Below are 55,513 nucleotides of genomic sequence, written 5' to 3'. Positions count from 1 at the left end.
GTCGGCGCGAATCAAGCTCGTCGCCGGCTCAGTGATCGATGACGCCCCGATGGGCAGGCTCACCGCTGCGGTCAAACACCGCTACGAGAACCATCGGTGGGAGTACACCGTCACCCATCGCGGCGATCGGTTGTTCATCACGCGTACGCCGGTGGTCCCCGATACCCGGTCGCAGCGACATCGCACATTGCAGGCGGCGCTGGACGCGAACTCGATCCTGCCCGATGCCGCGGTCACCGTCCTGGGCCACGACGAGGCCGGCCACGAGAGTGGGTATCGGATCGGGTTCACTCCGAACCTCAAGACGGGCAACGAGTCCTACCAGAACACAGTCGCCGACGCGCTGGTGAAGCTTGCAGGTGACCACGAGTCCGGGCACCTGTGGGATGTGACGTGGCGGGTCGACCGCGGCTATGTCGACCTCGGCCTCAAAGCGCCGCTGCCCACCCGGGTGGACCATCCCCTCGACATCGCCGACGATGAGCGGCTGCACGTGCCCTACGCCACCGGCGAAGCCGGCCAGCTGGCGGTGTGGAACATCTCCACCTCGTCCTCGGCCCCGCACATGCTCGTCATCGGCCCGACCGGTGGCGGTAAGACCACCCTGATCCTGTCGGTCATCACCGAACTCGTCCGCCGCAACGTGCCCGTCATCGGGGTCGATCCAAAGAAGATCGAACTCGACGGCATCCATGACCATCCCGGCGTCGCCGCGGTCATCATCAACCCGGTCCGGGCGGCAATGCTGGTGCGGGCGTTGTGCACCGAGATGCACGCACGCATGGACTACGTGCGCATCAACAAGATGGAAGCCAAAGAGCTACCGATGCTCGTGGTGGTCCTCGACGAGTTCTTCATCCTGTCCGCAGCCTGGCAACGGATGCTCAAGTCCGGCGACGAGGACACCAAGGACCTCCTCAAGAGCCTCGACCCGCTGGGGGCGATCGCCGAACTGGGTGCACTCTCACGCTCCTCGGGTATCCGCATGCTCGTCGGGGTGCAGCGTCCCGACGCCCAGATCTTCGGCGCCAACTCCGGTTCGGTGCGCGACAACTTCAAGACCCGCGCATCGCTGGCCTCGCTGTCCCAAGACGGCGCGATGATGCTGTGGGGCGACGCGCAGATCGGCCGCAACGTCGACGCCTCGGTCCCCGGTCGCGCGACCGCCACCAAACTCGACGGCAACCCGATGGACGCGCAGGTGTGGTGGACGCCCAACCTCGACCGCCACCCCAACAAATGGAACCGCATGAGCGCGAAAGACCAGGCGCTCATCACCAGCCTCACCCCCGACGAGGGCCCCTCGGTCACCTGCTACTCCAGCGAACTCGCCGAACTGCTGCGCGACGAGCAACAGATGTCGATGCAGAAAGAGTTCGCACCCGAGCCGATGCTGATCGGCGGCCGCTCGCTGGACACCACGCCCGACGATCTGCCCGATGCGCTACCGGCCAACCAGCTCACCGAGGGCACCGCGATCCTCGTCGACATCGATGGCCAGCTCACCGAAGCCGCCGTGCTGACCGTGGCCACCACCGACAACGGTGCCACCGAAATCCGCGCCCAGATCGCCGGCACCCGCCAGATCGTGACCGAGCGCTACCGCCCACACGAACCTGCGTTCCTCGCCGCCGCCGACACCACCACCACCACCGTCCCCGCATAGCTGCCGAGCTATCCACCGCTTTCCGTCCAACCAATACCCCTAGAGAAAGGCACGTGAATGTCTGAGCGTCTGAACCTCACCATCAACCCCACCGAGCAGGAGTGGGAGGCCATGGAGACCCCGTTCCGCCGCCAGGGTGCCAAAGACCCGCTGATCTCCGAGCTACGCGAGGTGCTCTACGCGGGTCCGGCCTGGATCGGCAAAGCCCGCGACGGTGGCGGGATCGCCGCCGACCGCCTCCAGGAGATCATCGACGCCGCCGAGGCCAAGGCCGACACCCTCGACCATCTGCCCGAAGGGGAGCACCGCAACAAGGCCCACGCCGCGGCGACCGAGGCCGCCGACGCCGCCAAGAAGCTCCTCGCGGAATTGAACTTCGGCCCCGGCGAGCGCGGTGCGCACCAGGCCGGCGAACACCACCACCAGCACAACGGCGTCACCGTCTGACCGGCGCCGGCACAGACAACGACCACGGAAAGGAGGCACGTAGGCGATGACCACCCCCACGATCGATGTCGTCATCCGCGACGATCTGAGCGCCGATGTGCTTACTCCGCAAGGCCGCGTGGTGAAGAAGCTGACCGTCACCACCGACGGCGATCTCGGCGCAGCGGTCGGTGACTACGTCGCCGAGCAAGCGCGTCTGTTCGAGACGCCGGTGCTGGTGCGCACCAGCCGCGGCGACGGCGCCGCCGGCAGTCTGCTGCTCGTCGACGGCGACCGGCAAGCCACCGAGATGGTCCTCACCGACGACGGCACCGCCGTGCCGGCCACTGATCTGCGCGAGGACGGCTTCCTGACCGAGACCGGAGAACCGGTCGTCGACGACGTCGAAACGCTGCTCGAGGACGTGGTCGACGACGTCACCCACAGCGACGCCATCGACAACGAGGTTGCCCACGACGAGGTCACCCAGACTGCCGACTTCACCGTCAACGACCCCGCACCCACCGAGCCCATCCCCACCCAACCCATTGCCGCAGAGCCGGTCGCACCGCCGCCGGCTCCTCCGACGCCGCCACGCCCCCGGCCCACCACCGCCCCAACCGGGCCGGTACAGGTGCCCACCGGCGGCGCCGCAGAGGCTCCCGACGGACACGGGCTCGACGCGCCGCAGGCCCGTCCCGAACCCACACGGGCCCCCCGACCGGCGCGCCCCAAGCCCACCGGTAAGCGCGGGGTGGGCCCGCACGTACCCCGCCCGCCCCGACCCACCCCCGCCGCACACGACGTCGGCGAGCAGGCCGGCGGCCGGCTGGGTCAGGTGTGGGCCAACCACCGCCGACCGATCCTGGTGATCACCGGCGCGGTGATCGCTCTCGCCGTGGCCGCAGGGCTACTGGCCGGTGGCCTGTTCTCCGGCGGCGACTCCCAGGCCCCGACCGATCCGGTCGAGGCGATGGCAACCCCCGACCCCACCTCCGATGCCGTGGAATGCCCCACCCGCACCGAGGGCGCCACCACCACCGGCCGCGACCCCGGCAATCAAACCTCCGGGGCCAACGTCATCAAGGCCTTCGACTACGCCTACTACACCTGGCGCTCGGGCACCGCCGCACGAGCAATGGTGTCCTCCAACGGCAAAGTCGCCCCCGCCATCCAGATCCAGTCCGCGATCGACGTCCTCGACCAGGACCTGCGCTACTGCCTGTCCATCACCGACCGCGGCCGCGGTGTCTACGGCGTCGAACTCACCGAAATCCCGCCCATCGGCGAGCCCCGGGTGATCAACCAGAAGATCACCACCACCGAGATCGGCGGCAAGTACTGGATCGCCGCCATCGAAAAAGACACCCCAAAACCCTGAAACCACCCCGCAGACACACCACTTCCGCGAAAGGAACCCCACCGATGATGAACACCCTGACCGAGGACCGCGCCGCGGCGCGCGCCCACGCAGCACCCCCGCCGCGGGCCGCGCGACGGGCTCTGCGCGCCACGATCGCTTCGACCGCAGTCGCCGCATCGCTGGCCGGTGCGGTGCTGTCGGCCGCGCCGGCGCTGGCCGATCCCGAACAGGGCGGCGTGATCCCAGAATCCACACCCGACCAGGGTGGGGTCACCCCCGAAGCGCCGCCGGTCACACCGCCCCCGGTGGCCCCGCCGCAAGCCCCGCCCACCTACGACCCAGGGCCGGGTGTGATCCCCGCACCGCCCCAGGAAGCGCCGTACCAGCCCTACGTCGAACCGCAGGTCTACAACGAGCCCACCTACGACCAGGCCTACAACCCGGCCCCGCCGCGGGCCTACACCCTGCCGCGCCCGGTCGCACCGGTCAGACCGATCGCCCCGCCGCCCAAGACGCTGCGCGTGGGCAACTTCGTCGTCGAGGAAGACCAACTCAAGCGCGACGCACCGTGGCTGACCGACCGTCAGCGCAACTCGATCAACGAGTGGTCTGCCTACGGCGAAGCCAAGATCGCCCAGGGCCTCATCAGCGTGGGTGTGCCCGAGGACGAGGCCTCCCGCCAGGCCGCAGCCACCATCATCGGCGTTGCCCTCGGCGGTACCGCCGGTGCGGCAGCTGCGGGCATCCCGGCCGCGGTCGTCGGCGGTCTCGGCGGTGCGGCGATCGGCGCCGGCATCGGTTTCGGTGTCGGGTCCTTCCCGGTGCCAGGTCCGCAGACCGGCTACACCACCGCGGTCGGTGCCGGTATCGGCGCCGCGGCCGGTGCCGCGCTGTTGGGCATCCCCGCAGCGATCGCCGGTGGCGTGGTCGGAGGTGTCGCCGGTGGCGCGATCGCTCACGCCCTGGGCGCTGGTGACCCCGGCGCACGCCCGGACCGCCCCCGGCTGCCCGGGGAACCCGAACCGGTCCGCCCGCAGCCGCGCAAGCCGCAGCAGCAGGTCGTGATCGACAACCCCGGCGCCAACCAGTTCGAGGTGCACCTACCCGCCGACCAGGCGGCCAAGGCCGGTCTGCCGGCCGTGCACTACCAGGTCAACATGCGCGGAGATGTCAACGCGCAGGTCAACGTCGGCGGCCGCAACCTGGAAGCGAACTGGAGCGGTGAGCAGGCCCGCGCCCCGTATGCCGCGCTCGGTGCGGCGAAGGACCAGGCCGAAAAGACGGTCAACCAGTGGACCCGCCAGGCCAGCGACCAGCTCAAGCAGGTCGTGCCCGGCATCGACGTCGCCTGGCCCCAGGAGAAGAAGCAGCCGGCCAACCCCGGCCCCAGACACGCCCGCCGATAACGAGGGGTGCGGGCGCACCACGGATGCCGGGGAACCGAGCCGCCACCTTGCGGCCCGGGCCCCGGCATCCATGCGTTCCCCAAACGAAAGACCGCACACCCCAGAGGGTGTGCCCACCGAAAGGACCACGACGTGCCAACCAAGAGGCGACTACCTGCCGCCATCATCACAGCAGCGGCCGCCGCGGCGATGGTGCTGGTCGCTGGATGCGGCGACGACGCGCCAGACAGCCGCAGCGCCAAGGCGATCAGTCCGTCGACAGTGCCCTCGGCCGAGGCCGATCTGGACGCAATCGTGCTCGGCTGGGGCCAGAAACTCGACCCGAACGAGATCACCCATCCCGCACCCGACGACCTCGAGGTGACCTGCACCGGCCGCGACGACCAACTCAAAGTCAAGATCACCGACACCAACGGCTGGAAGATCCTGCTGGCCCACGGGTCTCAGCAGATGCGCGTGGAAAACGCCGACCGCGGTCTCGAAGCCGACCTCGACGCGGCGAAGATCCCCACCCCCACACCACAAATCGACTGGTCCCAACCCAACCAGGTCGACATCGCCGCCCACGCCATCGTCCCCGACACCTGGACCTCGCCCTACGGACCCGGCCAGCAATTCCACCTGTCGGCACACATCGACTGCGCCTGAGCCTGTGTTCACCCACACCCTGACCACCTACCGCGACCCCCGCCTGGGCGTGCAGCACCGGGCGACGGTCTACCTCGACGGGCAGTGGTGGATGGAATGGACAGGAAGCCTCGACTACGTCACCGGCCACCTCGCCGACTCCGTGCGCGCACCCGACGACAACGCCGAATGTTCAAGCCCACCAGTAGAACACCTACCGAGGAAAGGCACACCATGAGAACCACCACACGCCCCCTGACCCGCCCCGTACTGGCGGCCGCCGCACTGCTGCTGAGCGTGCTCGCCGCGGCCGCGGGACTCGGCGCCGGCACCGCATCAGCGCGCCCGGCCGAAGCGCCGCGCCTGGCGATCGCCGGCGACGACATTTGGACGGTGGGCAACCACGACAACTGCCGCGGCCCCATTCGCGTCAGTGCCAAGACTGATCCCCGCCAGCCTGGCACCGTGTTCGTCACCTACCGGCCCGGACGATTCACCGGAGACGGCCCCGGATGGCACCGCAACCCGGTGTGCACCATGCGCGTCCGCGCGAACTGGACCTTCCCCGCCACGCTGCGCCCCTCAGCGCCGATCGTCGCCGGACCGCGCGGAGGGAAAGCCGTCACCCAGGTTCTGCGCACCGGATCGGGGTTGCAGGGCATGGGCTTTGGCACCGCCTTCCCGCACAAGCCGGTGTCGTACTACCTGATCGTTCCCTGACCCCCTCAACGAGGAACGACGCATCATGAGTGCACCGGACGAGCGAAGCCGCAGCAACGGCATCTGGACCTGGGAGGCCGACTACCTCCCGATGTGGCATGCCCTGTGGGGATCCTCGACAAAGGTCTCCGACGAGGAGCTGGCTGCCACTCTCGGCCGGTCGCTACGCGCAGTGCGCGCCCGAGCGCGCGAGTTGACCACCGCCGGCAGTTGCTTTGCCGGCGGTGGTCTGCCCGGGATGCGCAAAACGAAACGTCTGAGCGTTGAACAGTTCCGCGCCGCGGTGCACACCTACTGCCACGGTGAGGGAATTCCGCTGTGGGATAACCGCGCCGATCAGAAGCTCCGCGCCGCCTGGGCGGCGGGCTGGCCCGACCTGGGCCATCTCGCCGAGCTGGTGGGCGCCACCGAACAACAACTCGTCAACCGCCTGATCACTCTCGGGCTCGCGGCGGGGGTCGTCGAGGCGGCTGACCACCTCGGCGCCACCCCCGGAGGGGTGGTCGACACCAACGCACGCTTCGGCCGCGACCGCCAGAGCACCGCCGTCTGGGTTCTGGTCATCACCGGCTCCGACGGCGGTGTCGAGGTCACCACCCACCCCGACGAACACGCCGCCTGGCGCTCCGCCGCCGCCACGACCGAACCCCGCAACGGTCGTCCTGTGCGGTGGCACATCAGTGAAAACCTCATCGGTGAAACCTATTCGCGCACACATCACTCCGGCGTAGGTCTCTGCATCCCGCCTCGCAAGGACTCAGCATGATCGCGGGGGAGCGGACCTTGCCGAGCGCTGTGTTCGGGTTACTGCGTGTGCGTCGACTCCAGCAGCCGATAGATCGTGCTGCGGCTGATCCCGGTCAGGGTGTGTACCCGGTTGATGGTCACGCCAGCTGCGAGTGCATTGAGGATGAGGCGGTCGCGTGCGTCCACGGTCCGCTTCCACTCACGCAAGGCCTGTTCGGCGTCCTCAAGATCGGCGGACATGCATCAGATCGTACATGTCCCTTACGAGACATCACACACCTTGAATGCACCGTTCGATACATGTACTGTTCGATACACAAGTGCGATGTTGTCCAGCACGGAACGGAGGCCGCAGGGGATGAAAGCACTGGTTCTGACCGATCGCGGTGACGCCGAGTACGTCGATCTCCCGGCGGGTGACCCAGAACAGGCGTTGCGCGAAGTCGTTGGCGGCCCGCTCAATCCGCTCACCCTCACGCACCTCGCGGACCACCTGGACCTGTGGACGCTGTTTGAGCCCCTGGCGACGGTGGCTGTCGGTGGGTTCGGCTACAACGATGTGGCCACCCAGATCGCCTCCGCCGGAGTCGGTAAGCAGCGGCCGGTGATCGGGACCGCAGTTCTCACCGCGCACACCGACTCAGGCATCCTCGCCGCGCTCTCCCCACACGACTGCGTCGCCCTGGATCGCATCATCGCCGAGATCTACACCGGCTACCGCACCGCCGGATAACCGACCACTCACCTCGAGGACGAGCAGATGAGCACTCACTCCGCACAACCCGCTGGCGACCCGGCCACCTGGACGGTGGCCCGGCTCGCCGAACACCCGGCTGTGCGCACCACTTTCACCGTCCTCGGCCACTTGAACCCACGGGTATTCGAGTCGATCGAGTTCTCCCTGGCCTGTGACGAGATCGCCGCTGTCAACCAGATCCCCGCGCCCTGCGGTCTTTTCGCCGCTGCGATCCGCCACCTGGCGGCCACCGCTGCGCGAGAGGTTGATTCTTGCGAGCTCGATGTCGACACGCACCCCAGCGAAGACGACTTCGAGTACGTGCCGACCGCACGGGCCGAGCTGCGCATGCTGATCGCCCAACACCAGCGGCGCGTCCTGGCATCCAATCGTGACGTCGACGCAGAGCAGCGCGCCGTGCACGCCGCGGTCGCCCGCCACCTCAACTACTGCGACCCCCGCAACTACGGCGGCGTCGACGGGCTGCCCGACATCGAGGTCCGCGACCTCATCGCCGCCTCGATCAACCAGCAGATCCGCGCCACCACCCACGCCGCGATCCGCGGCCACCTGTACGGCGCGCGGCTGTTGCTGACCGGCGCTGTCGCGCCCACACTCGTCCTCGACCTACAGGAGGCCGTGCAGTGACCGCCCCGACCGGTGACTCCTACCCGCTGACCTTCGTTGAGCTGTCGCGGTGGAACGTCGCCCAAGCACACCCGGTGAGCTGCCCGCGTCACCGCACTCCCGAACCGATGGTCGCCGGCACCCACGAATCCGCCGGGCACCCGATGTGGATTTGTGCCGAATGCGGCTACGCCACACCCGTGCTCGACGACGAAGCCCGTATGACCCTCGGCGCCACCCAGACCTTCACCACCGGCGCGAAAACCGCGCAGCTACGCCCCGACACCCGCCTAGTCGCACTCCCGGCAACGCCGGGCACCGACCACACCACCGGCACCGTCGCCGTGCACGAACGCAACGCTGATCCGCGCTCGGCGCAAGTGGCCAGTTTCGGTGCAGCTTTCGCCGCACTGGTCGTCGTTGGATACCTCGTCGGGCTTCTGCCGGTCGCACCAATCGTGCCCGCCCTGACCGCCCTGTGTGCCGCCGCTGTGGCCGGCGCCGTCACCCACGACCGGGTCCGCGCCCGCCACCGCCGCCGGTCTACACCCACGACTGGTGCGCCTTGGACCTCCCGCGCCGGTGACCTGCTGGCCGGGGACTGGATCATCAAACCCGCACCGTCAGTGGGTGGCCACCCGTGGCCCCAGCCCACCGACGAGCCCGCCGCCGCGGCGATCACCACCGAGCGCGCCGCCCGCGTTGTCCAGGTCGCCCGCCTCGGGGCCACCAGCCAGATTCGGCTCACCACCACCGCCGGCACCCTCGTCCTGCCCGACCTGGCGCCCGTCGGTGTCGTCAACATGGCCGACCCCTCGCTGGCCGACTTCACCTACCACCCACGCGGATAACCACCAGCGCCGCACACCCTCTCACCCTGGAGCAGAACTCATGGACCACATCTACCTAGCAGTCACGGCGCTCACTGCCGTCGTTGCCCAGATCGCGTTCCTTCACGACATCTGGCGCCTACGCGGCCGAGTGGGCAGCTACACCGTCTCGGCGATCGCGGTCCTGATCACAGCGATGTGCGCCTCCCTGTTGGATTCGGTGTGGGCCTCAGTCACCGCCTTTGTCGTCGGCGTCCTCACCGTGGCACTGGGCTTCTGGCTGGCATTCGGGCCTGACCCCCACACCGACGCAGACACCCCTACCGACATCCCTATTCACGACTAGGGAGGACACCATGAGCATGACCCTGACCGCCACTGCGCCAACTCAACTGGCCGCCGACTGTGACTGTGAGTGTGACTGCCACCGCGAGGACCGACACTGTGAACGCTGCTGCCTCGACCCCGACACCGGTTTCTGCGACGACTGCGCCTACTACCTCGAGCTGAGCCGCCACAGCCACACAGTGCGGGGAGGTGATCGACGGTGACCCAGTTGAGCCTGAACCTGCGCGCCCACGACTTACCGCCACGCTGGGACGGCAACCCGGTCGACTGGTCACCCTGGCAACCGATGCCCGCGCTGACCATCTGTCCGCCACCACGCACACAGGGGTGCGACAACTGCGGCTCGGCGACCAGGCCGCTCACCTGTCACGGCACCCGCACCATCGCCTACGGCCCCCACGTCGTCCCCATCGGCCGCGACCGCCACATTCACGCCCAGCTGGTCGTGCACCGCTGCCCGGACTGCCGCCACGACACCGTCTTCGACCCCCACACCAACCAGTGGTGGGACCTCGACGACAGCGACTACCAAGACGCCGGCTCCTGGGAACCGACCACCCCAAGCCTCGGCACCCACCTCAAGGAGAGTGACTGACCGTGCCCGGCGCCTACTGCCGCTACTGCGACCACCGATGCTTCGTCGACCGTGTCCTGCCCGACACCGGCCGACGTCTGCACATGGCCACCTGCCCGGGCGGAAAAGCCCACGACCGCACCATGTCTGGCTTCGACGCCGACACCGCGATCAACCCGGCCGCCGCGATCAGTGACGACGATCCACAGGCAGCCGCCCCTACCGGCGGGGTCCGCCGGTGAGCACCTCCATCGAATGGACCGATGAGACGTGGAATCCGTTGTCCGGGTGCAGCAAGGTCTCACCAGGCTGTGATCACTGCTATGCCGAGACGATCGCCCACCGCTTCGCCGGCACCACGGCCTACCCCGACGGATTCAAGGTCACCCTGCGACCCGAACGCCTCGAGCAGCCGCTGCGGTGGGCACGCCCCCGGATGGTGTTCGTCAACAGCATGAGCGACCTGTTTCACCACGACGTCCCGGACGACTACATCATCGACGTGTTCGCCGTCATGGCGATGGCTCGCCGGCACACCTTCCAGGTCCTCACCAAGCGCCACGGCCGGATGCGATCACTGCTGTCCGACCCAGGCTTCTCCTCCGAGCTGTGGGAACGAATCGGGATCGTCAAGTATCCAGACGTTCCCACCGCGGCATGGCCGCTGCCGAACGTCTGGCTCGGCGTCTCGACCGAGAACCACCAGTGGGCCGGCATCCGCATCCCCGCGCTCCTCGACACCCCCGCCGCCGTCAGATTCATCAGTGCCGAACCACTTCTCGGCGGGATCAACCTCTGTGCCTGCACAGGCTTGGATCATCGTGCCTGCCCGCTGCACGCCGACCACGCGCACCTCGACTGGGTGATCGTCGGCGGCGAGTCCGGACCGAGGGCGCGGCCGATGCACCTGAACTGGGCGCGCGGACTGCGCGACCAGTGCGTCGCCGCCGGGGTGCCGTTCCTGTTCAAACAACATGGACAGTGGTCACCAGCAGCGCCCCTCGACGCCGCCGGCCGAGCCGACTACCGCAACGCCCACACGATCGCCGACGACGGCACCCTCTACGCCCCCGGGGATCTGGCCTACCCCGAGGGACCCCGCTACGGCGAAGCGCTGCGCGCCGGGCACAACCGCGCGCACCTGCACACCACCTTCCGTGTCGGAAAGAAGGCCGCCGGCCGCGAACTCGACGGCCGTCTCTGGGACCAATACCCCACGGCCCTTCACCCCCGACCAGCAGCGGCCAGGAGTACTCGATGACTGCCAGGCTCTCAGCCAACGAACGAGACCTGTTGCGGGAGTGGGTCCACATCATCGCCCCGGTCATCGCCAACCCGGGCGAGGAGTGCCGCCGGCTACGTGAGTCACGCAGAAGCGGGGGAGGGTTCGGCCGCAACTACGAGGTGACCGGCCAACGGTTCACCGGCACCTGGGCGCACTACGAGGTGACCGACCATTTCACCACCGGCCCCCACGCCGGACAACCCTCACGCCTGCGGTTCGAGCCGCCGCACCGCGAAGTGTCGATCACCCTGACGCGTCTACGCCGGTGGGCCGAGGCGCTACCCGCCGAGCTACGCGAGCGCGCACACCACGCCTGGGCCACCCGCAGCCGCAACCTGACCGCCCTCACCGCGATCGCGCTGGAAGCTATCGACCTGCACGCTCAGGCCGAACTCGCCGCCGCCCACGCCGAATGGTTCACCACCCTGCCCTGCACCCAACCGCCGGCACTCTCACCGCACTGCGCCGAGGCTGGTCACGTGGGCTGCTGGCACGGCCGCGCTCGGCCGAGCTACCTCAGCGTCCGCCACGACGCCTCCCGACGGCGCCACGGTCCCCGCGGATACGTCGCCACCTTCCGGCCAGGATGGTCGCGGCACACCGAGAACACCTCAGCCCGCATCGTCAGCCCCGCCGACCACTACACCTGCGAATGCGCCTGCCACACAGACGGATACGCAGGACAACAACTCGATCTGTTCGCCGAAACACTCTGAACGAACGGAAGGTCCTACGATGCCTCGCCTGATGTCGGTGGCGTTGACCACCGAGCAAGTGCGCAACCGCACCAAAACCGTCACCCGACGTGCGGGCTGGCAGATGCTGGCCCCGGGTGACCTGCTCACTTTGTGCCCCAAGGTCCGCGGCCGCCGCCACGGCGAACCGCTTGAAAGGATTATCACCGTCGAGGTGGTCTCGATACGCCGCGAACCTCTCGCCGCGATTACCGGCGACGATGTGATCGCTGAGGGTTTCCCGGAGATGACCCCGGCTGAGTTCGTCGACTTCTTCTGCACCACCCACACCGGGGTCACCCCAACCACGCAGATCACTCGGATCGAGTGGGCCTACCCACGACTGTGCCGAGAATGTGGATGCACCGACCACACCGCGTGCGACACCCTCACCGGGCCCTGTTCCTGGCACACCGCCTACCACGACAACACCGGCCTGTGCACCGCCTGCACCACGACCTCCCAGCCCCGGGGAAGGATGACGCCATGAACGTCACCGTCCACGACCTCGGCCACTACGAGTGTGAGAAAGGCGTGTTCACCGACTTCCCGCTGACGATGGAAGCCGACGAGCCGCCGCCGCAGTTGGCGGCGTTCTCCAAGTGGCGCACCGACGACGGACACATCCGCCGGCGCACCGTCGACGGTGTCACCTACGCCGACATCACCCACCAGGACCGGGTGTGGACCTATCGACTGTCCCCGGCCTACACGTGGGAGCCCTCCCCATCAGGCGGGTTCTACCAGTGGCCGCGGTTCTTCGACGTCGGGGAGCTACCCGACTGATGAGTGACCTGTTGAACCTCGACGACCTCGTGGAGCTGGTCGACCGCGTCGAACACGCCCGGGGCCAGGCCCTGGCGATCGGGGAGTCCTCCGCGGTTAAAGCCGCCTTCCACGCCGCCGGCTCAATGAGCCTCGGTCACCCGTACACCCACGGTGTCGACGTCGACCGGTTCTGCGCACTCCTGGCCACCACCAACCCCGACCTTGCTGCACACTTCCGCTCCCACCACGCCGCTCCCGCGCCCTGAACGGGACGCAGGCAGCCGAACAGGACGCGGTCGGACAACTGAGCCCGCGGAGCCGCCGCGACCGCCTGAGGCCCGATACGCTGACATCAACCCGAGATCCACGATCACCACACCGAAGGGACACAGCCGATGGCACACGATGCAGGCCAGGGCTCGTTCGACGAGCTGGCCCCCGAACTGTTCACCGCGTCCTCGGTCGACACCCCCACGACCGGTTACCGGGTGCCGGCGGTGCTGGAGATCGTCGGCGTCACCTACCGCCAGCTCGACTACTGGGCCCGCACCGGACTGGTCGAACCCAGCGTGCAGGCCGCCGCCGGGTCCGGGTCGCAGCGCCTCTACAGCTTCCGCGACATCCTCGCTCTCAAGATCGTCAAACGACTCCTCGACGCGGGGATCTCGTTGCGCAACATCCGCACCGCGGTCGAGTTCCTCGCCGCACGTGGCACCACCGACCTCGCGCAAACGACCTTGATCAGTGACGGCACCACCGTCTACGAAGCCACCTCCGATGCCGAGATCATCGACCTGCTGCACGGCGGGCAAGGCGTGTTCGCCATCGCCGTCGGCCACACCCTGACCGACCTCGCCGGCGCCGTTCACCAGTTCCCCGCCGAAGACGCCACCCCCACCGAAGCGCCGGCCGCCGATGACCTCGCGCAGCGACGTGCGCGCCGCAGCGCCTGAGGACACCCGCCCAGATGGCTGCTGATCGACCGGTGACGCAGTCCGCGTTGATGATCGACGCGTCCACGACCCAGGATCGTGATGACGCGCTCACCGTCACCCCCACCACCACGGGGTGGGAAGTTGGAGTGGTCGTAGCGAATGTGGCCGATCTGGTGCCGGCTGGATCACCGGCAGACCGCACCGCCGCGACGCGGGTGGAAACCCGCTACCGGACCACAGGCACGGTGCCGATGCTCGGAGGGCAGCTCGAGCACGCCGCGACCCTGTCGGCCACCCAGGATCGGGACGCCCTGGCCATCCGCCTGCGGGTGTCCGCCGCCGGCGACGTGACCCTGGCCGGCCTCGACCGTGAAGTGTTGCCGGCCGGGTCGTGTGTGGCGATCACCCACGATCAGGTCACCTCGATCCTCAACGACCCGGACCACGCCCACCACGCTCAGTTGTCGGCGGCCACGCAGTTGGCGCAGGTGTTGACCGGCCGGCGGCGCGCAGCAGGGGCGTTCGTGGTCTACGACCTCACCCGCGGGCTGGTCTCGGGCGAAGACGGCCGGCTGCTGGCACTGCCCGAGGGGCACAACGCGGCGGCGTATGTGATCGTCCAGGAGTTGATGATCGCCGCGAATACGGTTGTGGCGCAGTACGCCATCGACGCCGAGCTACCGATCCTGTTCCGAAACCACCTGCGCAACCCCGTCGCGCCCGCTGACGTCGACCGGCTCGCCGATCTGGCCGCCGCGCTGTCCACGGTCACCACCACCGCCGAACTGGCAGCGTTGCAAGGACAGCTCAACACCGCGATCTCCAAAGCCACCTACGGCGCGACCGTCCGCGGGCACATCGGGTTGCAGGTCCCGGCCTACACTCATGCCACCTCGCCGTTGCGCCGCTACGCCGACCTGGTCACCCAACGCCAACTCCTGGCCCACCTCGACGGCACCGGGTTGCCGTACACCGCAGAGCAACTGGCGACAATCGCCGAGTCCCTGGCCGCGCTCACCGTCGAACGTAACGCCGAGTCTGAGACCGCGCAGAAAGCCCGCACCCGCCGAGCGAACCAAGCGTCGATCGCCGCCGGCGACCTGTCGCACATGAACGACCGCGAGTTCCTGCGCGTGCTGCGCCTGGGTACCCAGGCCGCACCGCCGGAGTCGGTGGCCACCGAACTCGCCGAACGCGCGACGGCCGGGCGGTTGCACGCCGGTCACCTCGCGGTGCTCTACACCACCGATCACCCCGACTGGAAAACACTGCGCGCCAACCTGACTGCACTACTACGTGCCGAGCACGCGTACCTGGCGCCGTCGGCGATTTCGGCATTCCAGCAGATCGATGGCGGACAGATCGTCACCCCCACCCTGGACACCGACATCGCAGGCCCGCCCCATCAACGCACGTTCGCCACCCGCGCCCACCTCGACGACATGATTACCCGCTGGCATATCGGGCCGGTCAAGAAGGCCACCGAGCACGCCGCGCTGTGGGACCTGCTCGACATCATCGGCGGCCACACGACATCGGCGGACCCCACCACACCACCACCAGCACCCGAGCCGGAACCCAAGCCGGTGCTGTCAGCGGCGCCAGGTCCCGCTGCGGACACCCAGTCCCGCTCCGGGCCAGAGACCTCGATGCTCTCCGGGCCGGGGGAGGGAACCTGGGATGCGTTCGCGCTGCACGCCGCGCTCGGCGGCGGCGACGACACCCGCCGCGCGCGTCGCCGCGCGAACGCGTTGAAGAACCCCGTCGGATGGTTGACGACCCTCGTGCCCGCCATCGGCGCCGGCGAGCTGCACGTCGATACCCGCCCGGAGGGTCCACCGCATGAGCGGAGGTTCACCGTCACCCTCGCCGCCGGGCCCGCCCGCGGCACCGCCGCCGCGTCGAGTATCAAGGCGGCCAAGACTGCTGCCGCCCACGCCGCGGTCATCGGCCTGTTCGACAACCCACCAGCGTTGACCGCCACCGCTTCCCACAACCTCGATGGCGGGGCATGAGCACACCGGTCATCCCCGGCGATATCCACACTGCGCCGCTGTATCCGAGCCGCAACCGGCGCGCGGCCACCCAAGGCCCCACCTGGGCGCTGGTCGAGTCCCCAGCCCGCCACCTACCCGCCGATGCCATCCCGGCCTGCACCCGCGACCCCGACGCCTGGTTTCCTGATCGGCTGTCCACCGCCCGCGACGGTGTCGGGCACGCCGAGATGGTCGCCTGCCGGCGCTGCCCGATCCGACAAGGATGCGCCCGCGTCGCCCTCGACGACACCGCCCACCTCACCGGCATCTGGGCCGGGATCTACATCTCCCCACCCGCCTCAGCCAGCCAGAAACCTGTCCGCGAGAACGCAATCGAGCAGCTACGCACCGTCGCTTACCCCGACAGCGGCCGCGCCGAGCGGGGTCGCTGCGTCGACGACTGAGGCCGCCCACCCCGGTTGCTGTGGGGGGGTGGACGGCCTCAGTGTGTGTTGATGGACGGTGCCGGTCAGTGCGCCTCTCGGCGAACGGCCGCTCGCAGCGGCGAAAAGGGGTGAGGCCCGGGGCAATGAGCCCGCCACCGTCATAGTCCTTAACGGTGACCTCACCCGCGGTATTCCTACCCGGTGGCACTGGTCATTCGGCGAGCTTGGCGACCGCCTGAGCCCACAGGAAGAACTTGTTGGTGCCCAGGTCACGGACGGTTTTGATGTTGAACGCCGCCTGGAGCTTTTCGGCGTCGCCGTCGCTGACGCCCTGCAACGCCGCCACCGGCGCATCGGCCAGCTCTGCCAGCGACTTGTCCTCGTATGCCTTGTCGAACTTGTCCGCGATTCCAGCCATGACTACTCCTTGCGAGTTCTCGACAATAGGTCTGCGGCCCCCCGGGGAGATGACGCCGCGTCCGCAGCCTAGACCGACACCACGGCTGCTGGAAGGACTGCAACGCCGGAGAAGCGAAAGGGGGCGCGGACCGCCAGCCAGGTCGGCGGCTTCCCGTCCGCGTTCCTCGCCGGACGTCCCGCGCCCCACGCCTCCAATCCTACAGCTAGGATCGAATGGGTGTTCGAGGAGTGGTCTGATCGGCGGACGCTGCGGGTGTTCGATCCGCCGCGGCCGGTGTGGATCGACATGACCGCGGCGGGAATGGCCGGCGGGTTCACCCCGGCCAATACGGTGCCGCTGCGGGTCCGCACCGGCGGCGCGCGCCTGGAGCGGCGGATGCAGGGTTGGCAGCACGCCTGGCTCCAGAGCAACGACGGCCGATGGATCGCGGTGGTCTCGGTACGCGTGGCCAGCGCCAACGAGCAGTCGCACGCCTCGATCCCGCTCACGGTCGCCGCTGCGGCGATCCGCCCCGCCGAACACGTATCGAAAGATCAGCTATGACCGAGATCGATCAACTGGCAGAATCCAACCGCCACGCATGCAAGCAATAGCCACGTTGCCCTTGCGCGCCCACCCGAACGGCTGCAACAAGCCGCGCACTCCGAGCGCACTCAAGCCTCTGCGTATACGAGATAATCGAGACCAGCGCTGAGTCCAGACACTCGTGTTATGTGCCAGGTCAACAGTCTGCTGTCTAGCTGATTCAGTTCTTCGCTGTGAAGGCGTCGACGATGTGGGCTGGGATGCGTCCGCGCATCGACACGTCAAAACCGTTGGCCAGAGCCCATTCGCGGATCTGAGCGCTCCGCGCAGCACTATCGGAGGTCTTGCTGGTGGCTGAGCGGCTACGCCGACGTCCGCCCACTCGAGTAGATGTGGCCAGGAGCTTGGCGACAGTAATCTTTCCCTCTTCAATTCGCGTCAGGTTGGTGGGGGAGACATCGAGTTCGTAGTCGACTCCCATCCACGTCCAGGACACGGTGCGCGCGTCCTCAGCGTCAATTTCGCGTCCGTCAAGATCGTCGATGATCGTCATCGTCTGAATTCTCGCCATACCTACAACGCTAGCGGAGAAAACTCGGTCAGCGCATTCGCTGGTTCTGGGAAAGCGCCACCCCTTTACGAGGGGAGGCACACACCGGTGGACTCCATGCCTGTGGGAGTGTCGATTTCGAGATCAGCGGTCCAGTTGTCGTCGATCACATAGCCGAGTGGCATGACAACGTCGTACCGAGTGCCAGTGACCGTCGGCGCTTGGGAGCTTTCCTGCTGCTGGGCGGAGGCGACATCGAATATGTAGTTCGCGATGACTGCGCCGTCGAGGAATTTGAGGCCGCGCAGTGTGGCGTTGTCGCGCACCGTGAACACAACGACACCGTCGCTCGGGATGGGAGTATTGGTCTGCCAGGTCACCCGGGTGTCGGCAACCTCGACACGGGTCAGTCCGACGTCCCCTGTAGGTGTCGCGGTGCAGGACGAGTTCTGGACCGCGGGCGCCGGATCACTGGCCGTCATATCCGACGCGGCGGTGTCCTCGGATGGATTCGCCTCTGCCCCACAGCCGGTCATGACGACGCTGGCCAGCACGATGGTGGTCGCGAGGATCGTGCTCATCTTCATGACCGGATGGTAGGGGCGAGGGGTACTTGGGCGCTTGGGTTTTGACCGTATAAGCGAGGCGTGCGCTGTGGGGTGTCGTCTGTGGGGTCGTGTGGTCACACCCGTGGTCATCGGCTGTCGTCGGCGGGTTGGCGTCGGATGAACTCGGCCATGCCGGGAACGGTGAACGCAACGACCCCGCGTTCGGGTGCCCAAATCAAACCCTTTTTGATGCAGGCGTCTCGGTGCGGTGCTGCCGATTGGGGTGTGCCGCCCAGGGCAGCGGCCACAGCACTCGAGCGGGGCCGCTCGCTACCGTGATGCGCCATCGCAGAGAGGTAGCGACGTTCAGCTTCGGTCGCACGCAACCACCGTGAGTTGTAGAAACCGGCGTCGAGTGAGGCATGTCCGGTGTCGACGGCGTAGATCGCGTCGTCGAGATCGAACGGAGATCGCTCGGCACTGCGCCACAACTCGTGGCCGAACACTTGCAGGAAGTAGGGGTAGCCGTTGCTGGCGGCGACGATGTAGTCGGCCGCCTCGGTGGTGACCTGCTGACCGAGACGCTCGACGGGCGCGACGATCGCAGCCCGTGCTTCCTCAGCTGACACTGGACCGATAGTCCGGTAGTCGAACTGACGCTCGGCGTACGAGCGGGCGTCGGCGAGCGCCTGGGGCAGGTTCGGAAGTCCCGCTCCGGACAGGAAGAACGGCCACTCCCGTTGCGCGGCGCGGTGTTGCACCGCGAGCATCACCTGCAGCAACGATGGTTCAAGTTCTTGCATCTCGTCGATGAACAACCCGAAACCGCTGCCCTCCTTGCGAAGTTCGTCGCAGAGATCCTCGACGAGATCTTCGAACTCGACACCCAGCCCCGGTCCAGCATCGGTCGGTCGTGCGCCGGGCGTTCGGGCGAGGGTGACACCAGTACCGAATGCGGTCGCCGATATCGAGAACTGGCCGACGAGTTCGCGGAGACGACCCAGAGCGGCTCGGGAGAGTTTCCGCCGGCGCAGTGCGCGGTCGAGATCCTTGGAAATGCGCCGCCGCAGCGCCTCGGCTCCCTCCTGACTGGTTTGCGCTTCGACTTCCACCACGACCCACCCATGATGGCGAGCCTGATCTGCCAGTGTGGCCAGCAAAGTGGTTTTGCCGACTCCCCGTAGACCCTGCAACATCAGACTGCGGTCGTAGCGACGCTGTTTGCATCGCGCCAGGAGCAGGTCGAACCGTTCGAGTTCTGCGCTGCGGCCCACGAGCTCGGGTGGGCGGGTGCCCGACCCAGGAGTGAACGGATTCAACCCGGCCTGCATACGGCAAGACTATCAAGCTCTATCGGACTGTATAACGAAGACTCTTATACACCGGCATAGATCGGGATAGGCTGCCCCAGGACGAGGGTCTGATGAGGTCGTTGTGTCGCGTGCGCTCCTGGTCAGACACGCTCTGCGTCCCGGCTGCCGTGGTTGGCGCTGGTGGACTGGGACGATTAGAGATCGTCGAATGATGACATGCGGACAAGGGCAGGAGCGTGAGTAGATGAGTTGGCGCCGTAACGAAGCAGTCCGCACGCTCGTCTGCGTGCGTCCCGATCCGGCATGTGCCTGATGGCCACCGGTGCTGGGATCGTGCTCGGTCCGGGGCTGAAGCTGCCGGTTGAATCGGTGACCTCGACGTTCGCGATCCTGGCCAACCGGGGAGCGGGCAAATCGGCGACCGCCCACCGGTTCGTCGAGCAGCTCCACCGGGCTGGGTTGCCGGTGGTCGTCGTCGATGTCAAAGGCGACTGGTGGGGTATCCGGTCCAGCGCTGACGGCGCCGGGGCGGGGTTGCCGTTCGTCATCTTCGGCGGCGAACACGCCGACGTGCCGTTAGAGCCTGGCGCCGGCGAGGTGATCGCCGATGTCATCGCCACCGACCAGATCTCGGCAGTGTTGGACCTGTCGCACCTGTCCAAGACCAAAGCCCGCACCTTCGCCACCGCGTTCGCCGAACGGCTCTACCTGCGCAACCGCGATCCGTTGCACGTGGTGGTCGAGGAGGCTGACGTGCTGGTGCCCCAACGCGCGACCGCGGCGACCGCTCGACTGCTGGGGGCGTGGGAAGACATCGCCAAACGAGGTCGTCACCGTGGACTCGGACTGACCGTGGTGTCTCAACGCCCACAGGAAGTCTCGAAGTCGGTGCTGGACTTGATGGAGACAGTCATTTTGCTGCGGATGACCGGTCCCCGTTCGATCAAGGCCGCCCAGGACTGGATCAGCGTCAACGCCGACGCCGACGGCACCACCGCCGCGCAGGTGATCGCCTCACTACCCGCACTGGAGACCGGGCACGGGTGGGTGTGGTCACCGGCGCTGTTGCGCACCCTGCAACAGGTCGACTTCGCACTGTTCGACACCTTCGACTCCCACGCCACCCCCACCCCCGGGCAACGCCGCGTCATGCCCAAGACGCGCGCCGACATCGACCTCGACGCGCTCGGCGCCGAAATCGCGGCCACGGTCGAACGCGCCAAGGACAACGACCCGGCTGCCCTGCGTGCCGAGATCGCCCGACTACACCGCGACCTCGCCGCTGGCCACCCGCGGTCCGATGACGCTCACCCGCGTGCCGTCGCTGCCGACCTCGCCGCCAAGGACCGACAGCTCGAGGCACAAAACCGTCAACTGAGCGCCCAGTCGGCCGAGATCGCCCGGCTCCGAGACCGCATCGCCGACCTCGAAGCCCGGCCCACCGTGCCCGCGGGGCTCGTCGACGCCCTCGACGCCGCCCAACGCCACCTGCACACCGCCCGCCACCTCGCCGATACCGACGACACCACACCCGCACCGGTTGCGGCGCCCACAGCGCCCACCACGGCCCCGATACGCCCGACCTTGCCCGTGCCCCGTCCTGTCAGTACGCCGGGCGGTGCCGGTCGACGGGGCGCCGGCGTCGTTTCGGGCTGGTGCCGAGCGGATGCTCACCGCATTGGGGCGGATGGCGCCGCTTCGGTTGACCCGGACCCAGTGGGGGACGGTGGCGAAGATGAAGGCCACCGGCGGCACGTTCTCGACATACCTCGGCGAGCTGCGTCGCGCCGGCCTCGTCGAGGAGAACTCGGCCGGGTTCACCCTCACCGCGGCCGGGTTCGCCCACATCGGCGGCCAGCCCGCCCCGCTCACCGCCCGCGAACTCCAGGACCACTACCTGTCGATCCTGCGCGCCGGCGCCGCCCGCATGCTGCAAGCGGTCATCGACGCCTACCCCAACACCCTGACCCGCGAGCACCTCGGCGAGACCGCCGGGATCACCGCCAGTGCGGGCACGTTCTCCACCTACCTAGGCGAGCTACGCCGCAACGGACTGATCACCGTCGAACAAGGACACATTCGTGCCACCGACATCCTCATCCACGGCGCCGACACCGCGTGAGGGAAAGCACACAGCAATGACCCACTGGGCAGAACCAGCCACCTCCCGCACACGGTCGCCGTGGTGGCGAACAGCGGTGCTGGCGGTAGTGATCATCGTGACCGGGTCCACGATTGCTATCCTCGGCTTGCGTTGGGTCATAACCGAGTTCGATGAGGCGATGTTGGGACAACACACCCGGGAGTCGGTAGACGGCGCCACTAGAATGGCAGAGTGCATGGGCCTCGTCCTCGTGGACGGCGACGATGTGGTTTATGGCGAGGTGACGAGTGCATTCCCGGACTCAAGCGCTTACCTGGTGATCACGACCCCATCAGCGGACCGACTGAACCAGTTACTCAGGCGGTCCCAATTCCCTTCGCCGACACCGATCGACCCTGCCGCGGTCGTAACGAGAAGTCAGCACGATCACGGCCCCGTAGCCAGCTCCACACTCGTGAGATCAGGACGGTGGCACTCCGGTGACTACCTCACCGCCGTCTGGGACCCAGTTCGCGACCCACGCACCGTCCACATCTCTGCCGCCGAGACATGACGAAAACCACCTGCAGAGCCAAGTCAGTCTGAGTTCGCCACCGAACTCCTCACCCAGGCGCGGCGCTTGAGCGTGACGGACGTCGGCCGACGGAGTGCGTCACGCGGGGTTGCTGGCGTGGTAGGAGCGGTGGGGCGGCAGCCAGGTCGCGGCGCACCGTCGCCTTTCTGCTGGTTGGTGGGGCCGTCGGTGGCTTGCAGGTTACGCGGATCGTTCGCAAGGTCGGCCCGCTGGGCGGGCGAGAGCTGTTGTGCGACTTTCTGTCACGCATCCGACAAAGCGACAACGTGGTCGATCTGCACCGCCGACGACTTCGACCCCGAGTACACCAACTCGCTTCCGGTCGATTTCGCCACCGAGATCGTGCTGCGCGGGTTCCGGCTCGGAATCAACAAGTGGTTCCAGGTCTTCGGACATGGCAACCCGATCGCGTGGGAAGGGTTTGCGTTAGCAAGTCAGTAGCCGAGTCGCCGGTTGCGGACCGGCGGCTCGGCTACGTCCCCGCGTACAGAACGAACAATTGTGTGTGCGTCGGAGTGGGGTTTAGAACGACGGCATGGGTGCCAAGATCCAGGGATTGGCTACCGTGCAGTCGGTGGGTCCGAGTGATTCTCGCGCCACCGCCGGCGGGACAGGCCAACCCCAGCTCTACGAGCTCTCCGCTGGCTCGAGGTGCGGGGATGGCCGCGCACGGCAGGTCCTCGAACTCGATCAAGTCGCGACCGACGTCGGCGGCCTGCAACGTCCGGAACTGATCGGCTGGCCCGTCGTACCGGATGGCGAACGCCGAGGTGCCGACTGAATCTATCGGCCATACGAAGCCCTTGGAAAACGTGAAGTCGTCGGGCACGTGCACCCCTTTGTCTTCGACGCGAGCAGCAGCGTCGTGTGCGTCGATGCTCTTGCGATAGGTCGGCTCCTGAAATCCACATGCTGTGGCAAGCATCCCCGCACACAACACCACCGCCAGGGCCACCACACCCGAACGAACTCGACCGAAGCGGGTCATCTCTCTCCCCTGATAGAAGCACGCAGTGGCGGCGAGTACCGGAAGCCGCTGCCGCTGCTGGGAACACCGGCCGCAGCTAATACCAGCCGCAGGCCGCATATCAGGACGCTATTCGCAGGCGACGCCGTCGCCGTCGCGGTCGAGCTTGCGGCTGTAGCCGGGCTGGCCGGCGTAGATCGGGTCGGCGCCGGCGGCGCGGACGGCCGAGCAGTTGGCGTAGTAGACCGACGACGGCGCCTCAGCTGGCGGCGGGGTGTAGGTCGTCGTCGGCGGCGTGTAGGTCGGCTCCGGGATCGGTGTCGCGGTCGAGGTCCGGGTGTTCGGAATGTGGCGGGTTGTCGGTGACGGCACCGCGGCTCCGCAACCACCGAGAACGCGGGTGATGGCGTCTTTCTCGGCCTGGGTCACCCACAGCTGGTAGGCGGCTTTGACCTCGACCTGACGGGCGACGTAGGTGCAGCGGTAGGGGCGGTTGGGCGGCAGCCAGGTCGCGGCATCACCGTCGCCTTTCTGCTGGTTGGTGGGGCCGTCGGTGGCTTGCAGGTTGCGTGGATCGTTGGCGAAGTCCACCCGCTGGGCGGCGGAGAGCTGCTGGGCGCCTTTCTGCCATGCATCCGACAACGCGACGACGTGGTCGATCTGCACCGCTGCGGAGGTTTGTTGGCCACGCACGAACGGGATGGTGGTGCCGGTGTAGGGGTCGGCGAGTGTTCCGGACTGCACCGCGCAGCCGTTCGAGCCGGGCTTGAGCACGATGGTGGTGAGGTCGCGGCGCAGGATGTCGTTGCGGGTGTCGCAGCCGTTGTGGCCGCTGTCAACGTTCACATCATCGGTCCATGCCTGGCCGAACAGATCCCGGTCGTAGCCGGTCTTGGGTGCGCGACCCTTCACCGCCAGGGTGTCCAGTGTCGCCAGGGCCCGATTTGCGGCCGGCGCCGCCGACACCGTGACCACCGGCGTCGCCGTGGGAAGAGGCGCCTCCGACGTCGCGGCCGACGGCGCCGTCACAGGCAGGGTAGAGGTGTCAGCAACCCGCTCGGTGGTCGTGACGGTTGTCCCGCACGCGGCCAACGTCAGGGCGGCTAGCACAGCGGCGCAGCTGCCGACCAGGACCCGAGGGCGAGTCCTGCGAGGTGACGGGGTGGTCATCGACTCTGACGAGGAGATGGCAGGGGGCAGCGGGGGCGTAATCATTGAGCGGGAGGGCCTTTCACACAAGCGGCGATCGGCCCGCACGTGGGCCGATCGGATATCACCTACCTATAGCGACCCACTCGGACATCGTTACGAAACCGGACAAATCCCGTCCCGCGATTGCCCTCGAGGACCCCTTGGTTGTACTTGATAACGGAGTCGGATTCGGGAATGAAACCCCTGGTAGTCATTGTTTGGTCCGGCGTTGATGACCCGGCCCGAGCCGAGATGGGCGGGCGGCTACGGTGTTGGCGCGGCTGACTCGTCAGCAACGGGTGAACCCCCGTCCAGCACTGCCGCCGTTGTTCGGTCTCGGTTATCGCGCCGGGGCGTACGAACGTCCGGACATTTCCGCCAGCTGGAATGGCGCGACTGGTCACCAGGGCATTTCTGAGGCCGCGTCATTTCCGAGGCAGCGCGGCCCATCCGGGCGGTCGCGTGGTGATCGCGGTTTATGGTGACCGAACCACGAGCGTGAACGGGCATCTGCTGTAAATACTTCAGGTGTGGTGGCCGACGTGACGAAGAGGGAGCAGACGTGCCGTATCTCGGGTTGATTTATCTGGTGATCCTGGTGATCGCACTGATCGACATCATCACCACCGACGACACCGCCGTGCGAGGACTGCCCAAGTTCGCCTGGGTAATCCTGGTGGTGATGCTGCCGTTGGTTGGTGCGCTGGTGTGGCTGGCGGTCGGACGTCCTACCGCTGATGAGCGACCGCGTCGGCAGCATGCGAGCGCGGCCAGCGAGTTCCCTGAATACGACCACCCCGGCCGCTACATCCCGCAGGACCCGGAGGCGGACCGAGAGTTCCTCCAGCAGTTGCGCGATCGCGCCGAACAGCAACGCCAGACCGCCCGCGAACAGCAACGAGCCGCCGACCGATCTGACCGCCCAGACGACACGACCCCACCACCGGCCTCCGTGTAGAGAGTCAAGAATTGATGCGCATTGCGGATCGTGGTCGTCGCGAAGCTCTGGTGTTGTTCGCGCTGTTGGCGACCGCGGTGCTGGTGTTCGGGATCGTGACCGTCGTGACCGGCGACGAGGAGCCCGACCAGACCTCCGCCGCCCCGATCCTTGAACCGATGCCCACGGCGCCGCAGGCGCGGTGGATAGCGGACGCGGCGTCGTTGTTCGGCAGCGAGTTCCGCGACGCGGGTGTGTATGTGCTGGCCGCAGACGACGACATGGTGATCGTCAAAGCCTCCCGGGTCGGGATAGGCAAACCGGTCGGTATCCAGGCCCTGGACCCCGACACCGGACGACCGCTCTGGGTCACACCCAGGACCGGATGGGACGACTGGTGTGCACTGAGCCGCGGCGGGCAACTGGCCTGCACTCGACTCGTCCGCGTCGATGGCGCCGTCGCCACGAGGGTGTCCTTCATTGATCCGCGAACCGGCGCAGACACAACCACCGCGCTCATCCGAGCATCCGGCACAGCGACGGCTCTGATGGGTGTCGATGACGGCTTCCTCGTCGAGATGAACGACACGGAGAACGTCGTTGTCCCTGAAGAGCTACCCCCCAGCGACCCGGAGAAAATCGAGTACCGTCTCGAGGTCGTCGACGATCCTCCCGACCGGCAAATGACGATCACCAAGTTTGACTCGCAGGGCCGCCAGGCCTGGTCGATCCAGCCCCCCATCAATCAGGAGCGAGCGGTCATCTCTGAGGCGGGCAGCCTGTTCGCCGTGCGCGACACGACGCGTGGCGGCTTCACCATCTACCGGCTGGATACCGGTAAGCCCGTCTTCTCTCGCTTCGACAGTGAGGGTGGCCCACCACCCGACGCGGCGGTCCTACACCCGTCCGGGTTTGTGACGAGCCGCTCCGATCCGGGGGGTTACCGGATCGAGTTCTTCGACGGCGACGGTGCGAGAACTGGTGAGCTCGCAGGGTGGCGCGTGGTCGCAGGGGCTTTTCAGCAGGTCGCGGCGGTTGACGGTGACGAGCTCGCGGTGTCGTCGGGGTCCGCTGTTGGGGTCGCATCAATCCGAGATCGCGCGATGCGGTGGGACACCGGCATGTCGAGGCGCTCGCTGGAATTGCTCGATGACCGGTATGCGGTGGTTGAGTCTGACGACTACGCCCAAGGGTTCACGGGGACGTGGACGGTGTTCGACGCACAGACCGGCGACCAGCACGGCCAGCCGACTATCGGCTATGGGCAGGGTTATCTCGGATTCGACGGCACACGACTGCTTTTCGACGGTGAACCGACGGCCGACCACCGGCCGAACATTCCCATTCTGAGCGCATACGACGCCGCGACAGGCAAGCAAACGTGGCGGATACCAGCACCCACCGACACCGCCCAATGGCAGGTCACCGGCCCGTACTTGCTTCTGATCGACTACACCGCAGACTTCATATCTCGCTCGATCACCCGGTACTCGTCACCTGCCTAGGGAGGAGCCGTCGGGCGGTCGCCGCACGCGGCGATGCACTCTCGCGCACGGCGACTCCACACCAGCAGGGCCACCAGGGTCGCGGTCGCGCCTGCTCGCGGCCGGGGTGATGACGATCGGGCTCACCTCCTGCAGGCAAGGCACCGAGAACGGGGCAGACACCGCCAATCCGTTCGTGGACTACGAATGATCAGATTCGGCGGAGTGGACGACACGGACACCATCGACCACACCCCCAGTCGTCGAATCCGCCGACCACCGGAACAACCACCGGGTGATCGTGGCGTTCGTAGACCAGATGCGCGCCAACGGTCTTTGCGGGCGCCGGACACCCCGCTCGTGACCGGGGAGCGCTACCCGCAACCCACCATCCACTTCAGCACCCCCGCGGGGTCGCCGCCTTCGACGTCAACCCATAGCCTCGGGTCCGAGACATCCTCCGCGAGTGGCGATCACGTTCAGCAGTCCGCTCAAGGTGTGCGGTCGCCGGCGATGGTTCCCTGCGTGTGTGACGTGCCGGTCGAGGTCCGCTTCCCCCTGTGTGCCTGCTAGGTCCCCTCGGCGATTACGTACAGCTGGGTCGCTGATCCGTTGTCGATCACGGCGATTGCCTCACTTCCTAGGGTGAGCGTGTCGTCGACTAGCAGGTTGTCGGTGCGGGTCACTGGCACGTCCCGTGCTTGACCGCACTGTAGGCCGATCTTCTGTAGGGAGTCGTTGGTGAGCAACGGACTCTCGCACGCGATGTGGTGAACGTTGCCGAAGCCGCTGGCCGCGTTCAGTTCGGCGACGGACGCCGGAGTGGCGGCGGGTGCGTCGAAACGGAGGTAGTACGAGCTACTACCCACAAAGCCCGGCGGAGACTCGACGCCCGCGACAAACGTGGACCCGTCCGGAACGGCGATTCGCAACTCCGACAACGCAGACCGCGCCCGGTCCCCGTCGATATCACGCGGCCCCAGGTCGTTGCTCACCAAGTCCCCGCAGCCAGAGAGCACGAACACCGCCGCCACGGCGAGAACAAGATGCCTGCGTACTGCCACTCGTCCACGGTAGCGGCCACGATCCGGTCGCTACTGAAGGCAACTCGCTGGCGACCCGAGCGCGTTACACTGCAATATTACTTGCGAGCGATATTGCTCCAAGGTAATATCGAAGGGTGTTGATCGATTGGTCGAGCGAGTTCGACGACTTCCTGACCCGGCTGGAGGCGTCGGCTGCGGAGGGCGATGCCCTGGATCGGCAGCGGTTGGATCTGCTGTTGGCGGAGTTGCAGGTGCTCGCTGAGCTCGAGGAGGTGCCGACGGTGGAATCGGCGACGCTCAAGCGGGTGCGGCAGTCGAAACGGTATGTGGTGTGGCGGGTGTCGCACCCGTACCGCGAGGGGGTGGCGGTGCGGTTGATCGTGTGGTTCCCCGACGCCGAGCACGTGGTGGTGGCTCTGTTTTCCGGGGATAAGGCACGGATGGGTGATGTGTTCTACGACAGCGTCGGACCGCGCGCGGATGTCGCGATAGAGGCGTGGAAACGGCAGACCGAGACTGAGAGAGGTGAGGGTTGATGAGTGAGGAGAAGCGGGCCACGTTCCGGCGTGGCAACGAGCGGATCGCGGAGCTGTTGGCCGACCCCGATACCGCGGCGCGGGTCGAGACGATCCGGGCGGAGATGGCCCAGGCCGACCGGGCGCATGCGATGGGGTTGGCGGCGATCCGACAAGCTGCGCAGCTGACCCAGACCGAGCTGGCCCAGCGGATGGGTATCAAACAGGCCGCGGTGTCGGGGTTGGAGGCACGCGAGGACCTGTTGCTGTCGACGCTGGCCAACTATCTGGCCGCCGCCGGCGCCACTGACGTCACCATCACCGCCCGGCTCGGTGACCGCACTGTGGAGGTTGCTCTGCCTGGGCAACTGGTGGACGGGGCGTGAGTGCGTGTGGTCGGTCGGGGATTGGTGGTCGGTAGCTGATGAGGTCGTTCGATTTCTGGACCGACCGCACGGTGCCCGGGCGTGATCCGTGGAAGCCCACTGTCCGCCAGAAGCGGGTGATGGACCGCCCGCTTGTACGGAGTATCGCGAGGGGTTCGCTCTCGGACCGCTCGGATGTCGAGGTGGCCGTTGCGTTGGCGAGGTTCGCTCACGAGGAGTTCGAAGACTTCGCGACTGACGGCGCGGATATCGAGCAGGACGATTCAATCGCCGTTATCCGTGCGCTGATGGCGGTCTTGGAGCGCCTGGGAATCTCGACGTTCGACCCGCCGTTCCGAGACTTCGAGATGTTCAAGAAGTACTGGAAGCGGGAAGGCATGGCCGGCAGTGGAGGCTGGGACAAGCGCCGGCGGTGCCTCGAGGAACACTTTGGCCCGTTGCATGAGGTGCTCGCCGCGCGTGAGGCAGGCTCGATTTCCTCCACGCTGGCGACTGCGGTCTCTTCCGACCCTGTGACGGGGTGGTCGCGGGTGGATGAGGAAATCTCGGAGCTGCGCCGGCATTTCGAGTCCGCGTCCTCACCCCAGGACTACTCGAACGTCGGCAACGACTGCGTGTCAACGCTCGAAGCGCTCTCAGCTGCGGCCTATGACCATTCTGTGCATCAACTCGACGATGAGCCGGCGCCGCCGGTCGCCAATACTAAGACCCGACTGGACCGCGTCATCGAGGTCGACCTGGCTGGAAATGCGGAGTTGCGCAAGCTCGCCCGTGCCTCGATCGAGGCTGCTCAGGCCGTCAAGCACCGACGCAAGACCACGACCCGCATGGATGCGGGGATCAGCGCTGATGCGGTGATCCTGCTTGCCCATATCCTTCGTCGCATTCGGGAGGTGTAGGCCGTCAGCACTGGGTCGCGCTCTGTACCAGGGGTCACGGATGTGCGAGGGACCATCTGCCTAGTTCGCCGGTCTCGCGATCCCGGGGTATCGAAGGTTTGTGGCGGAGCGTGAGGCGGTGGGTGATGGCGCGTTCGCCACGATCGAGTGGCATGTGCAGTGTGAGGTTGAAGTAGGGGGCGTCGGCGACGGTTCGGGTCTGTGCGGCGTTGAGCGCGGTCCAGGCGTACGTTCGGACCGAGTCTGAGCCGTTGACGATGAGTCCGGAAGCGCGAATGGTGACGCCCTGAGGGTGTGGCGTTTCGAGACCCGGGCTTCCTCCATCCCGCATCAGCACGGTGACGGGTGTTGGCCGTGCGTTGGGGTGGATGTGTGGTGAGAACTCGATGGTCAGTTGCGCGGCTTCGTGATCGGGCCATTCGCCGTCGGCGAGTGCGTGCAGTGACCAGCGGTGGCTAGGGAGCACGGCAGGAGTGTTGGCGTAGAAGTAGAGATCCGTGTGTAGCTCGAGTCGGACATTGTTTCGGTCATATTGTCGCGCGATGAGGGTGGGGGAGATGAGTTCGACGTCGGGGACTTCACCGGTGTCGACGAGCAGGCTCAACAGTTGTGCGCGGGTGGCGGTTTGGGTGCTGGTGCCTGTGCGCCAGGGCACTTCGCGGGTGGCGCTGCCAGCTCCGTCGGGATTCTTGATGACGTAGGGCGGTCTGCTGCTGTCGAACTGTAAGACGGTGACGATGCCGTGGTTGGTGTGGACTCTGCTGGCTTGCATGTCGAGATCGATGCCGGCGAAGTGTCGCTGGATCTGGGGTAGCCAGTTCGCGAGGTCTGGTTCGTCTGCGGACGTGATGACCTGGTGGGCGTTCTCGTCGAGGCCGATGATCCACATGGTCGGACGAAATCGAGCAGCGTTGAGCATGCCGGCGATCTTGCGCGCCTGCTTAGGAGAGGCCGCATCAAGCTGTCGTTTGCAGTCGATGGTGTCGTCCTCGCATCGGCCGCCGGCGACGACGTGATCGACCAGTTCGATGACTCGAGCCTCGGTACGGCTGTCGATCGGCACGGTCTGGTCCTCCCTTTGATGAGTGTTTCGGCGTAGGTGGTTCTTAGTCGTGCTCGTCGTCGGCACGCTCGGTCTCTAGATAGGTGCGGGTGGCGTCGTGGAGGCGTTGTGACTCACGCTCTTTGAGGACGGGGCGGACGAAGTAGAAGTAGGCGAGTCCGACGGCCATGACGATTCCTGCGGCGATGAACGAGGGGAACACACGACCGTTGAACTGCTCTTGAGTTGTGGTGGGCGAGACGCTCTCTGCTATCGCAGCTATGACCATCCAGGTGATGATCACGGCCGCGGGTGTGAGGAATACGCAGACCAGTCCTGTGAATCGCCCCGGGTTTGCTGGGGGCTCGTTTACTTGGTTCCAGCGACTGCCGGGACCGGGTTCTCACGGTAGCTGGTGACTGTGTGGGTCGACCAGTAGGTGGTCTCGTACTCGACGGGTGGGACGTGCCCGATCTCGCCGTGCAGGCGGCGGTGGTTGAACCAGTCGATGTACTCGGCGACGGCGATCTCGACCTCGCCGACACCGCCCCAGCCACCGCGAGGGCGCATGACTGGGTTACGGATACACTCGGCCTTGAACAACGAGTTGAACGCCTCGGCCATCGCATTGTCGTACGAATCACCCTTGGAGCCAACAGAAGTCACTGCGTCTGCTTCGGCGAGACGTTCGGTGTAGCGGATGGCTCGATACTGCACTCCGCGGTCGGAGTGGTGAATCAGCCCGGCCACGCCCTGGCCGGCACGCGACCGCGCCCACAACCCCATATCCAAGGCGTCGAGCGCGAGGTCGGTGTGCATGGTGGTCGAGACCTGCCAGCCCACGACCATCCTTGAGAAGACGTCGAGGATGAACGCGGCATACACCCACCCCGAGTGTGTGCGGATGTAGGTCAGGTCCGCCACCCACAGCGCGTTGGGCGCCGCCGCGGTGAACTGCCGTTCGACACGATCGGCCGGCTGCGGAGTTTCGGCCCCCTCGCTGTGCGTGGTCTTCCGCGTCTTGGATCTCGTTATCCCCTGCAGCCCATCAGCTTTCATCAACCGCTCGACGGTGCACCGGGCCACGCCGATACCCTTTCTGCGTAGTTCGGCGTGGACTTTGCGGGCACCGTAGACGCCGAGATTGTCGGCATGCACGGTGCGGATCTCACCGAGGATCTCGCGGTCACGGACCACCCGTGGCGCCTCGACTCGTCGAGAGCTCAGATGGGCTCGGACTGTGGACGGAGCGATCTGGGCGGCCGTGTCGCGCAGGGCCGCGCAGATCGGATCGACTCCGTGTTCGTCGCGGAAAGCGGCGACGAACTCCACGATCAACGCTGTGGGCGGTCGATCTCCGCCGCAAAGAAAGCTGATGCCTGCTTCAAGATGGTGTTCGCCCGCCGCAACTCCCGGTTCTCCCGTTCCAGCTGCGCGATCCGCTCAGCCTCGCTGGTCGTGGTCCCCGGGCGGTCCCCGCCATCGATCTCGGCCTGCTTGACCCAGGTGCGAAGCGCCTCCGGGTGCACACCGAGTTGATCGGCGATCCGTTTGAGCGCCCCTGGTCGCGTGGCTGGGTCCTTGCGGGCCTCCACCGCCATCCGCGTCGCCCGCTCCTTCAGCTCAACGCTGTACTTCCGTGGTGCTGCCATGCTCTCCATCCTTCACAGATTCGAGAGCCTCCGACAAACCCGGGGCGTTTCACCTGCTAGCCAGTCGGGCCACCAGCGGCGGCTGGTAGCGAGGCCTAGTGCGGCGTCGCGGGTGCGCGCTGAGCGTTCGGAGCGCCAGGAGAGGGTGGAGCTAGTGATCCAGGCGGCGATGGCGATGGCGATGATCACCAGAGTGGTCGTCATGGCAAGAGGGTGTCCCTCGCCTGGGGTGTCAGGCTCGGTTGTGGCCAGGTAGAGGACGAGCCCACCGAACCATCCGATCACGATCGCAGCGGCGAATCTGTCCCATACTGCGCCTGGTTTGCGCAGGGGCCGCGGGTGATGTTGCAGCCACCTCGCCCACCAGAGCAGGGTGGCGGCGAGAGGGCCGAGTAGCAACACCGCGTGCAGGACTGCCATGTCCGGGAGGCTACCGGTTGGGACAGACGGCGGGCTGGCCATCGAGCTGCGGTGCGGTGGTTGTCCCTGGGTCAACTTGAGCCAGACCCGGGTGACGGGTGAAGAGGCACAGGGCACCAGTCGTAGCACAGTGGCCGGTGGCGTTCTCGGCGTCGTCTTTGCAGTTCTGCTGGTTCGTGATCCCGCGATCGCGGGGCTTATTCAAGTCGGACTTACCAACAGCGGGCGCTGAGATCTCACCGCCTTGAACGCTGAGCGCTCAGGGCTGGTTGAACAGTTGCGGCAGAGCGGACTCGATGTGCGCGGTGAGGATGTCGTGCGGGCCGCGGGGAAGGTCGTAGAAGCTCATCGCGTAGCCCAGGGCGCTGTAGAAGGTGCTGACCGCCGCGCCGACGAGCCGTTCGATGGACTCCGTCTCTAGGTGCAGCTCGGTGCCAGCATGGTCTCCATGATCGGTATAGCGACGAAGTTGGCGGATCGGGTACAGCGAGGGGTGGGTGTGGCTCGACAGGTAGTGGTAGACACCCTCGGCGACACTGTCGGTGATCGTTGCGCCGGCGTGGTCGCGGAGGAAGCTGAACATGTCTGCGACCCCTTTGCTGGGTGAAGGCAGGGTGTGGGTGGCGAGGGTGCGGCCACCGGCATCCTCGGCAAGGTCCGGTTTGGTCGTGTCGGGAAACGCGGCGATGGCTCGGTCGCGCACAGTGGTCCAGCGTGTGCGGGCCGCGACGTACTCGGGGGTTGCCTTGGAATCGCCGCCTAGCCGTTGTGCGGCAGCTTTCTGATACTCGCAGCTATGAAACTCCTCGAGATACGCGCGAGCTAACACGTCGATCGGATCGCCTGTCCTCCCGATCACCCAGATCACGCGCGCACAGTTCTCCATCACGGCGCGAGCCAGCGTCGGAGGGGAGAACATCACTTCGCCTGCGCGGATGAGAGTTCCGATGCTTGCGAGGTGGTTGGCGGCGATCTCGAGGTAGGACACTAGAACTTCGGAGACAAGGTCGGCGCCGGCCATGATGTCGTCGGTGCTGGCGGCTGGGTCGGCGCGGTTGATGGCCTCCACGCGGGGTCGAGCACTGAGACCGGGTCTCCAGTGGCTCTCGTTGCTGACGGCGAGAAATGCGTCGCGGCACGCTGTTGCGAGGTCCGCCAGCTCATTTAGACGTTCGTCGGATGCGGTGGTTGTCATGTCAGAGGTCCTCTACGGCGGGAGGCGAAGCGGATGCTGTTGCCCGTTGCATGGCGAGGAGTTCGCGTCGTAGTTGTCTGCGCAGGTACGCCCAGTGCAGCGGGCTGCGGCGATCACGGGTATATCTGCCGCCGTGTGCTGCCATGAGCTGTTCAAGACGGGAGTTGCTCAGGGCAAGGACCGGAAAGTCGGTCGCGTCGACGACGACCTCGAATTCGCAGGGTGGTGTGTGGCCGTAGAACGCCAGCATGCGGGATGGGGTAACCCATGCCGCCCATGTACAGGCAGTAGCGCCTGGAACTTGTCGCTGGGTGGCGAAATAGTGGGCCTGCTCGAGGTCGGTGGTCCAGGACAGGCCTCGTGCGCGATCTGGCGTTGCGCCTCGAAAGAGCAGCAGACTTGATCGCGGTCGCGGCGTGGCGGCCCCGTCGCTACTGAACCCCGCGATGCGAAATAGGTCGCGCCACAGCGGGTAGTCGATGGTCACGTTGTCTGGTTTGGCGGGCCACAGTGTTACCGCGGCGACGGCTGCGGTCTGGTGGCTGATAGTGCCAGTACGGACTGCGCCCTCTAGCTCGGTGAAGGCCCTTGAGCCGTCGAGCAGATGTCGGGTCAGATCGCCGGCCTGTTGCTTGGACAGTGCAACTCCGAGACGTTCGGCGGCGATGGTGGCGAGATTCATTGGGGAGTCGGCGGTGCGAACGGTGGGTAGTGCCGGTCGACGGCTTCTGCGATCGCGTCCATGTCGAGGGTGAAGTCCTCGAGCGCGCGGAGTCTGAGGGTGTCGCCGTCTACGGCTTCGACTTCGGCCAGAATCGCCAGGAGTTCATCTGTGGTGGCGGCGTCGGCGATCGTCGATGCCTTCGCGAACAACTCCTCGAGTTGGGGGATCGTGTGATCCTGTAGCTCGAATGCGAATGATGATCGGGCGACGGGCAGGGCGCGTGCCCCGATTAGGGGGTGAGTGTGTACCCAGGTGAGCTGGACGTCGAGACTCAACGAGGATCGTAGGGCCGCGTCATCGAAGGCGAAGGCTGCGGTCTTGACCTTCTCCGCGAAGTCGGTGATTGCTAGGTTGATCGAGTCGAGAATGTCGACGCAGTAGCGCATTCCAGAGACCCTGTTTCGAATCTCCAGATCGATTCGCCTCTGACGCTCTAGCTCCCAGCGCTGCCGGGCCTGCTCGACTTGGTGGGCCTCCGATTCCTCTTGCTGTTTGGCTGCGACGTCGGCGGCTTCCCGGCGTGCCTTGTGGGCTTCGTATAGGGATAGAGCGACACCGGTCAGTGTGAGAAGCCCGGCGGCCCAGGCTGCAAACGCGTTGACCCGATTAGCGTCCCATTGATCTGCGAACGCCAGTCCAGCGACGACGATGATTCCAACGACGAGGACCACAACGGCTATGACAAGCCAGATGGGTTCCCAAGTTCTCGCTGCGCGGTGAGGGTTCGCTGAGCTCATAGACATCGCAGAGTAGCGGAGAAACAGTGATCGGAACGGGCAGTAAACCGGTGCTCGTTGGATTGCATCCTGCCGCCACGAGTAGTCCGTCAGCTGATCCGACGCTGTGAGGGGGACCCATTCGATGGTCCAGTCGCTATGCGGCTTGGGGTTGGTGGGTCGTGGTCCACTGTAGGGCGAACTCGGCGGGGGTGAGTCCGTGGTGGGCCGAATGGGGTCGGTTGGCGTTGTAGTCGATCCTCCAGTCTTCGATGATGACCCGGGCTTCGCGCAGGGAGTCAAAGCGCCAGGAGTTGAGCAGCTCGTCGCGCAGGCGGCCGTTGAACGATTCGATCCAGGCGTTCTGCCACGGGGAGCCGGGGTCGATGAATAGTGATCCGGTGCCGTTGAATCGGCACCAGTCGTTGACGGCGTGAGCGACGAATTCCGGTCCGTTGTCGAACCGCACGTAGCACGGTGGACCATGTATCAGGGCCAGGCGGTCGAGAACGTCAACCACGCCATCGGCGTTGATGACGCGGTCGACGTGGATCGCCAGGGCTTCGCGGGTGAACTCGTCGATCACGTTGAGCATTTTGATGGTTCGGCCGTCGGCGGTGGTGTCGAATTGGAAGTCCATCGCCCAGATCACGTTCGGCCGGATTGGGCACATCGCCCCAACCGCGGTCCCGATTCCGGTGAGCCGTTTCTTCCTGCGGCGCTGGGGAACTCGCAGCCCCTCCTCGCGCCACAGGCGGCGGATGCGTTTGTTGTTGACCGTGAAGCCCGCTTTGCGCGCGGCGATCGCGGCGCGTCGCCAGCCCCAGCGGGGCCGGTCGGTGGAAAACCCACGTAGCCAGGAGCGCAGCTCGGCTTCCTCCGCGGTGATCGGCGCTGGGTGCAGTCGCATCGTGGAGCGGTGGATGCCCACCACAGCACATGCTCGCCGCTCAGATACCCCGAACCGCTCACGCAGCATCGTCACGGCGCTGCGCTTGCGGTTCGGGGTCAGAAGTTTCCCGACGAAATCTCCTTGAGCATGTCGATATCGAGTGAGCCTCCCCAGTTTGAGTGGACACCGCGATAGTGGGGCCAGGGGTCCTGCTGGAAGGATGTCGACATGTCTAGGAGGCGGTCGTTTACGCCGGAGTACAAGGCTCAGGCTGCTCGCCGGGTGATCGATGGTGGTCGGCCGATCACCGAGGTGGCTCGGGAACTGAACGTGCATGAGAATCTGCTGGGCAAATGGGTTCGGGCTGAGCGGCTTCGAGACGGCGTCGCCGATGATGTTCGCAAGGTGCCGCCCAACCAAGATCTGTCGGCGGTTGAGCGCGCGGAACTGACCAGGCTGCGCGCCGAACTCGCCGAGAAAGACCGTGATATCGCGTTCCTGAAAAAAAGTATCGGCGTACTTTGCGGCGCAGCATCATCGGTGAGTCGTTTCGAACTCATCGCCGCGGAGTGCGCCAACCACGACGTCACGAAACTCGTTGCTCTCTTGGGTGTGTCGCGGTCTGGATTCTATGCGTGGGCGGATCGGCAACGTCGTGTCGAGTTGACGCCACGACAGCAGCGGCGACGCGATCTGGAAGTGAAAATTTTGGCGCACTGGCAGACCTCGCAACGCATCTACGGTTCACCACGCATTGCCGCCGATCTGCACGCCGAGGGGGTTGCGGTCTCGGAGAACACCGTCGCCAAGATCATGGCCGAGATGGGCATCGAGGGCATCAGTCCGCGCACGTTCAAGGTCAAGACCACCCAGGTCGATCCGGCCGCGTCGTTCCCGCCGGACCGAGTTGGCCGCCAGTTCGATCGCGGCGGGATCAACCTGGTCTGGACCTCAGACATTACCTACCTGACCTGCGGCGAAGGGGACGCCTACCTGTGCGCGATCCGCGACGAGCACTCGCGTCGAGTGCTGGGCTGGTCGCTGGCAGATCACATGCGCACCGAGCTCGTCGAGGACGCGGTAAATGCCGCGGTACTCACTCGCGGCGGCTCGGTGGCCGGCACCATCCTGCACAGCGACCGAGGCGGGACTGCTGCACGGATAGGTGACATCTGATCTGGCTTGCCTTCGGGCGGTCGGGAAGGATGTAGCTGTGCCCAAGCCCTATCCCCACGAGTTCCGTGACGATGTGGTCCGGGTGGCTCGTGATCGTGGCGAAGGTGTCACGATCGAGCAGGTCGCCAAGGACTTCGGTGTGCATCCGATGACGTTGCACAAGTGGATGTGACGCGCGGATATCGATGAGGGCCGCAGCCCTGGTGTGAGCGCGACCGAGTCCGCTGAACTGCGTGAGGCCCGTAAGCGGATCCGGCACCACTTCAGCGGGTCCCGGTTTTGTCCACGGTGTCTCGCCGAGCCGGACTGCATCTGGCAGAGGCAATGGGCGCACCCGTTGCTTCCGATCTGCCTGCGGCACCGACTGCGGTTGCAGACCCGGTGTCCCGGTTGCGGGCAGGTGCCATTCTCCGACACCACCTGGCTCGGCAGGCACGCCCGCCATGGCACTGCCCCCAACGGTGTCCGCGCGAGAGCGCCGATCGGAAGGTGCGTCCGTTCTGCCGGCACGACTTGCGCGACGCCACCGTAATCGAGGCCAACGACGACCTGTGCACGGCCCAGCGGTATCTGACCGCGCTGGCCGAGGCAACCGACATCGACGATCCCACCTCCCGATACGACAGGACGGCCGCGACGACCCGATTCGAGGCCTTCTGCGACCTCGCCGCCGACAAAGTCGGCATCGAGGCCCTCGTCACCCTCGGCGCCCATCAGGAGCGTCAGCAAATCCGATGAGCACAGGACAGTCCACCCAGTTCGTGGCTGACCCGAAGTTGAAGTTGGTATTCCCAATTCTGTGTCCCAAGGACACGCTGACGGTAATGCTGCTCAACGCCTGCGATACCCGCAACGCTGCGGGCCGGACCGCCCGCAACACAGATCCCGCCCGCCCCGTTTTGGTCGTTCTTGGAATAGTCGTTCAGCTGGCGGGGCGGTCTGTCACTGTGACCGAGATCTGCTGGGTCTCGCCACCGCGGAGCACGGTCAAATCGACTCGATCGCCCGGGTCGAGGGCACGGAGCGCCGCGATGAAGTCCTCCGCCGACTCGATGTCGTGGCCGTTGACCGCGGTGATGACATCGCCCGGCCGGATACCCGCCGTCGCAGCCGGACCGAGCGGGACGACCTCGAGGACGACGGCACCGCTGGTGCGGTCGACTGCCAGTTGTTCGGCGATCTGCGGGCTCAGCGTGCCGGGCTGAATGCCGACGTACGCATGCTGGGCAGTTCCCGAGGCCAGCAGTTGGTCTGCGACGTCGACGACATTCGCCGCGGGGATGGCGAAGCCCAGAGCCACCGCACCCGCCGACGGGGGAATGTAGGCCTGGCTCATCCCCACGACCCGCCCTTGTCCGTCGATCAGGGCACCCCCGGAGTTACCCGGCGAGATCGCGGCGTCGGTCTGGATCAGGTCAACCAGCGGCGCCCCGGTGGAAGCCGACCCGGGGATCTGACGGTGCAATCCTGAGATGATGCCCGAGGTGACCGTGGCCTCGAACCCCAGCGGACTGCCCACGACTACGGCGAGCGCGCCGACCTCTGGCAACGCTGTCTCGAACGTCGCCGCAGTCAGATCCGTGCGGTCCGCTTGAAGGACCGCGACGTCGGTCACACGATCGACGGCCCGCACGTTCGCGGACACCTGTTGCCCGTCCGCGAAGGCCACACTCACCTGCCGGGCACCCTCGACCACGTGGGCGTTGGTGACGACGGTGCCGTCGGTCTTGTAGACGATGCCGCTGCCCACGCCGGACCCGGTAAGCACGGTGACGACCGAGGCCTCCACCTGCCGGACCAGTGCCGGCAGGTCTACGGCAGGTCCCGCTGAGGGCGTCGAGGTGGTGGGAGCCGAGGCGCCGCATCCCGCGAGGAGGAGGACCACGATCGCGACCAGCGGCACCCAGATCGAGGAACGTACGGTCGACGGTACGCGCATCAGCCACCGCCTCCGTGAGGAATCGGTCTCCTACTTGCACCTGCCGCGAGCGGGCCCACCCGATCAACATACCCCCGGCGGCGCCCGAGACCGGTCACCGAACCGCTTCGATGCACCCAGGCAACCGGCATCGACGAACGGCAGCGCGCATGCTCCACCACTGAGAGCCAAGATGCTTCGTATCTTGTTTCGCTACCAACTTTTTCATACAATTCTAATCTGGAGCGTCTCCGATTCGGTTGCCGCCCAGTGGAATCCGGTGGGCATGGCTCCAGTGGATGGATAAACCGACCGTTTGGAAAATGGATTTCTCGCGCCGGTTCTCTCGGCGCCAGGAACTTGTCGTTCCGCTATCGAGCACCTGCTCCTGTACGTGAGCATGAAGGAACGGCTATTGCCAGCGTGTCAGCGACTGTACTGTCATTGCGGAATTCGCTTCCCGCTTTCGACTTGTGCGGGCCTTGCCACTCACCGCGTCGGCTGCGAAGATGACTGGATCGGGAGTTCTACTCGTGGACGCACCGGAGTAGTGGCCGGTACCCGGAGTTGCGTGTACCGGTCGCCTCGAGCGGGTTCCGGCGGACATCTATGCCCAGGGCAGGTATGGACGCCATTGCGCCTCTATTGTCGACGCCCGATAGGCGAATTGCGTCGGCCCCCGACAAGGGTTAGCGTCATTTCAGTGATTGCAAGCCAGGACTGTCGATAGGCGAATTGTGTTGACCGCCCGAAGGCGGATGAAGAACTCGCATTGCGGTTGGGCCGTTCGTGAGCCCAACCGGTTGACCGACGGCCGGGCCGTACCGGTACGCACAGGCTCGGCGAAACCCCACAACATCGACGCCGAGGGGGCGTGATGTCAGAGTCCAGTGGCGGAACCTCCGCCGTAAGTCCACACCCACCTGCTCGCCAGGTGATTGCGACATTCGACACCTATGCCGACGCCGAGAGCGCCGTCGACTACCTCTCCGACCAGCATTTCACGGTAGACAAACTGGCCATCGTCGGTCGCGACATCGAGCTGGTCGAGCAGATCGTCGGCCGATTGAACTACGGCTGGGCCGCTCTGCGCGGCGCCGCCGCGGGCGCGCTGACGGGTGCGCTGTTCGGCTGGATCTTCGGGTTACTCGATTGGGTCCAGCCGCTGCTCACGGGCCTCGCGCTCGCCTTCTACGGGTTGGTATTCGGCGCCGTTGTCGGCGCTCTGCTCGGCCTGCTCATGTATGCGCTGCAGGGCGGCCGGCGCGACTTCACCTCAATCCAGTCATTACAACCACGTCACTACGAAGTCCTCGCCGATGTCGAGGTCGCGGACGAAGCCGTCCGGTTGCTCACCGGCCGGACCGATCGAAAGGAATGAGTCATGGCGACTGCTGTGGGTATAGACCTGGGCACCACCAACTCGGTCATCGCAAGCTGGCAAGGCGGCGAGCCGGTGGTGATCTCCAATGTCGAGGGTGCGCGGACGACGCCGTCGGTGGTGGCGTTCACCGATAGCGGCGAGCGCCTGGTGGGTCAGCTGGCCCGACGGCAGGCGATCTTGAATCCGAAGGGCACGATCTACTCGGCGAAACGCTTCATCGGACGTCATTACGACGAGATCTCCGAGGAGGCCAAAGCGGTCAGCTTCGACGTCGTGCCGGGTGACAACGGTGAGGCACGATTCGACGTGCGGGGAAAGAAGTACGCGCCGGAGGAGATCAGTGCCCTCGTGCTGCGCAAGCTCGTAGATGACGCGAGCAAGTTCCTCGGTGAGAAGGTGAAGGAAGCGGTCATCACCGTTCCGGCCTATTTCAATGACGCGCAGCGCAACGCCACCAAAGACGCCGGCCGGATCGCGGGCCTCGAGGTCCTGCGGATCATCAACGAGCCGACCGCGGCGGCACTGGCGTACGGCATGGACAAGCAGACCCACGAGACCGTACTGGTCTTCGACCTCGGCGGCGGCACCTTCGATGTGAGTCTGCTCGATGTCGGCGAGGGAGTAGTCGAGGTTCGCTCGACGGCCGGCGACTCCCACCTCGGCGGAGACGACTTCGACCGACGCCTGGTGGACTACCTTGCCGACGAATTCCAGAGCGCGGAGAACATCGATCTGCGCAAGGATGCGCAGGCATTGCAACGCCTCTTCGAGGCCGCGGAGAAAGCCAAGGTCGAGTTGTCCTCGGTAACTCAAGCCCAGGTCAGCTTGCCCTTCGTCACCGCAGACGCGAACGGTCCCAAACACCTCACCACCACGATCATGCGATCGAAGTTCGAGGATCTGACGGCAGATCTGGTGGAACGCTGCCTCGGTCCGGTAAAGCAGGCAATGAGTGACGCCAAGATCACCGCCAACGACATCGACGAGGTGATCCTGGTCGGTGGTTCGACACGCATTCCGGCGGTACAGGCACTCGTTCGCCGGCTCACCGGCGGTAAGGACCCCCACATGGGCGTCAACCCGGACGAGGTCGTGGCGCTCGGTGCCGCAGTCCAGGCGGGCGTGCTCAAAGGTGAGGTCTCCGACGTACTGTTGCTCGACGTCACCCCGCTGTCCCTCGGCGTCGAGACGCAGGGCGGGGTGATGACCAAGATCATCGAGCGCAATACGACGATCCCGGCCCGGCGCAGCGAAGTGTTCTCCACGGCGGAAGACAATCAGTCCGCCGTGGACGTCGTGGTGCTGCAGGGCGAACGCGAACGGGCCGCCGACAACCGGGTCCTCGGCCGGTTCCGGCTGGAAGACATCCGCCCCGCGCCACGTGGCGAGGCCCAGGTCGAAGTCACTTTCGATATCGACGCTAACGGCATCCTCAACGTCACCGCCCGCGACAAGGACACCGGCAAGGAGCAGAGCATCACGATCAGTGAGCAGGGCAACCTGGACCAGAGTGAGGTCGAGCGCATGCTTGCGGAGGCCGAACGGAACCGGGGTGAGGACGAGGAGCTGCGCAAGGCGGTCGACGCACGCAACGCGCTCGATTCGGTTGCCTACCAGGTGGAACGGCGACTCGCCGAACTCGGTGACAGTGCGCCCCCGCACGACAAGGCGCGTGCCGAGATGCTGATCGCCGACGCCAGGAAGGCTGTGAAAGACGGTGCTTCACCCTCGGAGATAGAGCCCCTGACCTCGGAGCTGCAGCAGCTGCTCTACGGGCTCGCGCCGGTCCAAGCCGGCGGCGGCGACGGACACCAGGCCGGCGGCGCAGAGGCTGCGTCGTCGGATGATGACGACGTGATCGACGCCGAGTTCGATCGGAGCTGAGGCACCTGATGGAGAGGTCTGCTGATCATTCGACGACCGAGCCGGCTACCGACGGTACCGACGGGGATCAGACCGAGACGGCGCCTGATCGCACCGACACGGGGGCCGAGTTGGCTCAACTCGAGGACCGCTGGCGCAGGGCCCTCGCAGATCTGGACAACCTGCGCAAGCGGTATGCCAAGGATCTGGATCGTGAACGCGCCGCGGAGGTGGCGAAGGTTTCCGCGGCGTGGCTGCCTGTCCTGGACAATTTGGAGCTTGCGCTGGCCCATGCGGGCAGCGATCCTCAGGCCGTCGTCGAGGGTGTGAAGGCGATCCGGGATCAGGCGGTGCAGGTGCTGTCACGGTTCGGCTTCGAGCGCCACGACGAGGTCGGTGTGCCGTTCTCTCCGGAGCTCCATGAAGTGGTCAGTGTGGTGGCCCAACCCGACCTTCCCTCCGGGACCGTGGTCGAGGTCTTGCGCCCGGGCTATGGAGAGGACGGGCGGCAGTTGCGTCCCGCCGCGGTGGTCGTCAGCCGCCCCGAGGGGTGAGCACCGATGGCGCGTGACTACTACGAAGTGCTCGGGGTTTCTCGGGGCGCCGGCACCGACGAAATCCAGCAGGCCTACCGCAAGTTGGCCCGCAAGTATCACCCCGACGTGAACAAGGACCCCACTGCGGAGGACAGGTTCAAGGAGGCCAACGAGGCCTACCAGGTGTTGTCCGACCCGGACACCCGGAAACGCTACGACCGATTCGGTGACGACTTCCGGCGTGTGCCCGAGGACTACGACGAACGGGTCCGGGCAAGCGCCGGTGGGTACGGCGGCGGGTTCGGCGGCGGCGGGTACGGCGGTGGGGGCGGGGGCAGAAGGGTGCACTTCGGTCGCGGTGTCGGTGGCGAGGGCGGCGTCGACTTCGAGGACCTCTTCGGGCAGATGTTCGGCGGCGGTGGCGGGTACGGGCCGATTCCCGGCGCCGATCAGGAAGCGGAACTGGAACTGACCCTGGAAGAGGCGTATCGGGGCGGCAAACGCACTCTCCGTCTGGACGGACGGCAGTACGACGTCGACATTCCGGTCGGTGTCCTGGACGGCCAGCGAATCCGGCTGGCCGGGCAAGGCGGCCGGGGCAACGGCGACGCGCCGCCCGGGGATCTGTACCTCGTGGTGCGGATCAAGCCGCATCCCCGGTTCCGCGTCCAGGGCCGGGACATCTACGTCGACCTGCCCGTATCGCCATGGGAGGCGGTCCTCGGGTCGACCGTCGTCGTTCCCACCCCGGGTGGCGAGGCGAAAGTCAAAGTGGTGCCGGGCTCGTCGACGGGACGGAAGCTTCGCCTGCGCGGAGAAGGAATGCCCAATCCGCGGGGCGCCAACGGCAACCTCTACGCCGAAATCAAGGTGATGGTGCCGCCGAAACCGACAGCACGTGAACGCGAGCTGTTCGAACAGTTGGCCGCCGAATCGAACTTCGATCCGAGGAAACAGCCATGAGCACCCCGACCCCGGGCACCCAGTACATATTGGTTCGCCGTACCGGAATGTCGCTGGATGTCTTCGCCGAACGTACCGGGCTGCACCCCGACCTGGCACGAAAGCTTGTGGCTCTCGGCCTGATCGACGCACGCCGCGACCCCGGCGGCGAAATATTGTTCGAACCGTCAGCAGTGGCCCACGCTGCCCGCATCCAACGGTTACGGACGGGTCTAGGCCTGAACTACTCGGCAATCGGGCTCGTGCTCGATCTGCTGGATCGAATCGAGAAACTCGAAGCAGCGTCCCACGGAAGGAAGACACCCCCATGGACACCGGCAGTCTGACTGAAAGGTCACGAGAAGCCCTGCAGGAGGCCCAGAACATCGCGACCAGAATGGGCCACACCGAGGTCGACGGAGAGCACCTGCTGCTCGCGTTGGTCGATCAGCAGGAAGGGCTCGTACCGCGACTGCTCGAGCAGGCCGGTGCGAACGTCGACGCCCTACGCTCCGATCTGGAACAGGCACTCATGCGTAGGCCGAAGGTCAGCGGCCCCGGTGCGACGCCCGGTCAGGTGATGATCACCCAGCGCCTGGCCAAACTGCTCGACGCCGCCGAACGAGAGGCAAAGCGACTCAAGGATTCCTACGTGTCGGTGGAGCATCTCGTGATGGCCCTCTCCGAGGAGGGGTCGACCAGTGCGGCCGGACGGGTTCTCACCAGCCATGGGGTCACACGAGAGACCTTCCTCGCCGCCTTGACCACAGTGCGCGGCAACCAGCGCGTCACCTCGGCCAGCCCGGAGGGGGCGTACGAGGCGCTCGAGAAGTACGGACGCGACCTCGTCTCCGAGGGCCGAGCAGGCAAACTCGATCCGGTCATCGGGCGAGACGCCGAAATCCGCAGGGTAACGCAGATCCTGAGCCGGAAAACGAAGAACAATCCGGTGCTGATCGGCGACCCCGGCGTCGGCAAGACCGCGATCGTCGAGGGACTCGCCCAGCGGATCGTCCGCGGCGACGTGCCCGAGGGCCTACGCGACAAAACGATCTTCTCGCTCGACATGGGTTCCCTGGTGGCCGGCGCGAAGTACCGCGGCGAGTTCGAGGAACGGCTGCAGGCGGTGCTGTCCGAGGTGAAAGCGGCCGAGGGGCGCATCCTGTTGTTCGTCGACGAGTTACACACCGTCGTCGGCGCAGGATCGGTCGGCGGCGAGGGATCTCTCGACGCCGGCAACATGCTCAAACCGATGCTCGCCCGCGGCGAACTGCACATGATCGGTGCCACCACTCTCGACGAGTATCGCAAGCACATCGAATCCGATGCAGCATTGGAGCGTCGATTCCAGACCGTTCTCGTCGACGAGCCCAGTGCCGAGGATGCAATCTCGATTCTGCGCGGACTTCGAGAACGCCTCGAGGTGTTTCACGGCGTGAAGATCCAGGACGGCGCACTGGTGGCCGCCGTGACCCTCTCGCACCGGTACATCACCGACCGTTTCCTTCCGGACAAGGCGATCGACCTGGTAGATGAAGCGTGCGCCCGGCTACGAACCGAAATCGACTCGATGCCCGCCGAACTCGACGAACTCACCCGGAAAGTGACCCGGCTGGAAATCGAAGAGGCCGCCCTGTCCAAGGAAACGGACGCGGCCAGCAAGACGCGCCTCGAGGAGTTGCGTAAGGAGCTGGCCGATCTGCGGGCCGAGGCCGACGCCCGGCACGCTCAGTGGGAGGCGGAGCGCCAAGCGATCCGTCGGGTGCAGGAGCTGCGGGGAGAGCTGGAACGCTTACGCCACGAGGCCGAGGAGGCCGAACGCAATTACGACCTCAATCGGGCCGCCGAGTTGCGGTACGGCGAGATCACCGCGCTGGAACGCAGGCTCGAGGCGGCGGAGGAGCAATTGGCTACCAGGCAGGGCCGGAATCCGTTGCTGCGCGAGGTGGTCACCGAAGACGAGATCGCAGAGATCGTGGCCGCATGGACGGGTATCCCGGTCGCTCGACTGCAGGAAGGCGAGCGGGAGAAGCTGTTGAAGCTCGACGAGATCCTGCACGAGAGGGTCATCGGTCAGGACGAGGCGGTACAACTGGTCGCAGACGCGGTAATCAGAGCAAGGTCGGGTATCCGTGATCCGCGCCGGCCGATCGGTTCGTTCATCTTCCTGGGACCGACAGGTGTGGGGAAGACCGAGCTCGCAAAGACGCTGGCCAGTGCCCTCTTCGACAGCGAAGACAACATGGTGCGCCTGGATATGAGCGAGTACCAGGAGCGGCACACGGTGAGTAGGCTCATCGGTGCGCCCCCCGGGTATGTCGGGTATGACGAGGGGGGTCAGCTCACTGAGGCGGTGCGTCGCAAGCCGTACTCCGTGGTGCTCTTCGACGAGATCGAGAAGGCCCATGCCGACGTCTTCAATACCCTGCTGCAGGTGCTCGATGACGGCCGGATCACCGATTCTCAAGGCAGGCAGGTCGATTTCCGGAACACGGTGATCATCATGACCTCGAACATCGGATCTCAGCATCTCCTCGAGGGAGTCACAGCGGACGGCGAGATCAAGCCGGACGCCCGGGCGCGGGTGCTGGCGGAACTGCGCGGGCACTTCCGTCCCGAGTTCCTCAACCGGGTCGACGACATCGTGTTGTTCACACCGCTCACGCTGCCCCAGATCGAGTACATCGTCGAGCTGCAGCTCGCCGATCTTCGGAACAGGTTGTCGGAGAGACAGATACACTTGAATATCACGCCGGAAGCACGCCGGCTCATCGCCGAACACGGTTTCGACCCGGTCTACGGTGCACGACCCCTGCGCAGGTATATCGCCCATGAGGTCGAGACCAAGATCGGTCGTGCGCTGTTGCGCGGCGAAATCGAACCGGGCGGCACCATCGATGTCACGGTCGATGACGGCGAACTGTCCGTCGCATATACGGAACAATCGCACGGGGGGCTGGTGCACGAGTAGGTGACATCTGATCTGGCTTGCTCTGCCGGGCGGCCTGGAAGGATGCCAGCTGTGCCCAAGCCCTATCCCCACGAGTTCCGCGACGACGTTGTCCGCGTCGCCCAGAACCGTGAAGACGGTGTGACTCTCGAACAGATCGCTGCCGACTTCGGTATCCACCCGATGACCCTGAACAAGTGGATCCGCAAGGCCGACGTGGAGGCCGGGATCAAGCCCGGCACCACGTCGGCCGAATCGCGTGAGCTGCGCGAGGCCAAGCGGCGTGTGCGCCTGCTTGAACAGGAGAACGAGGTCTTACGCCGGGCGGCGGCGTACCCGTCCCAAGCGAATCTGCCGGGAAAAGGTGGTACCCGCTCGTGAGTGAGCTGGCCGCTGACGGCATCCCCGTCACGGTGGCGTGTCGGGTACTCAAGATCGCTCGCCAGCCCTACTACCGGTGGCGCAAGAACCCGATCACCGACGCCGAGCTCGCCGAGGCGTACCGGGCCAACGCCCTGTTCGACGCCCACCGCGAAGACCCGGAGTTCGGCTACCGCTACCTCGCCGACGAGGCCGAAGCCGCAGGCGAGAAGATGTGCCGGCGGACGGCGTGGCGGATCTGCTCCGCCGGCGGCTGGACCAGCACCATCAGCAAGAGAGGCCGCGGCAAGCACCGCAAGGCCGGCCCGCCTGTACACGACGATCTCGTCAAGAGAGACTTCACCGCGCCCGGCCCCAACGAGCTGTGGCTGACCGACATCACCGAGCACTGGACGGCCGAGGGCAAGCTGTACCTGTGCGCGATCAAGGACGTCTACTCGGGCCGGATCGTCGGGTACTCGATCGACTCGAGAATGAAGTCCCGCCTGGCCGTGGCCGCCCTGAACAGCGCTGTCGCCAGGCGAGGGGACGTGGCCGGCTGCGTTCTGCACAGCGATAGAGGGTCTCAATTTCGTTCGAAGAAGATGCAGAAGGCCATCACCCGGCACGGCATGCTCGGGTCGATGGGCAGGGTCGGTGCGTGTGGTGACAACGCGGCGATGGAGAGCTTCTTCTCGCTGCTACAGAACAACGTCCTCGACCGTCGATCCTGGGCCACCAGAGACGAGCTCCGGGCCGCCATCGTGCACTGGATCGAACGGACCTACCACCGCCGCAGACGACAGGACCGCCTCGGCAGATTGACCCCCATTGAATTCGAGACCATCATCAACCACGAGGCCCCTCAGGCCGCGTGACTAACCCTGTCACCTATCCCTGCACCAGGCCCGACCCATTCGATGGTCCAGTCGCTATGCGGCTTGGGGTTGGTGGGTCGTGGTCCACTGTAGGGCGAACTCGGCGGGGGTGAGTCCGTGGTGGGCCGAATGGGGTCGGTTGGCGTTGTAGTCGATCCTCCAGTCTTCGATGATGACCCGGGCTTCGCGCAGGGAGTCAAAGCGCCAGGAGTTGAGCAGCTCGTCGCGCAGGCGGCCGTTGAACGATTCGATCCAGGCGTTCTGCCACGGGGAGCCGGGGTCGATGAATAGTGATCCGGTGCCGTTGAATCGGCACCAGTCGTTGACGGCGTGAGCGACGAATTCCGGTCCGTTGTCGAACCGCACGTAGCACGGTGGACCATGTATCAGGGCCAGGCGGTCGAGAACGTCAACCACGCCATCGGCGTTGATGACGCGGTCGACGTGGATCGCCAGGGCTTCGCGGGTGAACTCGTCGATCACGTTGAGCATTTTGATGGTTCGGCCGTCGGCGGTGGTGTCGAATTGGAAGTCCATCGCCCAGATCACGTTCGGCCGGATTGGGCACATCGCCCCAACCGCGGTCCCGATTCCGGTGAGCCGTTTCTTCCTGCGGCGCTGGGGAACTCGCAGCCCCTCCTCGCGCCACAGGCGGCGGATGCGTTTGTTGTTGACCGTGAAGCCCGCTTTGCGCGCGGCGATCGCGGCGCGTCGCCAGCCCCAGCGGGGCCGGTCGGTGGAAAACCCACGTAGCCAGGACCGCAGCTCGGCTTCCTCCGCGGTGATCGGCGCTGGGTGCAGTCGCATCGTGGAGCGGTGGATGCCCACCACAGCACATGCTCGCCGCTCAGATACCCCGAACCGCTCACGCAGCATCGTCACGGCGCTGCGCTTGCGGTTCGGGGTCAGAAGTTTCCCGACGAAATCTCCTTGAGCATGTCGATATCGAGGGCCTGGTTGGCGACCAACTTCTTGAGCCGAGCGTTCTCAGCTTCGAGTTCTTTGAGGCGTTTGACGTCATTGGCCTTCATGCCCCCGTACTGGGCCACCCAGCGATGCCAGGTCGACTCTGTGACCTCCAGATGCCGGCACACCTCAGCCAACTCCTGCCCGGTCCCGAGGAGCTTGTTGCCCTCGGCCAGCTTGCGGATGATCTGATCCGGCGTATGCCGCCGGCGCTTGCTACCTGCCATGTCGTCGTCGATTCTTCCTGCCCAAACACTCGGGCAACAGAGTCGCACAACAACTGGACCACTACGAAGGGCCCACCTCAGCTGCTACTGGCGCCGCAGCAGGGCCTACCCTGAATGTGTCCCGACGTCTGCACCCGAGAAAGACGGATTCTTGCCGTGAAGCAAACGAAAGATCAGCAGGTCAAGACGGTGGTGATCGGCCTGGCGCTTGGCGTGCTCGCGCAGGGCGTTGACGCTGTGACGGGTTCGAAGATGTCGCTGGAGTTCGCTTTCAACCACGCGTGGCGGAGGTGGACGGAGGCGGACCGCTTTCCGAGTATCAAGGGTCATGACCTGGCAATCTCTTCTGGATGGGGCTTTCTAAGTCTGAACGGCGCTCGGGGGTCTGTGCTGCCTGGGATCTCGATAGGTGGTGCTCGCCGTACATCGTCTACGACGGTTGGACAGTGGAAGAAGCCCTCGATCTCCACGCTGACGCGGATGTGACCGCGCAGGATTGGATCGAGTTGGGCCGGCTCTTTGTGGAGTACTTCGAGACCGAAGATGTGCGGCGATCGTTGTGAACCTCAGTATGGCGCTCCGCCTCTGACGCCTGTCCTGTGTCAGAGGATTTTTCGGGGTGCGTGACCTGTGACTAGGTTGATGTCTTTGAGGTCGTCCCATAGCCATCGGATGGCGAGTGCGGTAGCGGGAGCGGTGCCGAAGAACTCTGTCGCGCCGTGTGAGACTGAAAAGTGTGCAAATGCTCGTGCCTCGGGGTGAGCGTCGAGCCATTCGGAGAATTGTCGGTGGAGACGGTCGTCTTCGTCGGGCAGTGTGACGGCGGGATCTGGTGATTCGACTGTGAGGGCGACGTTGTTTGTTACGGCGCCAGGGTTGAGCCACGAGGCCAGCCATATCTCATGGTTGCCTGGTCCCCAAGCGTCTTCGTGGACGGTGATGTCACCTTCAAGTGTGGCGGGCATCAGCACCCGGCAGCGAAGTGTGTCACTCAGGGTGGGGAAGTGTGAGTCGACGATGCTCTGATAGGCGTTGAGAGTCTCGGTGAGTATCTGCCGGGCGCGTTCACCGAGTCGATCTTTCGAGTATCGCCCGGTGGGATGCCACGGTGTGGGGTCCTCTTGATCGGGACCCGGCCATCGGTAGAGATCGGACTCGGCCGCGCGCCGCCCGCTGAGCATACGCTGTGCCTGATTCCTTAGTTCTGTCCTCTGCTCCGGTGAATATCCAGGTGGAGAGGACAATTCGCCATGGTCGAGCTTGTCAATTGCGACCTGTAGAGCCTCGACTGATGGAAATTCCGGAGATCGATCGATGAGGGCGCGATAGACCTCTGCCTCGACGACGCCCTCAGGGGGCGAATCGACAATGTAGCCGACAAGGTTTCTCGAGATCTTGTCGGCAAGCACATCGAGAGTGAGGGTCCACGGCCAGCCTGAATGGGTGATTGGCCGCGCCACCATCTGCCTGTGCTGGGGGGACTTGATTGTGAGACGAACCTGACCGCCGTCGATCTGCACGGTGAAGGTGTGGGTGTCGAGTAACCCGGGACGGTTCTTCTCGGAGAACGTTTCGCTCAGTTCGTGGTTGGTGATCTTGCCGGTAGGTCCTAGCCCTGCGAGCCATGCTGTGAGCGCCTGGCGGATGCGCCGGTTTGCTGTGTCCTGGTTGCGATCTTGGCTGGCCTCGGCGGGGATGGCTGGGCCTTGGACTTCGCTCAGTACCCAGGCGGCAGCAGCGGGACGCCATCCGGCGAGGTGGCACATGATGTCGTCGAAGCGTTCGGTGGGTGCGGACGCGAGGGCGATAGAAACTGCGTATCTCCATCGGTCGAAGGCGACCAGGTCAACAGTTACTGACTGTTCTATGTCGACTTCGCCGGAGATCAGCGCCTGGCCGGCGAGCCATTGCTGAAAGACTGCGAGTGTGAAGCGCGCTGTGTGACGGTCGACTGTCAGCATGGGTGAGCCCTGCACCGAACCCCACTCTTCTGCTGAAAGCATGGTGCGGGTATCGACCCGCTGCCCGGTGGTTGTCGTCGCGACCGCGATTTTTCGCAGAGCGGATGAGAACGCGGCGCCTTCGCGTTTGGCGCTGTCTGTGATGACTAGGTCGATCAGCTCGGCGGCGTTGGCTTGTCCGTAACGGTGGGGTGACAGGTACTGGGCGGTGATCAGTGCGAATAGAGGGCGCCTGATCAGCTCACGGAGATCAGCGCTCCACTGCCGACCTACATGCTGATCACCGCGGGATAAGGTTCGGACGAGATCCAGCGCCTCGGCTTCCGCGAGCAGCGGCATCGGCGTTACCTCAAATCCCCTGGTGGCTAGCTCGGTGGGTCGTGTTGTCACCAACACACTTGACCGTGGCCAGGCCGCAGTGAAGAGACTTGCTTGGGTAAGCATGCCGGCGATCTCATGGAAGCGTTCGTCGAGTCCGTCGAGCACAACGAACGCCCCGCGCGCTGTCAGTATGGATGTGCCGACCTGGTCGGCGACATGACCCTCTAAGGTCGCTCCGTCGACCATCTCTTGGGCAGAGACCCAGATTGGAACTGGGGCTTCGTTGGAGTCAGCTGCGCGAGTGGTTGCCTCCCTTAGCGCGGCCTCGGCTGCTTCGCTCTTGCCTGAGCCGAGTTGGCCAGTTAACACAACAACCTCACCGCTACGGGGCGTGCTAATCGAAGTGCGCGAGGAGATGAGCTGTACAACTTGCGCCACCCGCATCGGCGAGAGGCCCGCGGCGCGAACCCTGCGTACGCGACGCTCGTCGGATAGACGCCGCACTCGCTCCAGGTAGTCGGCGGAGCTTATCGCGTCAGGTAGTCCTAGTGGTGGACGTGTGAACTCCACTGTGTTGTGCACGTCTCCGGTGTTGATAGCGGCACTGCCGCTGAGCACATTTCCAATTACGGAGCGATCCCCGTACTGGGGCTGGGGGGAGACCTTGTCGGGCCGGTCTTCGCGTGTGTCGTGTCGGGCTTGGATGATGGCGAGAATGACTGCAAGTACGAGGAGGACGCCACCGGCTGGACCGAGCACTCTCCAGTCGCGTAGCCACCACCAGTCAGGGAGGATCGACGTCGCGGCGCTAGTCCAAAAGGCCAGCGTCGATAGCACGAGCACCGAAACTATCGTGACCGTCCGTGTAGACACCGTCGAACGATATCCTGCCCCGCATCAAAGAATCGGGGTCACCGGTCTTAGCTGACTCCGCCTCACAACGTCGCCGCGGGACTGTCGTGAGAACGGTGTAAGTGGCCTTACCGCCCTCGGTGTGTCGGGGGCAGGAAGGTCGCATCATGACCGACACTCTGGTGGCTGTGGAGCCATCTGATGAACACGATGACGGGATCGTCGAGGTGCCTGCGGACCGCAGCGTCGATGAACTCGAGGTAGCCCGCGAGCTGGTCCGCCAGGCCCGGGAGGCCGGGGTCCGCCTGACCGGTCCGGATGGGTTGCTCAAAGCGATGACCAAAACGGTGCTCGAGACGGCGCTCGATGAAGAGATGTCTGAGCATCTCGGTTACGACAAGCACGACCAGCGTGGTCGTGGGAGTGGCAACTCGCGCAACGGGTCTCGGTCGAAGACCGTGCTGACTGATGCGTGTGGGCAGGTCGAGATCGATGTCCCGCGGGATCGGGCGGGCACCTTCGAGCCGCAGATCGTGAAGAAGCGCCAACGCCGCTTGACTGATGTGGATGAGGTGGTGTTGTCGCTGTATGCCCGTGGGCTCACCACCGGTGAAATCAGCGCCCATTTCGCCGACATCTACGGTGCTGCGGTCTCCAAAGACACGATCAGCCGGATCACCGACCGGGTGCTCGAAGAGATGGCCACCTGGCATGCCCGTCCGCTCGAACGCGTCTACGCCGCGGTGTTCATCGACGCCATCCATGTCAAAATCCGCGATGGGCAGGTAGGGCCCCGGCCGATCTACGCCGCGATCGGGGTGGATCTGGCCGGGCATCGTGACGTGCTCGGGATGTGGGCAGGTGAAGGCGATGGTGAGTCGGCAAAGTACTGGCTGGCGGTGCTTACCGAGCTGAAGAACCGGGGTGTAGCCGACATCTTCTTCCTCGTCTGCGACGGGCTAAAAGGCCTGCCGCAATCGGTCGGGGCGGTCTTTCCCGACACGGTGGTGCAGACGTGTGTCATCCATCTGATCCGGGGCACATTCCGCTATGCCGGCCGCCAGCACCGCGATGCTATCGCCAAGGCGATCAAACCGATCTACACCGCCCCCACCGCTGCAGCCGCGGCCGAGGCGTTGGATGCGTTCGACGCCGAGTGGGGGCACCGGTACCCGGCAGCTATCCGGTTGTGGCGCAACGCATGGCAAGAATTCATACCGTTCCTCGACTACGACATCGAGGTCCGTAAGGTGATCTGCTCGACGAATGCGATCGAGTCACTCAACGCCCGCTACCGGCGCGCAGTGCGGGCTCGTGGGCATTTCCCGAACGAGCAGTCGGCGCTAAAGTGCCTGTACCTGGTGACCCGGTCGCTCGATCCGACCGGCACCGGACAGAAACGATGGACAATGCGGTGGAAACCAGCACTCAACGCATTCGCCATCACCTTCGCCGACCGCATGCCGGCCAGCGAAGACAACTAACCGAAAACGCCACTTACACCGTTAATCTGATACTCCCGTCGCCGCAGCTAGTACCTCCACTAGCTGCTCAGGTTTCGAGATCAGTGTGGTGCGGAATTGCTCGTCGAGGCGTTCGCGTGACAGTGCCTCGACCCACTGCTTCTCGGTGAAGACAACGTCGCAGTAGACAGTTGGAACGGGTAGTTGAACGACGTCGATAAAGTCGTTTGGCCGCCACGTTTGGTGCTCAGGCGGGTGGAGGTGCTTACTCAGGCGCAGGGCGTTCGTGACTCGTCGGGTGGGAAGTGATTCCACGAGTCGGAGAATGCCGGCCCCGCCCAGTGAGGCGGTGACTCCCTCGAGAGTCAGGCCGGCGGATAGGACGCGCTCACGGATGACTGGCGCGATGTCCTCGTAATCGGAGTGGACGACGGCGGCCGGCAGGTCCTCCCGCTCCACACCACGACCAGCGATCGCTTGCGCGACGGTGACTTCGTGTTGCACGAACTTCTTGCCCCATTCATCGGCATTGAGCGGTTGGCCTACTCTCGCGTGAGTATCCGGACCAGCGCGTAGTAATGCCTCCTCGAGCAGACGGTCGATGGGTTTACGCAGGTCGCTGCTCTTGTCGGTAGAGGCGGGCCGCGGCCCCGAGATGTCGACGCCGCCGGCGGTGAGGTGCTCGATGCCGCGTCCGAATATGCGTGGCACAGCCACATCGGTGGGTCGCCCGAAGAGTTTTTGAAGTCTCGTGTCGATCTCGTAGGGAAGTAGCGGCGGCGGAATGGTGATGGTGTCGAAATCGGACAGCTCGATCATGGTGTCTGCCAGACGGTTCCTAGATCCCGCGACGTGATTCTTGGCTGTTTCCCAGTACCGATACAGGTCGAGTGGGAACGACGCCGCGTTGAGCGTTCTCGCCGCGCGACACATCTCAAGTGCGGCACTGTAGGGCGCACCGTCCGATCGACCGTGTGCAGCCTTTGCGAGACCGATCCAGGCGAACTGGTCGAGGTAAACGCGAAGCATTCGCAGCACCGTAGTCGATGCTCCTTCGGAGCCGCACGGTCCTTTCTCAAATTATGAGAAAGGGGGCACGGAGGTTCGGGCTTCTTTGGTTGCATGCGAGAGTAGCGGTCGCGCCAGGCGTAGATTTCCGTAGGGAATCGGTTGTGTGGCAATGGGTTTTAATTCTGTTGTGCGGTAGTATGTTTCATATGGGTACTGAGAGCGTCCGTAGGGCGGTCGGGTGGGGTGTGGTGAGGGGTCGGCCGCAGGCCGACACGGCCCCTGTCGAGGCCCGTTGCTCGGTCTGAACGTGCTAGACTGGTCGACATGAAACACGGTGCACCACAATCACACTCCGACCAATCGACCGTAGGTCGATGGGAAGTGGGGCAG

Annotated in this window: 58 protein-coding genes, 4 pseudogenes and 1 other annotated feature (1 of these 63 cut by a window edge); of the genes and pseudogenes, 41 read left to right on the top strand and 21 right to left on the bottom strand. The window is 65.6% G+C overall.

What is annotated here, in order from left to right:
* From QAD21_RS24995 to QAD21_RS24965, 7 genes are all read left to right on the top strand, one after another.
* On the top strand, positions 1 to 1,666 hold the 3' portion of the coding sequence (locus QAD21_RS24995; protein WP_280362249.1) for an FtsK/SpoIIIE domain-containing protein. 419 nt of this gene lie to the left of the window's left edge; only the last 1,666 of its 2,085 coding nucleotides appear in the window; the start codon falls outside the window, past its left edge; its stop codon occupies positions 1,664 to 1,666.
* Between the two features lie 57 nt (positions 1,667 to 1,723).
* A complete protein-coding gene (locus QAD21_RS24990; protein WP_280362247.1) occupies positions 1,724 to 2,113 on the top strand; it encodes a hypothetical protein in 390 nt (129 codons plus the stop codon).
* A 46-nt stretch (positions 2,114 to 2,159) separates the two neighbouring features.
* A complete protein-coding gene (locus QAD21_RS24985; protein ID WP_280362245.1) occupies positions 2,160 to 3,473 on the top strand; it encodes a hypothetical protein in 1,314 nt (437 codons plus the stop codon).
* Between the two features lie 44 nt (positions 3,474 to 3,517).
* A complete protein-coding gene (locus QAD21_RS24980; RefSeq protein ID WP_280362243.1) occupies positions 3,518 to 4,861 on the top strand; it encodes a hypothetical protein in 1,344 nt (447 codons plus the stop codon).
* 132 nt (positions 4,862 to 4,993) lie between these two features.
* The gene (locus QAD21_RS24975; protein ID WP_101822056.1) at positions 4,994 to 5,509 is read left to right on the top strand and encodes a hypothetical protein; all 516 of its coding nucleotides are present in this window, start codon (positions 4,994 to 4,996) and stop codon (positions 5,507 to 5,509) included.
* A gap of 213 nt (positions 5,510 to 5,722) precedes the next feature.
* Positions 5,723 to 6,208 (top strand): hypothetical protein, encoded by a 486-nt coding sequence (locus QAD21_RS24970; RefSeq protein ID WP_280362239.1) that lies wholly within the window; start codon positions 5,723 to 5,725, stop codon positions 6,206 to 6,208.
* Between the two features lie 25 nt (positions 6,209 to 6,233).
* On the top strand, positions 6,234 to 6,974 hold the full coding sequence (locus tag QAD21_RS24965) for a hypothetical protein (protein ID WP_280362237.1): 741 nt from the start codon (positions 6,234 to 6,236) through the stop codon (positions 6,972 to 6,974).
* A 38-nt stretch (positions 6,975 to 7,012) separates the two neighbouring features.
* Here QAD21_RS24965 and QAD21_RS24960 read toward each other — a convergent pair whose 3' ends face one another.
* Complete coding sequence (locus QAD21_RS24960) at positions 7,013 to 7,195, bottom strand: helix-turn-helix domain-containing protein (RefSeq protein ID WP_280362236.1); 183 nt, start codon at positions 7,193 to 7,195, stop codon at positions 7,013 to 7,015.
* Positions 7,196 to 7,313: 118 nt separating this feature from the next.
* Between QAD21_RS24960 and QAD21_RS24955 the strand changes: the two genes are divergently transcribed.
* The 14 genes from QAD21_RS24955 (at position 7,314) to QAD21_RS24890 (ending at position 16,232) form a co-directional block, all read left to right on the top strand.
* Positions 7,314 to 7,688 carry a hypothetical protein gene (locus tag QAD21_RS24955; RefSeq protein ID WP_280362234.1) on the top strand — a complete coding sequence of 125 codons (375 nt, stop codon included), beginning with the start codon at positions 7,314 to 7,316 and terminating at the stop codon, positions 7,686 to 7,688.
* A 27-nt stretch (positions 7,689 to 7,715) separates the two neighbouring features.
* Positions 7,716 to 8,339: a hypothetical protein gene (locus tag QAD21_RS24950; protein WP_280362232.1), complete on the top strand. Its 624-nt coding sequence runs from the start codon at positions 7,716 to 7,718 to the stop codon at positions 8,337 to 8,339.
* Complete coding sequence (locus tag QAD21_RS24945; protein ID WP_280362231.1) at positions 8,336 to 9,169, top strand: hypothetical protein; 834 nt, start codon at positions 8,336 to 8,338, stop codon at positions 9,167 to 9,169. Before QAD21_RS24950 ends, QAD21_RS24945 begins: the two co-directional genes overlap by 4 nt.
* Positions 9,170 to 9,209: 40 nt before the next feature.
* Positions 9,210 to 9,494: a hypothetical protein gene (locus QAD21_RS24940; RefSeq protein WP_280362229.1), complete on the top strand. Its 285-nt coding sequence runs from the start codon at positions 9,210 to 9,212 to the stop codon at positions 9,492 to 9,494.
* A 201-nt stretch (positions 9,495 to 9,695) separates the two neighbouring features.
* Complete coding sequence (locus tag QAD21_RS24935) at positions 9,696 to 10,091, top strand: hypothetical protein (protein WP_280362227.1); 396 nt, start codon at positions 9,696 to 9,698, stop codon at positions 10,089 to 10,091.
* A 2-nt stretch (positions 10,092 to 10,093) separates the two neighbouring features.
* Positions 10,094 to 10,312, top strand: a complete 219-nt coding sequence (locus QAD21_RS24930; protein ID WP_280362225.1) for a hypothetical protein — start codon at positions 10,094 to 10,096, stop codon at positions 10,310 to 10,312.
* Entirely contained in the window at positions 10,309 to 11,331 is a 1,023-nt protein-coding gene (locus QAD21_RS24925) for a phage Gp37/Gp68 family protein (protein WP_280362224.1), read from the top strand. The genes QAD21_RS24930 and QAD21_RS24925 overlap by 4 nt, the downstream gene beginning before the upstream one ends.
* The gene (locus QAD21_RS24920; RefSeq protein ID WP_280362222.1) at positions 11,328 to 12,071 is read left to right on the top strand and encodes a hypothetical protein; all 744 of its coding nucleotides are present in this window, start codon (positions 11,328 to 11,330) and stop codon (positions 12,069 to 12,071) included. Before QAD21_RS24925 ends, QAD21_RS24920 begins: the two co-directional genes overlap by 4 nt.
* Before the next feature lie 19 nt (positions 12,072 to 12,090).
* Positions 12,091 to 12,579, top strand: coding sequence for a hypothetical protein (locus tag QAD21_RS24915; RefSeq protein WP_280362220.1), 489 nt, complete (start codon positions 12,091 to 12,093; stop codon positions 12,577 to 12,579).
* Complete coding sequence (locus QAD21_RS24910) at positions 12,576 to 12,875, top strand: hypothetical protein (protein ID WP_280362218.1); 300 nt, start codon at positions 12,576 to 12,578, stop codon at positions 12,873 to 12,875. Before QAD21_RS24915 ends, QAD21_RS24910 begins: the two co-directional genes overlap by 4 nt.
* Positions 12,875 to 13,123 (top strand): hypothetical protein, encoded by a 249-nt coding sequence (locus QAD21_RS24905; protein WP_280362216.1) that lies wholly within the window; start codon positions 12,875 to 12,877, stop codon positions 13,121 to 13,123. The genes QAD21_RS24910 and QAD21_RS24905 overlap by 1 nt, the downstream gene beginning before the upstream one ends.
* A gap of 129 nt (positions 13,124 to 13,252) precedes the next feature.
* Positions 13,253 to 13,810, top strand: coding sequence for a MerR family transcriptional regulator (locus tag QAD21_RS24900; protein WP_280362214.1), 558 nt, complete (start codon positions 13,253 to 13,255; stop codon positions 13,808 to 13,810).
* 14 nt (positions 13,811 to 13,824) lie between these two features.
* On the top strand, positions 13,825 to 15,807 hold the full coding sequence (locus tag QAD21_RS24895; protein WP_280362213.1) for a ribonuclease catalytic domain-containing protein: 1,983 nt from the start codon (positions 13,825 to 13,827) through the stop codon (positions 15,805 to 15,807).
* Positions 15,804 to 16,232, top strand: a complete 429-nt coding sequence (locus QAD21_RS24890; protein WP_280362211.1) for a WhiB family transcriptional regulator — start codon at positions 15,804 to 15,806, stop codon at positions 16,230 to 16,232. The genes QAD21_RS24895 and QAD21_RS24890 overlap by 4 nt, the downstream gene beginning before the upstream one ends.
* A 193-nt stretch (positions 16,233 to 16,425) precedes the next feature.
* On the opposite strand, the gene QAD21_RS24885 is transcribed toward QAD21_RS24890, so the two are convergent.
* Positions 16,426 to 16,632 (bottom strand): hypothetical protein, encoded by a 207-nt coding sequence (locus tag QAD21_RS24885; RefSeq protein ID WP_044508856.1) that lies wholly within the window; start codon positions 16,630 to 16,632, stop codon positions 16,426 to 16,428.
* A 219-nt stretch (positions 16,633 to 16,851) separates the two neighbouring features.
* Between QAD21_RS24885 and QAD21_RS24880 the strand changes: the two genes are divergently transcribed.
* Entirely contained in the window at positions 16,852 to 17,178 is a 327-nt protein-coding gene (locus QAD21_RS24880; RefSeq protein WP_280362209.1) for a hypothetical protein, read from the top strand.
* Between the two features lie 202 nt (positions 17,179 to 17,380).
* Here the strand turns inward: QAD21_RS24880 and QAD21_RS24875 are convergent, their stop codons facing one another.
* From QAD21_RS24875 to QAD21_RS24865, 3 genes are all read right to left on the bottom strand, one after another.
* The gene (locus QAD21_RS24875; RefSeq protein ID WP_280362207.1) at positions 17,381 to 17,731 is read right to left on the bottom strand and encodes an Lsr2 family protein; all 351 of its coding nucleotides are present in this window, start codon (positions 17,729 to 17,731) and stop codon (positions 17,381 to 17,383) included.
* A 65-nt stretch (positions 17,732 to 17,796) separates the two neighbouring features.
* Positions 17,797 to 18,297 (bottom strand): hypothetical protein, encoded by a 501-nt coding sequence (locus QAD21_RS24870; RefSeq protein ID WP_280362206.1) that lies wholly within the window; start codon positions 18,295 to 18,297, stop codon positions 17,797 to 17,799.
* 107 nt (positions 18,298 to 18,404) lie between these two features.
* Positions 18,405 to 19,589: an ATP-binding protein gene (locus tag QAD21_RS24865; protein ID WP_280362204.1), complete on the bottom strand. Its 1,185-nt coding sequence runs from the start codon at positions 19,587 to 19,589 to the stop codon at positions 18,405 to 18,407.
* A gap of 285 nt (positions 19,590 to 19,874) precedes the next feature.
* Between QAD21_RS24865 and QAD21_RS24860 the strand changes: the two are divergent.
* Positions 19,875 to 20,018, top strand: a pseudogene (locus QAD21_RS24860) (hypothetical protein); the annotation flags it as partial.
* An 816-nt stretch (positions 20,019 to 20,834) separates the two neighbouring features.
* On the opposite strand, the gene QAD21_RS24855 reads toward QAD21_RS24860, so the two are convergent.
* Complete coding sequence (locus tag QAD21_RS24855; protein ID WP_280362354.1) at positions 20,835 to 21,065, bottom strand: hypothetical protein; 231 nt, start codon at positions 21,063 to 21,065, stop codon at positions 20,835 to 20,837.
* A gap of 172 nt (positions 21,066 to 21,237) precedes the next feature.
* On the opposite strand from QAD21_RS24855, the gene QAD21_RS24850 reads away from it, so the two are divergent.
* Entirely contained in the window at positions 21,238 to 21,693 is a 456-nt protein-coding gene (locus QAD21_RS24850) for a hypothetical protein (protein WP_280362352.1), read from the top strand.
* Positions 21,694 to 22,348: 655 nt separating this feature from the next.
* Here QAD21_RS24850 and QAD21_RS24845 read toward each other — a convergent pair.
* The 3 genes and pseudogenes from QAD21_RS24845 to QAD21_RS24835 all read right to left on the bottom strand — a co-directional run.
* Positions 22,349 to 22,545: pseudogene (locus QAD21_RS24845) on the bottom strand (HNH endonuclease family protein); the annotation flags it as partial.
* Positions 22,546 to 22,721: 176 nt separating this feature from the next.
* The gene (locus QAD21_RS24840; protein WP_280362202.1) at positions 22,722 to 23,237 is read right to left on the bottom strand and encodes a hypothetical protein; all 516 of its coding nucleotides are present in this window, start codon (positions 23,235 to 23,237) and stop codon (positions 22,722 to 22,724) included.
* A gap of 108 nt (positions 23,238 to 23,345) precedes the next feature.
* Positions 23,346 to 24,386 carry a DUF1524 domain-containing protein gene (locus tag QAD21_RS24835; protein WP_280362200.1) on the bottom strand — a complete coding sequence of 347 codons (1,041 nt, stop codon included), beginning with the start codon at positions 24,384 to 24,386 and terminating at the stop codon, positions 23,346 to 23,348.
* 583 nt (positions 24,387 to 24,969) lie between these two features.
* On the opposite strand from QAD21_RS24835, the gene QAD21_RS24830 reads away from it, so the two are divergent.
* Together QAD21_RS24830 and QAD21_RS24825 are read left to right on the top strand one after the other, a co-directional pair.
* Positions 24,970 to 25,365, top strand: a complete 396-nt coding sequence (locus tag QAD21_RS24830; RefSeq protein WP_280362198.1) for a PLD nuclease N-terminal domain-containing protein — start codon at positions 24,970 to 24,972, stop codon at positions 25,363 to 25,365.
* Positions 25,366 to 25,892: 527 nt separating this feature from the next.
* Positions 25,893 to 26,849, top strand: a complete 957-nt coding sequence (locus QAD21_RS24825) for a hypothetical protein (RefSeq protein WP_280362196.1) — start codon at positions 25,893 to 25,895, stop codon at positions 26,847 to 26,849.
* Between the two features lie 548 nt (positions 26,850 to 27,397).
* Here QAD21_RS24825 and QAD21_RS24820 read toward each other — a convergent pair.
* The gene (locus tag QAD21_RS24820) at positions 27,398 to 27,892 is read right to left on the bottom strand and encodes a hypothetical protein (RefSeq protein ID WP_280362194.1); all 495 of its coding nucleotides are present in this window, start codon (positions 27,890 to 27,892) and stop codon (positions 27,398 to 27,400) included.
* A gap of 116 nt (positions 27,893 to 28,008) precedes the next feature.
* Here QAD21_RS24820 and QAD21_RS24815 point away from each other — a divergent pair, with 116 nt between their 5' ends.
* Genes QAD21_RS24815 through QAD21_RS24805 form a run of 3 tightly spaced genes read left to right on the top strand, consistent with a single transcriptional unit; the run spans position 28,009 to position 29,674 of the window.
* The gene (locus tag QAD21_RS24815) at positions 28,009 to 28,410 is read left to right on the top strand and encodes a hypothetical protein (RefSeq protein ID WP_280362193.1); all 402 of its coding nucleotides are present in this window, start codon (positions 28,009 to 28,011) and stop codon (positions 28,408 to 28,410) included.
* On the top strand, positions 28,410 to 28,775 hold the full coding sequence (locus QAD21_RS24810; protein WP_280362192.1) for an XRE family transcriptional regulator: 366 nt from the start codon (positions 28,410 to 28,412) through the stop codon (positions 28,773 to 28,775). The genes QAD21_RS24815 and QAD21_RS24810 overlap by 1 nt, the downstream gene beginning before the upstream one ends.
* A gap of 38 nt (positions 28,776 to 28,813) precedes the next feature.
* A complete protein-coding gene (locus QAD21_RS24805) occupies positions 28,814 to 29,674 on the top strand; it encodes a hypothetical protein (RefSeq protein ID WP_280362190.1) in 861 nt (286 codons plus the stop codon).
* Between the two features lie 34 nt (positions 29,675 to 29,708).
* On the opposite strand, the gene QAD21_RS24800 is transcribed toward QAD21_RS24805, so the two are convergent.
* From QAD21_RS24800 to QAD21_RS24770, 7 genes and pseudogenes are all read right to left on the bottom strand, one after another.
* Entirely contained in the window at positions 29,709 to 30,737 is a 1,029-nt protein-coding gene (locus QAD21_RS24800; protein ID WP_280362188.1) for a hypothetical protein, read from the bottom strand.
* A 43-nt stretch (positions 30,738 to 30,780) separates the two neighbouring features.
* Positions 30,781 to 30,906 (bottom strand): hypothetical protein, encoded by a 126-nt coding sequence (locus QAD21_RS24795; protein ID WP_280362186.1) that lies wholly within the window; start codon positions 30,904 to 30,906, stop codon positions 30,781 to 30,783.
* A gap of 179 nt (positions 30,907 to 31,085) precedes the next feature.
* Positions 31,086 to 32,368 (bottom strand): annotated as a pseudogene (locus tag QAD21_RS24790) (IS3 family transposase).
* Positions 31,962 to 32,090 (bottom strand) — a sequence feature (AL1L pseudoknot). Its footprint overlaps the pseudogene before it by 129 nt.
* Positions 32,369 to 33,047: 679 nt before the next feature.
* Positions 33,048 to 33,983 (bottom strand): hypothetical protein, encoded by a 936-nt coding sequence (locus QAD21_RS24785; protein WP_280362184.1) that lies wholly within the window; start codon positions 33,981 to 33,983, stop codon positions 33,048 to 33,050.
* 1 nt (position 33,984) lies between these two features.
* Entirely contained in the window at positions 33,985 to 34,665 is a 681-nt protein-coding gene (locus QAD21_RS24780) for a hypothetical protein (RefSeq protein WP_280362182.1), read from the bottom strand.
* Complete coding sequence (locus QAD21_RS24775; RefSeq protein ID WP_280362180.1) at positions 34,662 to 35,444, bottom strand: hypothetical protein; 783 nt, start codon at positions 35,442 to 35,444, stop codon at positions 34,662 to 34,664. The genes QAD21_RS24780 and QAD21_RS24775 overlap by 4 nt, the downstream gene beginning before the upstream one ends.
* 136 nt (positions 35,445 to 35,580) lie before the next feature.
* Positions 35,581 to 36,479: pseudogene (locus QAD21_RS24770) on the bottom strand (IS3 family transposase); the annotation flags it as partial.
* A 64-nt stretch (positions 36,480 to 36,543) separates the two neighbouring features.
* Between QAD21_RS24770 and QAD21_RS24765 the strand changes: the two are divergent.
* From QAD21_RS24765 to QAD21_RS24755, 3 genes are all read left to right on the top strand, one after another.
* Positions 36,544 to 37,491, top strand: a complete 948-nt coding sequence (locus QAD21_RS24765; protein ID WP_280362178.1) for an IS3 family transposase — start codon at positions 36,544 to 36,546, stop codon at positions 37,489 to 37,491.
* Positions 37,492 to 37,528: 37 nt separating this feature from the next.
* Complete coding sequence (locus QAD21_RS24760; protein WP_280362177.1) at positions 37,529 to 37,663, top strand: transposase; 135 nt, start codon at positions 37,529 to 37,531, stop codon at positions 37,661 to 37,663.
* Between the two features lie 317 nt (positions 37,664 to 37,980).
* Complete coding sequence (locus tag QAD21_RS24755; protein ID WP_039854473.1) at positions 37,981 to 38,229, top strand: hypothetical protein; 249 nt, start codon at positions 37,981 to 37,983, stop codon at positions 38,227 to 38,229.
* 184 nt (positions 38,230 to 38,413) lie between these two features.
* Here QAD21_RS24755 and QAD21_RS24750 read toward each other — a convergent pair whose 3' ends face one another.
* Positions 38,414 to 39,430, bottom strand: a complete 1,017-nt coding sequence (locus QAD21_RS24750) for a trypsin-like peptidase domain-containing protein (protein ID WP_019288211.1) — start codon at positions 39,428 to 39,430, stop codon at positions 38,414 to 38,416.
* Positions 39,431 to 40,286: 856 nt separating this feature from the next.
* Here QAD21_RS24750 and QAD21_RS24745 point away from each other — a divergent pair.
* The 7 genes from QAD21_RS24745 (at position 40,287) to QAD21_RS24715 (ending at position 48,322) form a co-directional block, all read left to right on the top strand.
* A complete protein-coding gene (locus QAD21_RS24745; protein ID WP_005203454.1) occupies positions 40,287 to 40,790 on the top strand; it encodes a general stress protein in 504 nt (167 codons plus the stop codon).
* Between the two features lie 3 nt (positions 40,791 to 40,793).
* Positions 40,794 to 42,677: a molecular chaperone DnaK gene (gene dnaK, locus QAD21_RS24740; RefSeq protein WP_280362169.1), complete on the top strand. Its 1,884-nt coding sequence runs from the start codon at positions 40,794 to 40,796 to the stop codon at positions 42,675 to 42,677.
* A gap of 8 nt (positions 42,678 to 42,685) precedes the next feature.
* Positions 42,686 to 43,210 (top strand): nucleotide exchange factor GrpE, encoded by a 525-nt coding sequence (locus tag QAD21_RS24735; RefSeq protein WP_247207564.1) that lies wholly within the window; start codon positions 42,686 to 42,688, stop codon positions 43,208 to 43,210.
* Between the two features lie 6 nt (positions 43,211 to 43,216).
* Positions 43,217 to 44,155: a J domain-containing protein gene (locus QAD21_RS24730; protein WP_247207563.1), complete on the top strand. Its 939-nt coding sequence runs from the start codon at positions 43,217 to 43,219 to the stop codon at positions 44,153 to 44,155.
* Positions 44,152 to 44,481, top strand: coding sequence for a chaperone modulator CbpM (locus QAD21_RS24725; RefSeq protein WP_006930777.1), 330 nt, complete (start codon positions 44,152 to 44,154; stop codon positions 44,479 to 44,481). The genes QAD21_RS24730 and QAD21_RS24725 overlap by 4 nt, the downstream gene beginning before the upstream one ends.
* Positions 44,463 to 47,105, top strand: coding sequence for an ATP-dependent chaperone ClpB (clpB, locus tag QAD21_RS24720; RefSeq protein ID WP_280362155.1), 2,643 nt, complete (start codon positions 44,463 to 44,465; stop codon positions 47,103 to 47,105). The genes QAD21_RS24725 and clpB overlap by 19 nt, the downstream gene beginning before the upstream one ends.
* Positions 47,106 to 47,156: 51 nt before the next feature.
* A protein-coding gene (locus tag QAD21_RS24715; RefSeq protein ID WP_280362153.1) for an IS3 family transposase occupies positions 47,157 to 48,322 on the top strand; the annotation gives its coding sequence in 2 pieces (ribosomal slippage) (positions 47,157 to 47,441 and positions 47,444 to 48,322; 1,164 coding nt in all).
* A gap of 54 nt (positions 48,323 to 48,376) precedes the next feature.
* On the opposite strand, the gene QAD21_RS24710 is transcribed toward QAD21_RS24715, so the two are convergent.
* A protein-coding gene (locus QAD21_RS24710) for an IS3 family transposase (protein ID WP_085948638.1) occupies positions 48,377 to 49,515 on the bottom strand; the annotation gives its coding sequence in 2 pieces (ribosomal slippage) (positions 48,377 to 49,245 and positions 49,245 to 49,515; 1,140 coding nt in all).
* A gap of 156 nt (positions 49,516 to 49,671) precedes the next feature.
* Between QAD21_RS24710 and QAD21_RS24705 the strand changes: the two genes are divergently transcribed.
* Positions 49,672 to 50,001 carry a hypothetical protein gene (locus QAD21_RS24705; protein ID WP_280362150.1) on the top strand — a complete coding sequence of 110 codons (330 nt, stop codon included), beginning with the start codon at positions 49,672 to 49,674 and terminating at the stop codon, positions 49,999 to 50,001.
* Between the two features lie 116 nt (positions 50,002 to 50,117).
* On the opposite strand, the gene QAD21_RS24700 is transcribed toward QAD21_RS24705, so the two are convergent.
* On the bottom strand, positions 50,118 to 52,043 hold the full coding sequence (locus tag QAD21_RS24700; RefSeq protein ID WP_280362148.1) for a hypothetical protein: 1,926 nt from the start codon (positions 52,041 to 52,043) through the stop codon (positions 50,118 to 50,120).
* A gap of 773 nt (positions 52,044 to 52,816) precedes the next feature.
* Here QAD21_RS24700 and QAD21_RS24695 point away from each other — a divergent pair.
* Entirely contained in the window at positions 52,817 to 54,133 is a 1,317-nt protein-coding gene (locus QAD21_RS24695; protein ID WP_014928678.1) for an IS256 family transposase, read from the top strand.
* 21 nt (positions 54,134 to 54,154) lie between these two features.
* On the opposite strand, the gene QAD21_RS24690 is transcribed toward QAD21_RS24695, so the two are convergent.
* A complete protein-coding gene (locus QAD21_RS24690; RefSeq protein ID WP_280362147.1) occupies positions 54,155 to 55,141 on the bottom strand; it encodes a hypothetical protein in 987 nt (328 codons plus the stop codon).
* Positions 55,142 to 55,513: the final 372 nt, after the last annotated feature.

This window comes from Gordonia sp. SMJS1, assembly GCF_029866425.1.
GTDB classification, from domain to species: Bacteria; Actinomycetota; Actinomycetes; order Mycobacteriales; family Mycobacteriaceae; genus Gordonia; species Gordonia hongkongensis.
This window is presented reverse-complemented; position numbering and strand designations above follow the sequence as displayed.

What these genes read in the sequence shown, in the direction of transcription:
- QAD21_RS24875 (WP_280362207.1), bottom strand. Translation starts at nt 17,731, where the DNA reads ATGGCGAGAATTCAGACGATGACGATCATCGACGATCTTGACGGACGC.
- QAD21_RS24850 (WP_280362352.1), top strand. Translation starts at nt 21,238, where the DNA reads ATGCTCACCGCATTGGGGCGGATGGCGCCGCTTCGGTTGACCCGGACC.
- QAD21_RS24890 (WP_280362211.1), top strand. Translation starts at nt 15,804, where the DNA reads ATGAGCACACCGGTCATCCCCGGCGATATCCACACTGCGCCGCTGTAT.
- QAD21_RS24780 (WP_280362182.1), bottom strand. Translation starts at nt 34,665, where the DNA reads ATGAATCTCGCCACCATCGCCGCCGAACGTCTCGGAGTTGCACTGTCC.
- QAD21_RS24900 (WP_280362214.1), top strand. Translation starts at nt 13,253, where the DNA reads ATGGCACACGATGCAGGCCAGGGCTCGTTCGACGAGCTGGCCCCCGAA.
- QAD21_RS24940 (WP_280362229.1), top strand. Translation starts at nt 9,210, where the DNA reads ATGGACCACATCTACCTAGCAGTCACGGCGCTCACTGCCGTCGTTGCC.
- QAD21_RS24690 (WP_280362147.1), bottom strand. Translation starts at nt 55,141, where the DNA reads ATGCTTCGCGTTTACCTCGACCAGTTCGCCTGGATCGGTCTCGCAAAG.
- clpB (WP_280362155.1), top strand. Translation starts at nt 44,463, where the DNA reads ATGGACACCGGCAGTCTGACTGAAAGGTCACGAGAAGCCCTGCAGGAG.
- QAD21_RS24985 (WP_280362245.1), top strand. Translation starts at nt 2,160, where the DNA reads ATGACCACCCCCACGATCGATGTCGTCATCCGCGACGATCTGAGCGCC.
- QAD21_RS24865 (WP_280362204.1), bottom strand. Translation starts at nt 19,589, where the DNA reads ATGCAGGCCGGGTTGAATCCGTTCACTCCTGGGTCGGGCACCCGCCCA.
- QAD21_RS24905 (WP_280362216.1), top strand. Translation starts at nt 12,875, where the DNA reads ATGAGTGACCTGTTGAACCTCGACGACCTCGTGGAGCTGGTCGACCGC.
- QAD21_RS24965 (WP_280362237.1), top strand. Translation starts at nt 6,234, where the DNA reads ATGAGTGCACCGGACGAGCGAAGCCGCAGCAACGGCATCTGGACCTGG.
- QAD21_RS24700 (WP_280362148.1), bottom strand. Translation starts at nt 52,043, where the DNA reads ATGGTCGACGGAGCGACCTTAGAGGGTCATGTCGCCGACCAGGTCGGC.
- QAD21_RS24730 (WP_247207563.1), top strand. Translation starts at nt 43,217, where the DNA reads ATGGCGCGTGACTACTACGAAGTGCTCGGGGTTTCTCGGGGCGCCGGC.
- QAD21_RS24735 (WP_247207564.1), top strand. Translation starts at nt 42,686, where the DNA reads ATGGAGAGGTCTGCTGATCATTCGACGACCGAGCCGGCTACCGACGGT.
- QAD21_RS24840 (WP_280362202.1), bottom strand. Translation starts at nt 23,237, where the DNA reads ATGACCCGCTTCGGTCGAGTTCGTTCGGGTGTGGTGGCCCTGGCGGTG.
- QAD21_RS24960 (WP_280362236.1), bottom strand. Translation starts at nt 7,195, where the DNA reads ATGTCCGCCGATCTTGAGGACGCCGAACAGGCCTTGCGTGAGTGGAAG.
- QAD21_RS24750 (WP_019288211.1), bottom strand. Translation starts at nt 39,430, where the DNA reads ATGCGCGTACCGTCGACCGTACGTTCCTCGATCTGGGTGCCGCTGGTC.
- QAD21_RS24920 (WP_280362222.1), top strand. Translation starts at nt 11,328, where the DNA reads ATGACTGCCAGGCTCTCAGCCAACGAACGAGACCTGTTGCGGGAGTGG.
- QAD21_RS24915 (WP_280362220.1), top strand. Translation starts at nt 12,091, where the DNA reads ATGCCTCGCCTGATGTCGGTGGCGTTGACCACCGAGCAAGTGCGCAAC.
- QAD21_RS24885 (WP_044508856.1), bottom strand. Translation starts at nt 16,632, where the DNA reads ATGGCTGGAATCGCGGACAAGTTCGACAAGGCATACGAGGACAAGTCG.
- QAD21_RS24795 (WP_280362186.1), bottom strand. Translation starts at nt 30,906, where the DNA reads ATGGCCGTCGGACTCGCCTACTTCTACTTCGTCCGCCCCGTCCTCAAA.
- QAD21_RS24745 (WP_005203454.1), top strand. Translation starts at nt 40,287, where the DNA reads ATGTCAGAGTCCAGTGGCGGAACCTCCGCCGTAAGTCCACACCCACCT.
- QAD21_RS24980 (WP_280362243.1), top strand. Translation starts at nt 3,518, where the DNA reads ATGATGAACACCCTGACCGAGGACCGCGCCGCGGCGCGCGCCCACGCA.
- QAD21_RS24990 (WP_280362247.1), top strand. Translation starts at nt 1,724, where the DNA reads ATGTCTGAGCGTCTGAACCTCACCATCAACCCCACCGAGCAGGAGTGG.
- QAD21_RS24810 (WP_280362192.1), top strand. Translation starts at nt 28,410, where the DNA reads ATGAGTGAGGAGAAGCGGGCCACGTTCCGGCGTGGCAACGAGCGGATC.
- QAD21_RS24785 (WP_280362184.1), bottom strand. Translation starts at nt 33,983, where the DNA reads ATGACAACCACCGCATCCGACGAACGTCTAAATGAGCTGGCGGACCTC.
- QAD21_RS24805 (WP_280362190.1), top strand. Translation starts at nt 28,814, where the DNA reads ATGAGGTCGTTCGATTTCTGGACCGACCGCACGGTGCCCGGGCGTGAT.
- QAD21_RS24895 (WP_280362213.1), top strand. Translation starts at nt 13,825, where the DNA reads ATGGCTGCTGATCGACCGGTGACGCAGTCCGCGTTGATGATCGACGCG.
- QAD21_RS24835 (WP_280362200.1), bottom strand. Translation starts at nt 24,386, where the DNA reads ATGACCACCCCGTCACCTCGCAGGACTCGCCCTCGGGTCCTGGTCGGC.
- QAD21_RS24955 (WP_280362234.1), top strand. Translation starts at nt 7,314, where the DNA reads ATGAAAGCACTGGTTCTGACCGATCGCGGTGACGCCGAGTACGTCGAT.
- QAD21_RS24825 (WP_280362196.1), top strand. Translation starts at nt 25,893, where the DNA reads ATGGGTGTCGATGACGGCTTCCTCGTCGAGATGAACGACACGGAGAAC.
- QAD21_RS24765 (WP_280362178.1), top strand. Translation starts at nt 36,544, where the DNA reads ATGTCTAGGAGGCGGTCGTTTACGCCGGAGTACAAGGCTCAGGCTGCT.
- QAD21_RS24870 (WP_280362206.1), bottom strand. Translation starts at nt 18,297, where the DNA reads ATGAAGATGAGCACGATCCTCGCGACCACCATCGTGCTGGCCAGCGTC.
- QAD21_RS24695 (WP_014928678.1), top strand. Translation starts at nt 52,817, where the DNA reads ATGACCGACACTCTGGTGGCTGTGGAGCCATCTGATGAACACGATGAC.
- QAD21_RS24775 (WP_280362180.1), bottom strand. Translation starts at nt 35,444, where the DNA reads ATGAGCTCAGCGAACCCTCACCGCGCAGCGAGAACTTGGGAACCCATC.
- dnaK (WP_280362169.1), top strand. Translation starts at nt 40,794, where the DNA reads ATGGCGACTGCTGTGGGTATAGACCTGGGCACCACCAACTCGGTCATC.
- QAD21_RS24910 (WP_280362218.1), top strand. Translation starts at nt 12,576, where the DNA reads ATGAACGTCACCGTCCACGACCTCGGCCACTACGAGTGTGAGAAAGGC.
- QAD21_RS24970 (WP_280362239.1), top strand. Translation starts at nt 5,723, where the DNA reads ATGAGAACCACCACACGCCCCCTGACCCGCCCCGTACTGGCGGCCGCC.
- QAD21_RS24950 (WP_280362232.1), top strand. Translation starts at nt 7,716, where the DNA reads ATGAGCACTCACTCCGCACAACCCGCTGGCGACCCGGCCACCTGGACG.
- QAD21_RS24725 (WP_006930777.1), top strand. Translation starts at nt 44,152, where the DNA reads ATGAGCACCCCGACCCCGGGCACCCAGTACATATTGGTTCGCCGTACC.